Origin of the sequence: Ollibium composti (assembly GCF_004801285.1) — a bacterium.
GTDB lineage: Bacteria > Pseudomonadota > Alphaproteobacteria > Rhizobiales > Rhizobiaceae > Mesorhizobium > Mesorhizobium composti.
On record NZ_SSNY01000003.1, the window covers coordinates 397,816 to 453,932 of the forward strand.

General features: G+C 64.4%; 53 protein-coding genes and 3 tRNA genes (2 of these 56 only partly in view). 35 read left to right on the forward strand and 21 right to left on the reverse strand.

From position 1 onward, the window contains the following. The 3 genes in view from E6C48_RS07615 to lptF are tightly spaced (each overlapping or abutting the next) and all read right to left on the reverse strand, a layout consistent with a single transcriptional unit that may run on beyond the window. On the reverse strand, positions 1–2,174 hold the 5' portion of the coding sequence (locus tag E6C48_RS07615) for an LPS-assembly protein LptD (protein WP_136355690.1). It extends 289 nt beyond the left edge of the window; the window shows 2,174 of its 2,463 coding nt (coding positions 1–2,174); it begins with the start codon at positions 2,172–2,174; its stop codon lies off the left edge, out of view. Then, on the reverse strand, positions 2,174–3,262 hold the full coding sequence (gene lptG, locus E6C48_RS07620; protein ID WP_206086445.1) for an LPS export ABC transporter permease LptG: 1,089 nt from the start codon (positions 3,260–3,262) through the stop codon (positions 2,174–2,176). Before lptG ends, E6C48_RS07615 begins: the two co-directional genes overlap by 1 nt. Beyond that, the gene (gene lptF, locus E6C48_RS07625) at positions 3,259–4,452 is read right to left on the reverse strand and encodes an LPS export ABC transporter permease LptF (protein ID WP_136355692.1); all 1,194 of its coding nucleotides are present in this window, start codon (positions 4,450–4,452) and stop codon (positions 3,259–3,261) included. The genes lptG and lptF overlap by 4 nt, the downstream gene beginning before the upstream one ends. A gap of 313 nt (positions 4,453–4,765) precedes the next feature. Between lptF and E6C48_RS07630 the strand changes: the two genes are divergently transcribed. From E6C48_RS07630 to E6C48_RS07655, 6 genes are all read left to right on the forward strand, one after another. After that, a complete protein-coding gene (locus tag E6C48_RS07630; protein WP_136355694.1) occupies positions 4,766–6,259 on the forward strand; it encodes a leucyl aminopeptidase in 1,494 nt (497 codons plus the stop codon). A gap of 13 nt (positions 6,260–6,272) precedes the next feature. After that, positions 6,273–6,722 carry a DNA polymerase III subunit chi gene (locus E6C48_RS07635; RefSeq protein WP_136355696.1) on the forward strand — a complete coding sequence of 150 codons (450 nt, stop codon included), beginning with the start codon at positions 6,273–6,275 and terminating at the stop codon, positions 6,720–6,722. Between the two features lie 40 nt (positions 6,723–6,762). Further along, entirely contained in the window at positions 6,763–7,377 is a 615-nt protein-coding gene (locus tag E6C48_RS07640; RefSeq protein WP_136355698.1) for a hypothetical protein, read from the forward strand. Between the two features lie 4 nt (positions 7,378–7,381). Further along, positions 7,382–8,239 carry a 23S rRNA (adenine(2030)-N(6))-methyltransferase RlmJ gene (locus E6C48_RS07645; RefSeq protein ID WP_136355700.1) on the forward strand — a complete coding sequence of 286 codons (858 nt, stop codon included), beginning with the start codon at positions 7,382–7,384 and terminating at the stop codon, positions 8,237–8,239. A 49-nt stretch (positions 8,240–8,288) separates the two neighbouring features. Then, a complete protein-coding gene (locus E6C48_RS07650) occupies positions 8,289–8,735 on the forward strand; it encodes a hypothetical protein (protein WP_136355702.1) in 447 nt (148 codons plus the stop codon). A 135-nt stretch (positions 8,736–8,870) separates the two neighbouring features. After that, the gene (locus E6C48_RS07655) at positions 8,871–9,464 is read left to right on the forward strand and encodes a glutathione S-transferase family protein (protein WP_407940961.1); all 594 of its coding nucleotides are present in this window, start codon (positions 8,871–8,873) and stop codon (positions 9,462–9,464) included. 73 nt (positions 9,465–9,537) lie between these two features. Here the strand turns inward: E6C48_RS07655 and E6C48_RS07660 are convergent, their stop codons facing one another. Then, the gene (locus tag E6C48_RS07660; RefSeq protein WP_136355704.1) at positions 9,538–10,206 is read right to left on the reverse strand and encodes an outer membrane protein; all 669 of its coding nucleotides are present in this window, start codon (positions 10,204–10,206) and stop codon (positions 9,538–9,540) included. A 396-nt stretch (positions 10,207–10,602) separates the two neighbouring features. Between E6C48_RS07660 and E6C48_RS07665 the strand changes: the two genes are divergently transcribed. The 6 genes from E6C48_RS07665 to E6C48_RS07690 all read left to right on the forward strand — a co-directional run bounded on the left by E6C48_RS07665 (position 10,603) and on the right by E6C48_RS07690 (position 15,738). Then, positions 10,603–11,367 (forward strand): SDR family oxidoreductase, encoded by a 765-nt coding sequence (locus tag E6C48_RS07665; RefSeq protein ID WP_136355706.1) that lies wholly within the window; start codon positions 10,603–10,605, stop codon positions 11,365–11,367. After that, positions 11,364–13,439 (forward strand): excinuclease ABC subunit UvrC, encoded by a 2,076-nt coding sequence (uvrC, locus tag E6C48_RS07670; protein ID WP_136355708.1) that lies wholly within the window; start codon positions 11,364–11,366, stop codon positions 13,437–13,439. Before E6C48_RS07665 ends, uvrC begins: the two co-directional genes overlap by 4 nt. Before the next feature lie 111 nt (positions 13,440–13,550). Continuing rightward, a complete protein-coding gene (gene pgsA, locus E6C48_RS07675; protein WP_136355710.1) occupies positions 13,551–14,147 on the forward strand; it encodes a CDP-diacylglycerol--glycerol-3-phosphate 3-phosphatidyltransferase in 597 nt (198 codons plus the stop codon). A gap of 4 nt (positions 14,148–14,151) precedes the next feature. Continuing rightward, positions 14,152–14,403: a molybdopterin converting factor subunit 1 gene (gene moaD, locus E6C48_RS07680; RefSeq protein WP_136355713.1), complete on the forward strand. Its 252-nt coding sequence runs from the start codon at positions 14,152–14,154 to the stop codon at positions 14,401–14,403. Between the two features lie 4 nt (positions 14,404–14,407). Further along, positions 14,408–14,878, forward strand: coding sequence for a molybdenum cofactor biosynthesis protein MoaE (locus E6C48_RS07685; RefSeq protein WP_136355715.1), 471 nt, complete (start codon positions 14,408–14,410; stop codon positions 14,876–14,878). A gap of 86 nt (positions 14,879–14,964) precedes the next feature. After that, entirely contained in the window at positions 14,965–15,738 is a 774-nt protein-coding gene (locus E6C48_RS07690; protein ID WP_136355717.1) for a YbaY family lipoprotein, read from the forward strand. Positions 15,739–15,801: 63 nt separating this feature from the next. Here the strand turns inward: E6C48_RS07690 and ndk are convergent, their stop codons facing one another. Further along, entirely contained in the window at positions 15,802–16,224 is a 423-nt protein-coding gene (gene ndk / locus E6C48_RS07695; RefSeq protein ID WP_136355719.1) for a nucleoside-diphosphate kinase, read from the reverse strand. Between the two features lie 191 nt (positions 16,225–16,415). Here ndk and E6C48_RS07700 point away from each other — a divergent pair, with 191 nt between their 5' ends. Further along, positions 16,416–16,973, forward strand: a complete 558-nt coding sequence (locus E6C48_RS07700) for a dihydrofolate reductase family protein (protein ID WP_136355721.1) — start codon at positions 16,416–16,418, stop codon at positions 16,971–16,973. A gap of 31 nt (positions 16,974–17,004) precedes the next feature. On the opposite strand, the gene E6C48_RS07705 is transcribed toward E6C48_RS07700, so the two are convergent. Next, the gene (locus tag E6C48_RS07705) at positions 17,005–17,697 is read right to left on the reverse strand and encodes a glutathione S-transferase family protein (protein ID WP_136355723.1); all 693 of its coding nucleotides are present in this window, start codon (positions 17,695–17,697) and stop codon (positions 17,005–17,007) included. 56 nt (positions 17,698–17,753) lie between these two features. Between E6C48_RS07705 and E6C48_RS07710 the strand changes: the two genes are divergently transcribed. The 4 genes from E6C48_RS07710 (at position 17,754) to E6C48_RS07725 (ending at position 23,331) form a co-directional block, all read left to right on the forward strand. Further along, positions 17,754–18,266: a DinB family protein gene (locus E6C48_RS07710; RefSeq protein WP_136355725.1), complete on the forward strand. Its 513-nt coding sequence runs from the start codon at positions 17,754–17,756 to the stop codon at positions 18,264–18,266. 52 nt (positions 18,267–18,318) lie between these two features. Then, positions 18,319–20,196, forward strand: a complete 1,878-nt coding sequence (locus E6C48_RS07715) for an ABC-F family ATP-binding cassette domain-containing protein (RefSeq protein WP_136355727.1) — start codon at positions 18,319–18,321, stop codon at positions 20,194–20,196. A 59-nt stretch (positions 20,197–20,255) separates the two neighbouring features. After that, positions 20,256–21,119, forward strand: a complete 864-nt coding sequence (locus E6C48_RS07720) for a class I SAM-dependent methyltransferase (RefSeq protein WP_230978691.1) — start codon at positions 20,256–20,258, stop codon at positions 21,117–21,119. A 61-nt stretch (positions 21,120–21,180) separates the two neighbouring features. Further along, on the forward strand, positions 21,181–23,331 hold the full coding sequence (locus E6C48_RS07725) for a molybdopterin-containing oxidoreductase family protein (RefSeq protein ID WP_136355729.1): 2,151 nt from the start codon (positions 21,181–21,183) through the stop codon (positions 23,329–23,331). On the opposite strand, the gene purN is transcribed toward E6C48_RS07725, so the two are convergent. Together purN and purM are read right to left on the reverse strand one after the other, a co-directional pair. Then, positions 23,321–24,028, reverse strand: a complete 708-nt coding sequence (gene purN / locus E6C48_RS07730) for a phosphoribosylglycinamide formyltransferase (protein ID WP_136355731.1) — start codon at positions 24,026–24,028, stop codon at positions 23,321–23,323. The genes E6C48_RS07725 and purN overlap by 11 nt on opposite strands. After that, positions 24,025–25,083: a phosphoribosylformylglycinamidine cyclo-ligase gene (purM, locus tag E6C48_RS07735; RefSeq protein WP_136355733.1), complete on the reverse strand. Its 1,059-nt coding sequence runs from the start codon at positions 25,081–25,083 to the stop codon at positions 24,025–24,027. The genes purN and purM overlap by 4 nt, the downstream gene beginning before the upstream one ends. 191 nt (positions 25,084–25,274) lie before the next feature. Between purM and E6C48_RS07740 the strand changes: the two genes are divergently transcribed. Genes E6C48_RS07740 through hdaA form a run of 3 tightly spaced genes read left to right on the forward strand, consistent with a single transcriptional unit; the run spans position 25,275 to position 27,674 of the window. Continuing rightward, the gene (locus E6C48_RS07740) at positions 25,275–25,832 is read left to right on the forward strand and encodes a CDP-alcohol phosphatidyltransferase family protein (protein WP_136355735.1); all 558 of its coding nucleotides are present in this window, start codon (positions 25,275–25,277) and stop codon (positions 25,830–25,832) included. After that, the gene (locus E6C48_RS07745) at positions 25,804–26,976 is read left to right on the forward strand and encodes an AI-2E family transporter (protein WP_136355737.1); all 1,173 of its coding nucleotides are present in this window, start codon (positions 25,804–25,806) and stop codon (positions 26,974–26,976) included. Before E6C48_RS07740 ends, E6C48_RS07745 begins: the two co-directional genes overlap by 29 nt. Beyond that, positions 26,976–27,674 (forward strand): DnaA regulatory inactivator HdaA, encoded by a 699-nt coding sequence (gene hdaA / locus E6C48_RS07750; protein ID WP_136355739.1) that lies wholly within the window; start codon positions 26,976–26,978, stop codon positions 27,672–27,674. Before E6C48_RS07745 ends, hdaA begins: the two co-directional genes overlap by 1 nt. An 80-nt stretch (positions 27,675–27,754) precedes the next feature. Here hdaA and E6C48_RS07755 read toward each other — a convergent pair. Next, a tRNA-Pro gene (locus tag E6C48_RS07755) sits at positions 27,755–27,831 on the reverse strand. A 133-nt stretch (positions 27,832–27,964) separates the two neighbouring features. On the opposite strand from E6C48_RS07755, the gene E6C48_RS07760 reads away from it, so the two are divergent. Both E6C48_RS07760 and E6C48_RS07765 read left to right on the forward strand, forming a co-directional pair. After that, complete coding sequence (locus E6C48_RS07760) at positions 27,965–28,270, forward strand: ETC complex I subunit (RefSeq protein ID WP_136355742.1); 306 nt, start codon at positions 27,965–27,967, stop codon at positions 28,268–28,270. Between the two features lie 74 nt (positions 28,271–28,344). Next, positions 28,345–28,421, forward strand: a tRNA-Arg gene (locus tag E6C48_RS07765). A 103-nt stretch (positions 28,422–28,524) separates the two neighbouring features. On the opposite strand, the gene E6C48_RS07770 is transcribed toward E6C48_RS07765, so the two are convergent. Further along, entirely contained in the window at positions 28,525–29,691 is a 1,167-nt protein-coding gene (locus tag E6C48_RS07770) for a cystathionine beta-lyase (protein ID WP_136355744.1), read from the reverse strand. 437 nt (positions 29,692–30,128) lie between these two features. Here E6C48_RS07770 and E6C48_RS07775 point away from each other — a divergent pair, with 437 nt between their 5' ends. The 4 genes from E6C48_RS07775 (at position 30,129) to E6C48_RS07790 (ending at position 34,437) form a co-directional block, all read left to right on the forward strand. Further along, positions 30,129–31,157, forward strand: a complete 1,029-nt coding sequence (locus tag E6C48_RS07775; protein WP_136355746.1) for an amino acid ABC transporter substrate-binding protein — start codon at positions 30,129–30,131, stop codon at positions 31,155–31,157. A 97-nt stretch (positions 31,158–31,254) separates the two neighbouring features. Further along, positions 31,255–32,442 carry an amino acid ABC transporter permease gene (locus E6C48_RS07780; protein ID WP_136355748.1) on the forward strand — a complete coding sequence of 396 codons (1,188 nt, stop codon included), beginning with the start codon at positions 31,255–31,257 and terminating at the stop codon, positions 32,440–32,442. Positions 32,443–32,445: 3 nt separating this feature from the next. Then, on the forward strand, positions 32,446–33,606 hold the full coding sequence (locus E6C48_RS07785; protein ID WP_136355750.1) for an amino acid ABC transporter permease: 1,161 nt from the start codon (positions 32,446–32,448) through the stop codon (positions 33,604–33,606). 27 nt (positions 33,607–33,633) lie between these two features. After that, on the forward strand, positions 33,634–34,437 hold the full coding sequence (locus E6C48_RS07790) for an amino acid ABC transporter ATP-binding protein (protein WP_136355751.1): 804 nt from the start codon (positions 33,634–33,636) through the stop codon (positions 34,435–34,437). A gap of 99 nt (positions 34,438–34,536) precedes the next feature. Here the strand turns inward: E6C48_RS07790 and E6C48_RS07795 are convergent, their stop codons facing one another. Next, entirely contained in the window at positions 34,537–35,757 is a 1,221-nt protein-coding gene (locus E6C48_RS07795) for an FAD-dependent monooxygenase (protein ID WP_136355753.1), read from the reverse strand. Positions 35,758–35,776: 19 nt separating this feature from the next. Next, positions 35,777–36,022: a zinc-finger domain-containing protein gene (locus E6C48_RS07800; protein ID WP_136355755.1), complete on the reverse strand. Its 246-nt coding sequence runs from the start codon at positions 36,020–36,022 to the stop codon at positions 35,777–35,779. A gap of 148 nt (positions 36,023–36,170) precedes the next feature. On the opposite strand from E6C48_RS07800, the gene E6C48_RS07805 reads away from it, so the two are divergent. Then, the gene (locus tag E6C48_RS07805) at positions 36,171–38,369 is read left to right on the forward strand and encodes an RNA degradosome polyphosphate kinase (protein WP_136355757.1); all 2,199 of its coding nucleotides are present in this window, start codon (positions 36,171–36,173) and stop codon (positions 38,367–38,369) included. 7 nt (positions 38,370–38,376) lie between these two features. Then, positions 38,377–39,912, forward strand: coding sequence for an exopolyphosphatase (gene ppx / locus E6C48_RS07810; protein ID WP_136355759.1), 1,536 nt, complete (start codon positions 38,377–38,379; stop codon positions 39,910–39,912). Between the two features lie 104 nt (positions 39,913–40,016). Here the strand turns inward: ppx and E6C48_RS07815 are convergent, their stop codons facing one another. The 6 genes from E6C48_RS07815 to moaA all read right to left on the reverse strand — a co-directional run bounded on the left by E6C48_RS07815 (position 40,017) and on the right by moaA (position 46,801). Beyond that, positions 40,017–40,487: a DoxX family protein gene (locus E6C48_RS07815; RefSeq protein WP_136355762.1), complete on the reverse strand. Its 471-nt coding sequence runs from the start codon at positions 40,485–40,487 to the stop codon at positions 40,017–40,019. 76 nt (positions 40,488–40,563) lie between these two features. After that, positions 40,564–41,961 carry a class II fumarate hydratase gene (gene fumC, locus E6C48_RS07820; RefSeq protein WP_136355764.1) on the reverse strand — a complete coding sequence of 466 codons (1,398 nt, stop codon included), beginning with the start codon at positions 41,959–41,961 and terminating at the stop codon, positions 40,564–40,566. 1,052 nt (positions 41,962–43,013) lie between these two features. Continuing rightward, positions 43,014–43,202 (reverse strand): CsbD family protein, encoded by a 189-nt coding sequence (locus E6C48_RS07825; RefSeq protein WP_206086446.1) that lies wholly within the window; start codon positions 43,200–43,202, stop codon positions 43,014–43,016. A 407-nt stretch (positions 43,203–43,609) separates the two neighbouring features. After that, complete coding sequence (gene groL / locus E6C48_RS07830; RefSeq protein ID WP_136355766.1) at positions 43,610–45,253, reverse strand: chaperonin GroEL; 1,644 nt, start codon at positions 45,251–45,253, stop codon at positions 43,610–43,612. Between the two features lie 66 nt (positions 45,254–45,319). After that, positions 45,320–45,616, reverse strand: coding sequence for a co-chaperone GroES (gene groES, locus E6C48_RS07835; protein ID WP_136355768.1), 297 nt, complete (start codon positions 45,614–45,616; stop codon positions 45,320–45,322). 195 nt (positions 45,617–45,811) lie between these two features. Further along, complete coding sequence (gene moaA, locus E6C48_RS07840; protein WP_230978698.1) at positions 45,812–46,801, reverse strand: GTP 3',8-cyclase MoaA; 990 nt, start codon at positions 46,799–46,801, stop codon at positions 45,812–45,814. 202 nt (positions 46,802–47,003) lie between these two features. Between moaA and E6C48_RS07845 the strand changes: the two genes are divergently transcribed. Genes E6C48_RS07845 through E6C48_RS07855 form a run of 3 tightly spaced genes read left to right on the forward strand, consistent with a single transcriptional unit; the run spans position 47,004 to position 48,768 of the window. Continuing rightward, positions 47,004–47,732: a class I SAM-dependent methyltransferase gene (locus E6C48_RS07845; protein WP_136355772.1), complete on the forward strand. Its 729-nt coding sequence runs from the start codon at positions 47,004–47,006 to the stop codon at positions 47,730–47,732. A gap of 60 nt (positions 47,733–47,792) precedes the next feature. Continuing rightward, the gene (locus tag E6C48_RS07850) at positions 47,793–48,143 is read left to right on the forward strand and encodes a gamma-butyrobetaine hydroxylase-like domain-containing protein (protein WP_136355774.1); all 351 of its coding nucleotides are present in this window, start codon (positions 47,793–47,795) and stop codon (positions 48,141–48,143) included. Next, positions 48,136–48,768 carry a pyridoxamine 5'-phosphate oxidase family protein gene (locus E6C48_RS07855; protein ID WP_230978693.1) on the forward strand — a complete coding sequence of 211 codons (633 nt, stop codon included), beginning with the start codon at positions 48,136–48,138 and terminating at the stop codon, positions 48,766–48,768. The genes E6C48_RS07850 and E6C48_RS07855 overlap by 8 nt, the downstream gene beginning before the upstream one ends. 348 nt (positions 48,769–49,116) lie before the next feature. On the opposite strand, the gene E6C48_RS07860 is transcribed toward E6C48_RS07855, so the two are convergent. Next, on the reverse strand, positions 49,117–49,596 hold the full coding sequence (locus E6C48_RS07860; RefSeq protein ID WP_136355778.1) for a MarR family winged helix-turn-helix transcriptional regulator: 480 nt from the start codon (positions 49,594–49,596) through the stop codon (positions 49,117–49,119). 47 nt (positions 49,597–49,643) lie between these two features. On the opposite strand from E6C48_RS07860, the gene E6C48_RS07865 reads away from it, so the two are divergent. Then, positions 49,644–50,570, forward strand: a complete 927-nt coding sequence (locus E6C48_RS07865; RefSeq protein ID WP_136355780.1) for an alpha/beta hydrolase — start codon at positions 49,644–49,646, stop codon at positions 50,568–50,570. Between the two features lie 6 nt (positions 50,571–50,576). Here the strand turns inward: E6C48_RS07865 and E6C48_RS07870 are convergent, their stop codons facing one another. Further along, positions 50,577–50,972: a rhodanese-like domain-containing protein gene (locus tag E6C48_RS07870; RefSeq protein WP_136355782.1), complete on the reverse strand. Its 396-nt coding sequence runs from the start codon at positions 50,970–50,972 to the stop codon at positions 50,577–50,579. 310 nt (positions 50,973–51,282) lie between these two features. On the opposite strand from E6C48_RS07870, the gene E6C48_RS07875 reads away from it, so the two are divergent. From E6C48_RS07875 to E6C48_RS07885, 3 genes are all read left to right on the forward strand, one after another. After that, positions 51,283–53,175 carry a L,D-transpeptidase family protein gene (locus E6C48_RS07875; RefSeq protein ID WP_136355784.1) on the forward strand — a complete coding sequence of 631 codons (1,893 nt, stop codon included), beginning with the start codon at positions 51,283–51,285 and terminating at the stop codon, positions 53,173–53,175. A gap of 136 nt (positions 53,176–53,311) precedes the next feature. Next, positions 53,312–53,386: transfer RNA gene (locus E6C48_RS07880), tRNA-Val, on the forward strand. Between the two features lie 155 nt (positions 53,387–53,541). Continuing rightward, positions 53,542–54,366: a DUF2189 domain-containing protein gene (locus tag E6C48_RS07885; RefSeq protein WP_136355786.1), complete on the forward strand. Its 825-nt coding sequence runs from the start codon at positions 53,542–53,544 to the stop codon at positions 54,364–54,366. Between the two features lie 81 nt (positions 54,367–54,447). On the opposite strand, the gene E6C48_RS07890 is transcribed toward E6C48_RS07885, so the two are convergent. After that, positions 54,448–56,117: the 3' portion of a TadE/TadG family type IV pilus assembly protein gene (locus E6C48_RS07890; protein ID WP_136355788.1), read on the reverse strand. The gene runs 250 nt beyond the window's last position; the window shows 1,670 of its 1,920 coding nt (coding positions 251–1,920); its start codon lies beyond the right edge, outside the window — the gene reads right to left on this strand; the stop codon is at positions 54,448–54,450.

Here is a 56,117-nt window from a genome sequence, read left to right on the forward strand (position 1 = left end):
AGACCGTAGAGCGGCTGGCTTTCGATGAACGCGTACTGAGCGCTGACCGAAACCGGAAAATCGCCGCTGTAGGCGAGTTTGACCTCGGTGCGTCGGGATTCGAACGTATGCTCGTCGAACCTGCCGCTGAGTGAGGCCGAGAGGCCGCCCGGTGTCGTTGCGCCGATCAGTCCGACGAAATCCGACGTGGCTGTTTCGAGGCCGGATTCGGCGCCGGCATTCACCAGATCGGGCGAGTTGAAGGAATTCACTCCGGCGAGCTGATAGGATTGGCCGAAGATCGCGTTCGTCGTCCAGCCGTTGTCGTAGCTGCCGGAATAGCGCACACCGACATTGGCGCGGGTGCCGCCCTCGATGCGGTCGTAGCCGGAGAATTTGTCACGCTCGAACAGCGTCGAAGCGTCGAAGACGAAGCTCTGCGCGTCTTCGTTGGGAATGGCCAGACCGCCGATATACTGCTCGTTCGGCCGCACGAAAAGTTGCGCCATCGGCTCGACTATGTGCGATGAGCCGACGCCTGATAAGAGCACCGGCCAGCGCAATTCCAGGCCGGCGGTCGCCATATAGCGGGCGAAGGAGGAGCGCATGTCGGCCGTAACGCCCGGATATGCGCTCTTGAACGCATCGGTATCATTGCCGGCCATCCGGTTGATGGCGACCAGTGAGGCTGACGAGGCGGAGACGTAGTCGACATCGCCCTGGAAAGCCAGCAGCGGGGTGATGACGAGCCCGCCGTCCGTGATCAGCGAGCGCTTCCATTCGACCTCGCCCGTCAGCCGGCCTGAATTACCCGCCAGGCCACGTACGCGCTGGACATCGGTGGCCATGTCGTAAGGCGTGGCGAAGGCACGGTCGAGCCGGTCACGTTGCAATATGCGCGTATTGACGTTCACCGAAAGCTGGCCGCCAGCCAACGGCATATCGGGAATATAGGCATAGTCGACTGATGGCAGAACCCAGGGCTGCGAAGGATCGCGTGCATAGATATTGTCGGACCCGTCGTCCCACTTGTCCGGCGTTGCTTCCTGCACTTCGAAGTGCATCACGCGCGCGTCGAAATAGTTCCGGTCGTTCAGGCCAGTCAGATAGACTTCCGAACGGTGTACGGTGTCGGCATACCCGCCGATGTGATATGTGCTGGAGAAGTTCTTGTCGGTCTGGAGCAGAACGTTCCAGCCGAAGTTCCAGCGCGAATTGATAGCAAACTGGCCCTTGGTGCCCATCATGGCACGCTTTTTGTTCGGATCGCTCGAAAAGCCAGCGTCGACGGCGTTGTCGAAGGCGTCGGGCTTCTGCTGCGAGATGCCGGCGATCTTGATGCTGTATTCGCCGGTGTTGAAGCGTTGGCGCCACTCGGCCTCACCGAGGAAGCCCTGCTTGGAATAGTAGGTTCCGCGCGCGGTGAGATCGTAGGTGGGCGACAGCGCGAAATAATAGGGAATGGAAGCGCCGAAGCCGAGCTTGCTGCCATAGGCTATGCCGGGCATCAGGAAGCCGCTTTTCTGCTTCACCGTCGGGTCGGCGATCTCGAAGGCCGGCAGATAGGCGATGGGGAAGCCGAAGAATTCGAAGTTGGACTGCTCGAAGCGGACGGTGTGCGTCTCGCCGTCCCAGACGATCTTGCGTGCTTTCACCCGCCAGATCGGCGGCTTGTTCGGCTTGTCTTCGCAAGGCTCGCAGGCGGTGTAGACGCCGTTGTGGAACGTCGTCAGCACGCCGCCCATGCGCTCGGCGCTCTCGGCGCCGAAATAGGTCTTGTCCGGCGTTTCGACACGCAGCGCGTTGACGAAACCGTCGGCGAAATCGTCGGTTATGTCGATATGGTCGGAGTTGATCTTGGTCCCGTCGCTCTGGACCATCTGGGCGTTGCCGGTAGCGACCAGCCGCCGGGTCTTGCGGTCGTACTCGACCCGCTGTGCCACAAGGCGGTTGCCGCCGTATTCGATCTGCACGCCGCCGACGGCGGTCACCGTCTGGGCGTCGTTGTCGTAGACCAGCGTGTCGGCTTCAAGAAGCATCTGCGAGCCGGCGGGAACGCTGGGGGCGAGTTCCACCGCCTGGGCAAATGCAGGCTGTGCATCCAGGCCGCAGGCGAGCAGGCACGCCAAGGCGCTCACTCCGCACAGGAGCGCGCTTCGGACCGGCTTACGGTTTTGCAAAACCGCCCCTCTCACTAGCCGTCTTCCTTGTACAACAGGAACGTCACCCCGAAAAACATCGCCACCACGACCGGAAACCAGGCCGCGACGACAGGCGGCACCAATCCGGCCACCCCGAACGCCTTGACAAGGACCGACACGACATAAAGCAGAAACCCGGCCACGATGCCACCTAAAATCATCGTACCCGACTGCCCCATTCTTGCAAATCGCATCGATACGGTCGCCGCGATCAGCGTCATCGCCACCAACAGGAAAGGCAGCGCCAGCAGCGAATCGAACTGCATGGCGAAAGCATTTGCCTTTGCGCCGAACGAGCGGGCAACCGCAATCTTGCCGGGCAGGTCATAAAAAGGGATCGTCTCCGGCTGGGCGAGGCGGTCCTGGACGAACTCCGGCTTCAGATCCGTGGCGATCCTGTCATTGTCCTTCCTGGACACCGAACCGTTGGCGTCGAGCACGGTCACGTCCTGCAATTCCCAGTAGCCGTCGCGCAGATAGGCGTGGCGTGCGTCCTTGCGCGTGACGATGTTCCCGTCTCCGTCGAACTGGAAGAACGAGGCGTCGGCCATCTCCAGGCCTTGCGACAGGATCGCGCGGGCGCCGATGATGGTGTCGCCTTCGCTGGTTTTTTGCCGCAGCCACGGGACGGCGGCGGCGGTCACCTCGTTGGAATAGCCCGAGCGCAGGTCGCTTTCGATCGTCTCCGAGCGGGACAGGCCATAGGCTGCGAGCGGGTTCATGACACCGACCGCAAGGACGCCGAAAGCCAGCGCGCCGATGCAGGCGGGCAGCAGGAATTGCCAAGCGGATATGCCAGCCGAGCGGGCGATCACCAGTTCGTATTTGCGATTGAGCGACACCAGCATCGCCATGGCCGAGAACAGGCCGACAAAGGGCACCATCTGCAACGTCAGCATCGGCGCCCGAAGCGCCGATATCGTCAACGCGATGGCATAGGTGAAGCCTGGCAGGCGCGCCGTGCGGCCTGCCAGTTCGGTGAAATCGATGAGAAAGATCAGCGCCGCGATGCCGAGGAAGAACCACGCGGTGATCGCCACGTAGCGGAAGAAGAAATATCGTCCCAGCGTCCAGCCCATCACGCGGTTCCTCCGCGTGTACGGCCAAGGCTGGCCCGCAGCGCCGAAAGCCGCCGGCCGGCGGTCCGACCGAACTCCGTCAGTGCGTCTGTCCAGCCCACGGGCAGTTCCATCGCCTTCTGGCGGTAGATGAACCAGACGCAGATCAACGACATCACAATCGGCATCGCCGCCATGGCGTAGTTGAATATGGGGGTGGTCTTGGCCTTGCCCTCGAAGAAGAAGGTCAGCCAGAAGGTCAGCAGAGCGATGGTAATGGAGGTCACCAGCGGATGCAGGCGCGCCTCCCGGTGCGAGCGCGCGTCACCGGCCACCGCCAGCGCGATCAGTGCGAAAGTGATCGGGAAAAGCCAATCCGAGAACCGCTTGAAGAGCTCCGTCCTGTAAGCGCCTGGCTCGTGCTGGAAAATGGAATCGTTCGGGTCCGGATTAAGTAGATATGTGGTCGTCTGATCCTTTGGCAGCAGGGTCTGGCGCTCCGCATCGGCCGAGAACGCCGAAAGATCGAACGCGTAGGAGGTGAAGTGGATGACCGAGACCTCGCCGGATGGCGTCTTGCGGTGGACGACGCCGTCGCTCATCAGCAGCACCTTCTCGTCCTTCCGGTCGACGATGGCGCCCCGCTTGGCGTAATAGACGAGATCGACGCCTTCCTCGCGCGAATCAGCCACGAAGATGCCGCCGAGCTGATTGTCGGGCAGGCGTTCGCCGACCTGCAGGAACAACCCGTCCTCGACCTTGCGGAACGTCCCTTCCTGGATGACGAGCGACAAAAGGTCGGCGCGGGCGGACGCGACGAGTTCGCGGTTCTTCTGCCTGGCATAGGGGTCGACGCCGTTGTGCACGACGAAGCACAGGATGCTGGCGCAGAGCGCCAGAAGCAGGATCGGCCGCGCCACCATCAGGCGCGAGGCGCCGGCGGCGTTGATGACGACCAGTTCCGAATCGGTGTTCATCACGCTCAGCGTCTGGGCGACCGCCACCACCACCGAGAACGGCACGACGATCGGCACCACCGACGGGATGATGAGCGTGGCGACCTTGAAGAAGGTCAGCGCCGATTGTCCGCTGTCGGTGACGAGGTCGATGCGGGCGAGCACCTGCGTCGTCCAGACGATCGCCAACGTCCACGCCAACGCGCCCAGGAAGAGCACGAGCGCACGCTGCAGGATGTAGCGTTCAACGACCTTCATTCAGGATTGTTCTTCTCGAGCGATCCGACCGGTAGCCTCTTGGCGGAAAATAGCTTTCCGGCGATGCGCGCACAACCGGAGCCAACTGGTTCCTGTTTCAACGATGATGTCCCCGGCAGGCCAAGTCTCGGCAATATTGGCTAAGAAAGGGCCAATATCCTTGGTTAACAGAGGGTTGCGGCTGAAATACGCACCGGAACGCGATCGAACAGGGTAGGGGACGAGCGCGCCGTCACATTTGTTGACGCCTTGCAAAACGCCGCAAAACCGCCAAAGGTCGCGCCTCGACCCCGACCATCGCAGCAGGTTATCCATGAGCGCCCAGCCTTCCGTTTCCTTCGCCAGATTCGCCGTGCCGCGCAAGGGGACGGTCTTCGTCCTCTCCGCCGAAGGCGGCGGTTTGGGGGAGCATGCCAAGGCATGCGACCCGTCCGGCGTGCTGGCTCGGGCGGCATCGGTAGCGGAATTCACCGGCAAACCGGGCAGCAGCCTCGACGTGCTGGCGCCTGAAGGCAGCGGGCTCGACAGGCTGGTGGCGATCGGCATCGGTAAGGCGACCGCGCTCGGCGAGCACGACTGGCTGAAACTCGGCGGCGCGGTCGCCGCCGGCCTGCGCAAGGCAAGCGAGGCGACGGTGGTGCTGGACGTGCCGGGAGCCGACGTCGGGTCGGAACAGGCGGCAAATCTTGCCGCCGGCATCCTGCTGCGCAGCTATGCCTTCGACAAGTACAAGACCCGCAAGGACGACGCGGAAGGCAAGACGGCGAAAAAGCCGGCCCGCATCACCATCCAGACAGGCAATCCGGCCGGCGCGAAGAAGGCCTTCGCAGAGGTCGAGGCGGTGGCCGGCGGCGTCCTGCTCGCGCGTGACCTTGTCAACGAGCCGGCCAACACGCTTGGCCCGCTCGAATTCGCCGCGCGGATCAAGGAACTGGAAGCGCTCGGCGTCACCGTCGAAATCCTGACCGAGAAGGAGATGAAGAAGCTCGGCATGGGCTCCCTGCTTGGCGTCGCGCAGGGGTCGCCACGCGGCGCTCGCCTGGCCGTCATGCAGTGGAAGGGCGGCAAGGCGAAGGACAAGCCGCTCGCTTTCGTTGGCAAGGGCGTCACCTTCGACACCGGCGGCAATTCGATGAAAACGGCCTCCGGCATGGAGGACATGAAGGGCGACATGGGCGGCGCCGCGGCCGTCACCGGCCTCATCCACGCCCTTGCCGGCCGCAAGGCCAAGGTCAATGCGGTCGGATTGGTCGGCCTGGTGGAGAATGCCGTCGACGGCCACGCCCAGCGGCCGGGTGACATCGTCACCTCGATGTCGGGTCAGACCATCGAGGTGCTGAACACCGACGCCGAGGGCCGTCTGGTGCTCGCCGATGTGCTCTGGTACTGCCACGACCGCTTCCAGCCGAAATTCATGGTGAACCTGGCGACGCTGACGGGGGCCATCATGGTGGCGCTTGGGCAGCATTATGCCGGCCTGTTCTCCAACGACGACGAACTGGCGGGGCGGCTGACCGAAGCCGGGCAGGCGACGCAGGAGCGCGTGTGGCGCATGCCGCTCGGCCCGGAATACGACAAGCTGATCGAGTCCCGGAACGCCGACATGAAGAATATCGGCGGCCGCTACGGCGGCGCCATCATCGCAGCCCAGTTCCTGCAGCGCTTCGTGAAGGACACCCCGTGGGCGCATCTCGACATCGCCGGCACGGCGATGGGCGCGGTGGCCAGCGAAATCAACCAGTCATGGGGTTCGGGCTTCGGCGTGCGGCTGCTCGATCGCCTCGTGCGCGATCACTACGAGGGCTAGGCCGCATTCCGTCATGGCCGATGTGCTGTTCTATCATCTGACCGAATCGACGCTGGAGGAGGCGCTGCCCGGCCTGCTGGAGCGCTCCGTCGCGCGCGGCTGGCGCGTGGCGGTGCAGACCGGCACGCAGGAACGGCGCGATGCGCTGGACACGCATCTGTGGACGTTCCGCGACGATTCCTTTCTCGCCCACGCGACCGATCGCGAACCTCATCCGGCCGAGCAGCCGATCCTGTTGACCACCGGCGAGGACAACGTCAACGAGGCCCGCATCCGCTTTCTGGTCGACGGCGCCTTGCCGCCGGCGCTCGACGGCTACGAGCGCGCCGTGTTCATGTTTGACGGCCACGACACGGCGCAGGTCCAGGCGGCGCGGGGGCACTGGAAGGCGATGAAGGCCGCCGGTCACGCGGTGACCTACTGGCAGCAGGGGCCGGATCGCCGTTGGGAGCGTAAGGCCTAGCCATGGCGCAAATGCCGAAACCCGATCGTCAGGCGGCCATATGCGTCTCGTATTCCTGATCGTCTTCCTGGCCGGCATCGCGCTGGCAGGTTCCAACTGGCTGGCCAGCCAGGTGCTCAGCCGCGATATCGGCCGCTGGCGCCTCTATGACGCCGGGACCGGCCCGCTGCCGGCGCAACTGACCCTGGCTGAGAAGGATGCGCCGCTGCGTGTCGTCGTCGATCTCGGCGTGGCCGGCCTTCAGGCCATGCGGACGGGCAGGGCCGTCGTCACGCTGACGGCGGCGACGGACGGCAAGACCGTTCTCGCCAAGGCGATGGATTTCGCCGGGACGCAGCCGCGCGACACCAACATCCAGATGCAGGAGCGGGCTTTCATGGAGACGGCCGGCATCATCGATCCCGTCGTTTCCGGCACCTACATCTTCACCGCCGGGCTGGGCGATGCCGAGGGCGTGTCGATCCGCTATGCCGACCTCGTGCTGCGGCACGAATGGGGCGGAGCGGACCCTCGTTACCAGCCCATCGGCTATGCGTTGATGGCGGTCGGTTTCATCGGGCTGGTGCTGGCGTTTGGGCGCGGCGGCGGCCGTCCGCAGAATCCCAATTCGCAGCCGCCGCCACCCCGCTGGGGCCGGGGCGGCGCTTCGGCGTGATCCGATGAACTATCGCCACGCCTACCATGCCGGAAACTTCGCCGATGTCGTCAAGCACGCCGTGCTTGCCCGGCTGGTCGAATATCTGAAGCAGAAGGACAAGGCTTTCCGGGTCATCGACATCCATGCCGGCATCGGGCTCTACGATCTGGCCTCCGTCGAGGCGCAAAAGACAGGGGAGTGGCACGACGGCATCGGACGCCTGCTGGACGCTGCGATCGAGCCGAAGGCGCTGGCTCTGCTCGCGCCCTATCTGGACGCGGTGCGCGCCTGCAATCCGCAAGGCGGACTGTCGCGCTATCCGGGCTCGCCGCTCATCGTGCGCCATCTGCTGCGCAGGCAGGACCGGCTGTCGGCGATCGAATTGCATCCCGACGACGCGGAACGGCTGAAAACCCGCTTCGAGGGCGATTTCCAGGTCCGAGTCATGCAACTCGATGGTTGGCTGGCGCTGGGCGCACATCTGCCGCCCAAGGAAAAGCGCGGCCTGGTGCTGGTCGATCCGCCATTCGAGGAGCAGGGCGAGTTCGCCCGAATCGTCGACGGTCTCATAAAGGCGCACAGGCGCTGGCCGGGTGGGCTTTATGCGCTCTGGTATCCGGTCAAGGATGACGACGCGGTCGCTGTGTTCCGGCGGGACCTTGCCGCGAGCGGAATCGCGAAAATCCTCGATATCCGTTTCGAGGCGAGGGCGCCGGCGCCGCGCCTGTATGGCTCGGGAATGGTCGTGGTCAACCCGCCCTTCACGCTGGAGAGCGAACTGCGCGACCTGCTGCCGACCTTGCACCGGTTGCTGGCCGAAGAGGGCAAGGCGCAATGGGCGCTGGAGTGGCTGGCCGGGGAGAAGCCCCATACCGCTTGACCGCGAGGCACTTGCTGCGCACAGTGCGCGAATATCGCAAGAGGCTGTCATGACTCGCTTCGCCCGCACCCTTCTCGCCGCGCTGATCGGCGCCGTCGCACCGCTCTCCATCGCGCCGCCCATCCATGCGGCCGACCTTCCCGCCTATGTCGATGAAGGCGACACCGGCGTGTGCTCCGAACCGTGGGTTCTCAACCGCATCACCAGTCGCTTCCGCTACCAGGTTCAGCATGTGCCGCACCTGCCGGATGTCGAGATCGTCGATTTCCGCCGTATCCACCAGCACCGCTATCTGCCGGCGCTGGGCGAGAAGCGGCCGATCGCGCGGCGCTATTGCGGCGCGAAGGTCGCCCTGTCGGACGGGCGTGAGCGCGCCGTCTGGTATCTGGTCGAGGAAGGCCAGGGCTACGCAGGCATGGGCGACAACGTCGAGTTCTGCATGTCGGGCTTCGACCGCTGGATGGTCTACAACGGCCATTGCCGCGTCCTGCGCTGACTCGGGATCCTGACCTCTAGCGCGGACGGCTGGCTCCGGGCAATTCGTCTGGCGGGGCATTTTCGCTGTGCTGGCCTTTGTCGGTTCCGGCAAGGCGGTCGATGAATGCGCGCCCGCAGAATCCCGGAGATCCCGATGCAGCTTTTCTACGCTTCCGCTTCGCCCTACAGCGCCAAGGTCCGCATGGCGGCCGTCTATGCCGGTGTCGCCATCGAGGCGGTGCCGACCAAGACCGACGACGAGCCGCCGGCGCTGTTGTCCGCCAACCCGCTCGGCAAGATCCCGGTCTTGCTGCTCGATGACGGCCAGGCGGTCTTCGACAGCTGCGCCATCACCCAGTACCTTAACCGCTTGTCGAAGAACGCGCTGTTCCCGCGCAACCCGGCCAAGCGCACGGAAGCCGAAGTGCTGGAGGCGCTTGCCGACGGCATTTGCGACAGCGCGCTCGCCATGGTCTACGAACGTCGCTACCGGCCCGAGGAAATGGTTTCGCAGCCGTGGCTGGACAAGCAATGGAGCAAGATCGGCCGCGCGCTCGACATGCTCAACGCCAATCCGCCCAAGCTGCCGAAGAAGATCACCGCCGGCCATATGGCGCTGCGCGCAGCACTCGGCTATCTCGCTCTCCGCTTTGCGGGGAAATGGGAAAAGGGCCGGAGCCGGTTGGTGCGCTGGGCCGCCCGCTTCGACGAGAAGTTCCCCGAGCTGAAAGCCTGCATTCCCGCCTGAAGTGAAATCGGCGTCATGCAAAGAAAAAGCCGGGCACAAGGCCCGGCTTTTCCACTCGCATACTTTTACGTACTCAGAACTTCATACCGACGCCGAACATGATCCGGTTGTCGGTGTCCTTGACCTTGCCGACATTGTCGAAGGTCGCCGAACCGAAGTCCGTGTAGCGGTACTCGACACGGCCGAACACATTGTCGGTGAACTTGATGTCCGCGCCGGCACCGGCGGTCCAGCCGAACATGCCCTTGCTGGAGCTGGTGCCGAGCACTTCGTCGGTTACCTTCAGGTTCTCGCCTGCGCCACCGGCCGTGCCATAGAGCAGGATGTCGGGGCTGACGGCGTAGCCGAGACGGGCGCGGATCGAGCCCTCGAACCCGGATTCCGACTTGTAGAGGTCGTCGGACCTGCCGTCCTTGCCGTTGTAGCCGAGGTCACCTTCGATACCGTAGACGAAGTTGTCCATCTGCCAGTTGTAGCCGGCGAAAGCGCCGCCCACGAAGCCGTCGGTCTTGACGCTGGTGCCGATGTCGGGAAGCTTGGTCTTGCCCGAGAAATCGTAACCGATCTGAAGACCGGCATAGGGACCAGCCCACGACGCCACGGGGAGTTCTGCGATCGGGGCGGGCGCCGGCGGTTCTTCCGTCGCAATGGCATCGGCGGCATAGGCGGGGATCACGCCCACGAGAGCCGTCAGACCCAGTGCCGCAGCGAACGGCCGCGCGAATTTGAGGTTGGCTTGCATTGTCATACTCCTTAGCCGCACACAGGGCTTTGTTGTCATGAACGCCCCCGAAACCGTCCGGGGGGAGAAACGGTCGCGGCGTTCATCGGTTCCGGAATGTGGGCAGGAAATGCGGCTGAAGCGAACCTGAACTTGGGTCATTCCCCGGCACGAATGAGGCTGAAGCTTGACGTTGCGATTCCGCAACAGCCATGTCAGGAGACTGTCGGCCAGTGGACTGGAGCCCGCTTGGTGCAAGGGGTTGCGGCGCCTATATAGCTTCCAGGGCCGCCACCGATGCCCGGGTTCGGCAGGCCTGAAAGGCAGTTTCGCCACATTCTTGCCCCAAGAAATAACGGAAGTTTGCGCCGGCACGTCATATTTCCTGTGCGCGGTGTGCAGAAAGGAGCTTGACCGATGAACGACGCGACCGCCACGGCGCTGGTGACGGGCGGTGCCAGGCGCATCGGCCGGGCGATCGTCGAGGACCTTGCCGCGCATGGTTTCGCCGTCGCCATCCATTCAAATGCTTCGGCGGTCGAGGCCGAGCAATTGGCCGATTCGATCAACCGCGCCGGCGGCAGGGCCGCGGCACTTGTCGCCGACCTGACCGACATGGCCGCGACGGACGGGTTGGTCGCGGCGGCTGAGGCGGCACTGGGACCGGTGACGTTGCTGGTCAACAACGCCTCGGTGTTCACCGACGACAGGGTGCAGGATTTCGACTGGAGCAGCTGGGACCGGCACTTTGCCCTGCATGTGAAGGCGCCGGCGCTTCTGGCGCGTCGTTTCGCCGAGGCTTTGCCTGCCGATCGCGAAGGATTGATCGTCAATATCGTCGACCAGCGCGTCTGGCGACTGACCCCGCGCTATTTTTCCTACACGCTGTCGAAGGCAGCACTTTGGACGGCGACGCAGACCATGGCGCAGGCGCTGGCGCCGCGCATACGCGTCAACGCCATCGGGCCGGGGCCGACTCTGAAGAACACGCGCCAGGAAAACGCCGATTTCGCCGCTCAGGTGGACGGGCTGATCCTGAAGCACGGCCCCGAACTCGCGGAATTCGGCGCGACGATCCGCTATCTGTGGGAAGCGCGTTCGGTGACCGGGCAGATGATCGCTCTTGACGGCGGCCAGCATCTTGCGTGGCAGACGCCGGATGTGACAGGCATGATGGAATGAATGCAAACGGTTCGAGACGCGGAACGCGGGGCCTGACGGCGTCCGAGGACTTGCCGGATACCGACTTCGAAGGTGACGACGACGCCGGCGAGGAGATTGCCGTGCCGTCCGGACCGGACGTCGCCTTTACGGCGCTCGACTGGTCGGCTCGTGCCGACGATGCGGTTGACGGCAAGGTCGGTGCCGAGGTCATCCAGGCGCTTGTCAAGCGTTTGCCCAACGCGCCCGGCGTCTACCGCATGATGAACGCCGCCGGCGACGTGCTCTATGTCGGCAAGGCGCGCAGCCTGAAGAAGCGCGTGACCCAGTATGCGCAGGGGCGATTCCACACCAACCGCATCGGCCGCATGGTGCGCGAGACGGCGACGATGGAGTTCGTCGTCACCCGCACCGAGATCGAGGCGCTACTTCTTGAAGCCAATCTTATCAAGCGCCTGCGCCCGCGCTTTAACGTGCTTTTGCGCGATGACAAGTCGTTTCCCTATATCCTGTTGACCGCCGACCATGCGTCGCCCGGCATCTACAAGCATCGCGGCGCGCGCTCGCGCAAGGGCGACTATTTCGGCCCGTTCGCCTCCGCGCAGGCGGTCGGCCGCACTATCAATTCGTTGCAGCGCGCCTTCCTGCTCAGAAGCTGCACTGATTCATTCTTCGAGAACCGCACGCGGCCCTGCCTGCTGTTCCAGATCAAGCGCTGCGCCGCTCCCTGCACCGGTGAGATCTCGCACGCCGCCTATGCCGGACTGGTGGAGGAGGCCAAGGAATTCCTCTCCGGCCGCAGCCAGAAGGTGAAGACGGAGATGTCGGCCGCCATGCAGCAGGCGGCCGAGGGTCTCGACTTCGAGCGTGCCGCCGTTTTCCGCGATCGTTTGGCGGCGCTTTCGCACGTACAGAGCCATCAGGGCATCAACACGCAGGCGGTGGAAGAGGCCGATGTCTTCGCCATCCATCAGGAGGGCGGCCAGGTCTGCATCCAGGTGTTCTTCTTCCGCACCGGCCAGAACTGGGGCAACCGCGCCTATTTTCCGAAAGCCGATCCGGCACTGGAGGCCTCCGCCGTCCTCGGCTCCTTCCTCGCCCAGTTCTACGATGACAAGCCGACGCCGCGCGCCATCCTGCTTTCGCATGCCGTGGACGAGCAGGAATTGCTCGCCGAGGCGCTGTCGGCGCGCGCCGGCCGCAAGGTAAGCGTGACCGTGCCGCAACGCGGCGACAAGAAGGACCTGACCGATCACGCGTTGCAGAACGCCCGCGAGGCGCTCGGCCGCCGGCTGGCCGAAACCTCGACGCAGGCGCGCCTGCTCTCCGGTCTGGCCGACACGTTCGGGCTGGAGAAGCAGCCGGAGCGCATCGAGGTCTACGACAACTCCCACATCATGGGCACCAATGCGGTGGGCGCGATGATCGTCGCCGGCGCCGAGGGCTTCGTGAAGAACCAGTACCGCAAGTTCAACATCCGCTCGACCGACATCACCCCTGGCGACGACTTCGGCATGATGCGCGAGGTCATGCAGCGGCGTTTCTCGCGCCTCATCAAGGAACATGGCGACCAGATGCCGGGCGGCGAGGCTTCGGCGGAGGATACGGCCGAGGACGACATGGCCGGTAACGGCTTCCCGGCATGGCCCGACGTGATCCTGATCGACGGCGGGCAGGGGCAGATGACGGCGGTGCGCGCGATCCTGGCCGACCTCGGCATCGAGGATCGGGTCGCCGCCATCGGCGTCGCCAAGGGGCAGGACCGCGAGGCCGGCCGCGAACGCTTTTTCGTGCAGGGCAAGCCGTCCTTTACGCTGCCGGTGCGCGACCCGGTGCTCTATTTCATCCAGCGGCTGCGCGACGAGGCGCACCGCTTCGCCATCGGCTCGCACCGGGCGCGGCGCAAGAAGGAGATGGTCAGGAACCCGCTCGACGAGATCGCCGGCATCGGGCCTGGTCGCAAGCGCGCGCTTCTCCTGCATTTCGGCACCGCCAAGGCGGTCAGCCGCGCGGCGATGGAAGACCTGATGACGGTGGAGGGCATTTCGGAGTCCGTGGCGCGCACCGTCTACAATCATTTCCACGAGGGGTGATGACGAGAATTCGCCGCTTGGCGCGGCATTTGCGCTCGCCAGCTGAATTCGCCAGTTGACCCCCGATAGGCGCTTCTGGTTTGAGTACGTAGCGACGAATGAGTTTTGACGATGGCCAAGCGCGCATTCAACCTGCCCAACATCCTCACCTACGCCCGCATCATCGCGGTGCCGCTGGTGGTGTTGTGCTTTTTCCTCGAAGGTCACCTGAAATCGAGCGATTTCGCCCGTTGGTCGGCACTCGTCATTTTCATCGCAGCCTCGGTGACAGACTATTTCGACGGCTATCTGGCGCGCGCCTGGCAGCAGACGTCCAATATCGGCCGGATGCTCGATCCGATCGCCGACAAGCTGCTCGTGTCGACGTGCCTGTTGTTGCTGGCCGCCGACACGGACCGTCACGCCGGCATTGCCGGCTGGTCGCTGTGGGCGGCCATCATCATCCTGTGCCGGGAAATCCTGGTTTCCGGCCTGCGCGAATATCTGGCGGCGCTCAAGGTCTCGGTTCCCGTCACCAAGCTCGCCAAATGGAAGACGACCATCCAGATGGTTGCCATTGCCTTCCTGTTGGTCGGCCCCGCCGGTGACAAGATTTTCCCCTACACCACGCAAGTCGGCCTAGTGCTGCTGTGGGTGGCGGCGGTGGTGACGCTCTACACCGGCTACGACTATTTCCGCGCCGGGCTGAAGCATATCGTCGACGAGTAGGGCCATGAAACTCGTCTATTTCGCCTGGGTGCGCGAACGAATCGGCAAGCCGCAGGAGGACGTCGATCTTCCGGCGAGCGTAAAGACGGTCGCCGACCTGCTTTCGTGGCTGCGCACGCGCGGCGAGGAATACGAGCACGCGCTCCAGCACCAGAAGATCATCCGCGTGGCGATAGACCAGGAGCATGTCGAACACGGCGAGACAATCGCCGGCGCACGCGAGATCGCCCTGTTCCCGCCAATGACGGGCGGCTGAGGCGATGTCCGGCGCGGTCCGCCCCACGATCCGCATCCAGGCCGGCGATTTCGACGCGGCGGCCGAGGTGGCGGCCATGACCCAGGGGCGCACCGACATCGGCGCCGTCGTCACCTTCTGCGGCCTCTGTCGCGACGAAGGCGGACAGCTTTCTGCGCTGGAGCTGGAACATTATCCGGGCATGGCGGAGGCCGAGATCGGCCGCATTGCCATGGAAGCGGTAGGGCGCTGGCCGTTGCAGGGCGTGACCGTCATCCATCGCTACGGTCGCATGAAACCGGGCGACAATATCGTGCTCGTGGTCACGGCCTCGACGCATCGGCAGGCGGCTTTCGAGGCGGCCAGCTTCCTGATGGATTACCTGAAATCGCGCGCGCCCTTCTGGAAGAAGGAACATGGCGCCGACGGCACGGCAGGCGACTGGGTCGACGCCAAGGAAGCCGACGACGAGGCCGCGGCACGCTGGCGCCGGTAGTGGCGCCACCACTCAAATTTCCTTTTCCGGTCACGGTTTACCCGCAATCGTCCGATCATGCTGGCGGCGACAAAGGAGACTGCCCCATGCTGGATCGGATCGCCGAGTTCTTCGTCTTCGGCCTCGTGCCGCTGGCTGTCGGCATGCTGGCGACGCCGGTTGCTTCGGTGGCCGCCGAACAGGTGCTGAAAGGCGAGGTCGTCTACCGCGAGCGCATAGCCTTGCCGCCCGGTGCCAGGGTGACGGTGCAACTCACCGACGTCTCGCTGGCCGACGCGCCGGCGGCGATCGTCGCTGAGCAGAAGATCACGTCGACCGGTCAGGTTCCGATCCCCTTCGAACTGAAGTTCGATACCTCGGCGATCCTTGAGAAGAACACCTGCGCCCTGCAGGCGCGCATCGACGTCGACGACAAGCTGATGTTCATCAACGACGAAAGGCACCAGGTCGATCCGCTGGCCGCGGACGGACCGCAGACGATCCTGGTCAAGATGGTCAAGCAGCAGGCAGACAGCGCCGATGCGGCCTCGATCTTCGACCAGACCTGGGCTTTGACCTTCATCGACGGCCTTGGCGCCATCGAGGGATCGAAGGCCACCTTCCGGGTCGAGGAGAACGGCAAGATCACCGGCCGGGCGCCGTGCAACGGCTACTTCGCCAGCGCCGAGATCAAGGGCAAGGAGATGACCATCGCCAAGCCGGGCGCGACGATGATGGCTTGCGAAGAGGCGCTGATGAAGCAGGAGCAGGCGTTTTTCGCCGCTTTCGAGAATGTCGCCGGCTTCAAGGTCGAGAACGGCGCGCTGATTCTGACGGCGCAGGACGGCCGCGTGCTGCTGAGGTTTGCCGCCACGGCCTGACCGTTCCCCAACAAAAAAGCCGGGCAGGGCGCCCGGCTTTGTTTGTGGTCCGATCCTGTCGGATCAGCCGACGATCTCGGTGTCGGAGAACCAGAAGCGGATTTCCTGCGCCGCCGTCTCGGGAGCATCCGACCCGTGCACCGAGTTCTCGCCGATGGACAGTGCATGCACCTTGCGGATGGTGCCTTCGGCCGCGTTGGCCGGGTTGGTTGCGCCCATCACTTCGCGGTTCTTCGCGATGGCGTTCTCGCCTTCCAGCACCTGCACCACGGTCGGGGCCGACGACATGAACTCCACCAGTTCCTCGAAGAAGGGGCGGCCCTTGTGGACGGCGTAGAAGCCTTCCGCCTCGCGACGGCTCATCCATACGCGCTTGGAAGCGACGACGCGCAGGCCGGCCTCTTCCAGCATCCGGGTGATGGCGCCGGTCAGGTTGCGCTTGGTCGCGTCGGGCTTGATCATCGAGAAGGTGCGTTCGATCGCCATGGGAAGTCCTTGCAGATTGGATTGGACGGATTGGGTTGATTGGAGTGGCGGCTCTATACAAGCCGCCCCGCATATTGCCAAGGGGAGACGGCTTTCATCGACCCGCGTCAAGCCACTGTGTGGGCCACTTGCGTTCGAATGGCTTTGCACTAAACTGATTGCAAGTTGCAATTGGTTTACGGAGAAAGCCGATGGGCAGGATCGTCTTCGGCATGATGTTGTCGCTTGACGGCTACATAGCCGGTCCGAACGGCATCACTGATCTGCCGGAACCGGAGCCGGAGTTGCACTGGTATTTCAACAATCTGGTGAAGCGGACTGCCGTTTCTCTCTACGGTCGCCGCATGTATGAGACCATGAAGGTCTGGCAGGACTTGGACAGCCAACCGGATGTCTCGGAGGTGTTGGTCGACTTTGCACGCGCCTGGCGCGCCGTGCCGAAGGTCGTCGTCTCGACCACGCTGACGGAGGTGGGGCCGAATGCCTGCCTTGTGCGTGACGATGTCGAGGCGGCGGTCCGCAAGCTCAAGGCCGACACGCAGGGCGAGATTGCCGTTTCCGGTGCTGCCTTGGCCGGCAGTCTTTCGAAACTCGGCTTGATCGACGAGTACCAGCTCTTCTTCCGACCTGTCGTCGTGGGCGGCGGCACGCCGTTCTTCGAGCTGGGCACGCAACTGAACCTGAAGCCGCTCGGCTGGGAGGAGCTTCCGCAGGGCACGAGGCTGTTGCGCTACGGCCGGGAAGATTGATCCCCGGCAGGTCGCATGATCCGGACCGTACTCAGGCCGCGGCCGGCGTGGCGCGGCCAACTCCGCCGTGCAGGTCCAGGCAGCGCTCGAACCACGGCAGGATCGGATCGCCGGACTGTAGGAATTCGTAGGTGGATGTCACCCGCACCCATTGCAGCGCGCCGAAGACGATGTAGTCGGCAAAAAGCGGCCTCTCACCGCCGATGAAAGGCTGATATTCCAGCATGCTGCGCAACGGCACCAGCTTCTTGCGGAAAGCGGCGAGATGGGTGTCGCGCTCGGCTCCGACCGCCTCCAGCGTCTTGCCGTAGCGCTCTTCGCGGCTTTCACGGAAATAGACGCCGTTCTCCTCGTCCTGCAGCCGGTAGATCTCCATGAGCGCGGCCGAACCGAGGAAGGGATGCAGTTGCGTCTGCGACCAGCGCTCGATGAAGCGCGCCATAGCCTTGCCGCCGTCGCCGCCGAACAGGGTCGGGCGCTCGGGATAGGCATCTTCCAGGTAAAGCGCGATGGCGAAGGAATCGGCCACCACCCGCTCGCCGTCGCGGATCACCGGCACGGTCTTCGAGACGCCGCCTTCCACCTTCGGCACATCGGTGAAGCGCGTCGGCACGGCGCGGTAGTCGAGGCCCTTGTGGGCGAGCGCCATCTTTGCCTTCCAGCAATGCGGGCTGAACGGGCGCTGGGTATCGGTCGGGACGAGATCGTAGAGAAGAATGGTCATTGGCGGCAACGGCCTCAAGGGTTAGGTATGCGCGCAAACGGCGCACGGGGAATTCGATGAAGCAGCATTTCATGATGTTCGCGGCCTACAATCAATGGGCCAACGAGCGCATCTACGATGCCGCGCTCGACCTCACCGACGAGGAGTTCGGCCGGCCGGTCGGCGCCTTCTTCGGTTCGCTGATGGGCACCCTGAACCATCTCCTGGTGGCGGATCGGATCTGGATGAAGCGCTTCACCGGCGAAGGCGATGCGCCGGCCACGCTCGACACGATCGTCCATCGCGCGCTCGGCGCCCTGCGTATGGCGCGCGAGGTGGAGGACAGGCGCATAGTCGAATGGGTCGGCGGCTTGAGCGAAAAGGCGCTGGCGGGGCGCTTCACCTACATGACCGTGACCGACATGCGCACCGTCTCGCAGCGGCTGGCGCCGGCGCTGTCTCACCTGTTCAACCATCAGACGCACCACCGTGGCCAGGCGCATACGATCCTGACGATCCTCGGTCGTCCGTCCGTGACGCTCGATCTCGTCTACTTCCAGCGCACGGAAGAGGGCAGGGCCTTCGCCTGAGACGCCGGTCGCCCTTGCGAAGTTGGCGGGGGCATGCAAAACCCCGCGCGCCATGCTGACCATAAACGACCTTTCGCTCCGCATCGCCGGGCGCCTGCTTCTCGACCATGCCTCGCTGACGCTGCCGGCGGGCACCAAGGCCGGGCTTGTCGGCCGCAACGGCACCGGCAAGACGACGCTGTTTCGCGCCATCACCGGCGATATGCCGACCGAGACGGGCTCAATCGACCTGCCGAAGAACACGCGCATCGGCCAGGTGGCGCAGGAAGCGCCCGGCACCGAGGAGCCGCTGATCGAGATCGTGCTGAAAGCCGACAAGGAACGCGCGGCGCTGCTGGAAGAGGAAAAGACCGCCACCGATCCGCACCGCATCGCGGACATCCATATCCGCCTCGCCGATATCGACGCCCATTCGGCCGAATCGCGCGCCGCCACCATCCTGGCCGGTTTGGGCTTCGACGACGACGCGCAGCGGCGCCCGGCCTCGTCCTTTTCCGGCGGCTGGCGCATGCGCGTGGCGCTCGCGGCCGTGCTGTTCTCGCAGCCGGATCTCCTGCTGCTCGACGAGCCGACCAACTATCTCGACCTCGAAGGCACGTTGTGGCTGGAGAACTATGTCGCGAAATATCCGCATACCGTGCTCCTGATCTCGCACGACCGCGACCTCTTGAACCGCGCCGTCAATTCCATCGTCCATCTCGACCAGAAGCGGCTGACCTTCTGGCGTGGCGGCTACGACCAGTTCGAGCGTCAGTGGACCGAACAGCGCGAGTTGCAGGAAAAGAGCCGCGTGAAGCAGGAGGCGGCCAGAAAACACCTGCAATCCTTCGTGGACCGCTTCCGTGCCAAGGCGTCCAAGGCGAGGCAGGCGCAGTCGCGCATCAAGGCACTGGAGAAGATGAAGCCGATCGCCGCTCTCGTGGATGACACCGTGCGGCCGTTCTCCTTCCCCGAGCCGGTCAAGACGGTCGCCTCGCCGATCGTCGCGCTGTCGGGCGTCGATGTCGGTTATGCGCCGGGCAAGCCGGTCCTGAAGAAACTCACCCTGCGCATCGACAACGACGACCGCATCGCGCTGCTCGGCGCCAACGGCAACGGCAAGTCGACCTTCGCCAAGCTGCTCGCCGGCCGCCTGAAGGGCGAGACGGGCTCGATCACCGTGGCGCCGGGCCTCAAGGTGGCGATCTTCGCCCAGCACCAGCTGGACGATCTGCGCCCTGAGGAGAACGCCTACGAGCACGTGCGCCGGCTGATGCCGGAAGCGCCTGAATCGAAGGTGCGCGCCCGCGTCGCCAATTTCGGCTTGGCGACCGAGAAGATGAACACGGCCGCAAAGGACCTGTCCGGCGGCGAGAAGGCGCGGTTGCTGATGGGACTGGCGGCCTTCGAGGGACCGAATCTGTTCATCCTCGACGAGCCGACCAACCACCTCGACATCGACAGCCGCGAGGCGCTGGTGCACGCGCTGAACGATTTTCCCGGCGCCGTCATCCTGATCTCGCACGACCGGCACCTTCTGGAGGCGACCGCCGACCGACTGTGGCTGGTCAAGGACGGTACCGTCGCGCCCTATGACGGCGACCTCGACGACTACAAGACGCTGGTCACGGGCGTCTCGGTTAACAGCCGCGAAAAGCGCGAGGCGGAGAAGGCATCGAAAGCCGACCGGCGCCGCGAGGCGGCGGCCCGCCGCGCGGCACTTGAGCCGCTGGCCAAGGAAATCCGCACCACCGAGGGGCTGATGGAGCGCCTGCGCAAGCGCATTGACACCATCGAGGATCAACTCGCCGACCCGGCGCTCTATGAAAAGGACCCGGTCGGCGCCACACGGCTCGCCAAGGAACGCTCCGACCTTTCCGGCCAGCTCTCCCGTCATGAGGAGAAATGGCTGGAGATGAGCGCGGAATACGAGGAGGGGATTGCGGAGTAATCTGTCGGAGCCGGACCTCATCGCCGGCCCATGCCGCCAGGCAATCCAACTCGCCGCCCGTGGCGAGTCGTGATACGTTACCCGCACCGGTGCGGGATGGGCGACAGCCACGGGTGGCCTCCATGCCTACGCATGATCCGAATCTGTGGGGCGCGGGCGACGCCTATGAGCGGTACATGGGCCGGTGGAGCCGGGGGATCGCTCCCATCTTCATACGATGGCTCGAGGTCGCGCCCGGCGCACGATGGGCCGACATCGGTTGCGGTACGGGCGTTGTGACATCGGCCATTCTCGATGCCTGCCAACCTTCCGAAGTTGTTAGTATCGACAGTTCGGGTGTGTTTTTGCAATCGGCTGCGGCGAACGTTGCCGATCCGCGCGTGTCCTTCAGGCAGGGCAACGCCCAGGCAATAGCGGAGCCCGATGGCGGATTTGACGTGGCGGTGTCGGGACTGGTGCTCAACTTCGTTGCCGAGAAGGATGCGGCGATCCGGGAGATGGCGCGTATCGTCCGGCCGGGCGGCACCGTCGCCTTGTATGTCTGGGACTATGCCGGACACATGCAGGTGATGCGCAGGTTCTTCGATGTCGCGACCGTCCTCGACCCGGCGGCGGCCGACTACGACGATGGGACAAAGGCGCCGATCTGCCGGCCGCAGCCGCTTATGGAAATCCTGACGCGTTCCGGTTTGCATGATGTCGAGGTCCGTGCGATCGACATTCCGGCGGCGTTCGACAGCTTCGACGACTACTGGGCGCCGTTTCTGGGCGGCACGGGATCGGCGCCGAAATATTGCATGTCGCTTGACGAGCCGGCGCGCGACCGCCTGCGACAGGAGGTGCGGCGGCGACTGCCGACCGGTCCCGATGGCGAAATCCTCTTGTCCATAAGGGCATGGGCGGCGAAGGGGCGCGTGCTTTGACAATGATGTCGCCGGTCGCTGGCCCTACACCACTGGCCGAAACCGGACTATAGGTTCTTCCATGAACCAGCATGCTCCCGTCACGAAAGCCGGTGTCAGCGTCGGCCATTCGGCCTGCCCGCACGATTGCCCCTCCACCTGCGCGCTCGACGTCGAAGTCCTCGCACCCGACCGCATCGGCCGTATCCACGGCGCGCGCGACAACTCCTATACGGCCGGCGTCGTCTGCGCCAAGGTCGCGCGCTATGCCGACCGCGTGCATCATCCCGACCGCCTGCTGAAGCCGTTGATCCGTTCCGGCGCCAAGGGCGAGGGTTCTTGGAAAGAAGCAAGCTGGGAAGCTGCGCTCGACCTCGTTGCGGAAAAGTTCGACGCGGCGGAAGCAAAGTACGGCTCGGAGACGGTGTGGCCCTATTTCTACGCCGGCACGATGGGGCTGGTGCAGCGCGACGGCATCGAGCGACTGCGGCATGCGAAGAAGTATTCCGGCTTCTTCGGTTCGATCTGCACCAATCTGGCGTGGACCGGCTATGTCATGGGCACCGGTTCGCTGCGCGGCTCGGACCCGCGCGAGATGGCGAAGTCGGATTGCGTGGTGATCTGGGGCACCAATGCGGTCGTCACGCAGGTCAACGTGATGACCCACGCCATCCGCGCCCGCAAGGAACGCGGCGCCAAGATCGTCGCCATCGACATCTACGAGAATGCCACAGTCAAGCAGGCCGACATGGGCCTTGTTCTGAAACCCGGCACCGACGGTGCGCTCGCCTGCGCGGTCATGCACATCCTGTTCCGCGACGGCCTCGCCGACCGGCCCTATCTGGAAAAATACACCGACGACCCGAAAGGGCTGGAAGCGCATCTGAAGGACAAGACGCCGGAATGGGCGTCCGCGATCACCGGCTTGTCGGTCGGCGAGATCGAGGCGTTCGCCAATCTCGTCGGCACGACGAAGAAAACCTTCTTCCGCCTCGGCTACGGTTTTTCGCGCCAGCGCAACGGTCCGGTGAACATGCATGCCGCGCTGTCCATCGCCGCCGTCACCGGCTGCTGGCAATATGAGGGCGGCGGTGCCTTCAACTCCAATTCCGGCATCCTCAAGCTCGATACGGGCATGCTGGAAGGCCAGAGCCTGCGCGATCCCTCGATCCGCTATCTCGATCATTCGCGCATCGGCCCGGTGCTGATGAATTATGAGGACGCGCTGTTCGGCGGCCCGCCGGTGACGGCGCTGCTGATCCAGAACACCAATCCGGCCAATGTGGCGCCTGAGCAGCGGTTGGTGAAGCAGGGGTTTTTGCGCGACGACCTGTTCACCTGCGTGCACGAGCAGTTCATGACCGATACGGCCAAGCTCGCCGACGTCGTGCTGCCGGCCACGATGTTTTTGGAGCACGACGACATCTACAAGGGCGGCGGCAATCAGCACATCACGCTGGGGCCGAAGGTGATCGAACCGCCGCCGGGACCGATGCCGAACCATTTCGTCATCGAGGAACTGGGCAAGCGGTTGGGCGTCGCGCATATGCCGGGCTTCGGCCTGACGGAGCGTCAGCACATCGACATCATGTTGGCCAAGCGCGGCCTGAGCTTCGAAACGCTCAAGGCGCAGCGCTGGGTGGATTTGCAGCCGCCCTTCGAGGAGGCGCATTTCCTCAACGGCTTCGGCCATCCCGACGGCAAATACCGCTTCAAGCCGGAATGGGTTGGCGGCTTCGCGCCGAACCGGCCGCCGAAGGTGATGGGCAAGGCGTTCGGGCCTTATGACCGGCTGCCTCAGTTTCCGGACCATGTCGATTTGATCGAGGTCGCGGACGAGAAACATCCGTTTCGGCTGGCGACCTCGCCGGCGCGCAATTTCCTCAATTCCAGCTTCGCCGAGACGCCGGTGTCGAAGGAGAAGGAAGTGCGGCCCTCCCTGCTCATCCATCCCGAGGACGCCGCGGTGCTCGGCATCGCCGAAGACGATCGGGTCGAGATCGGCAATGGACGAGGCGAGGTGGTGCTGCACGCAAAACTTTTCACCGGCTTGAAGCGTGGCGTTGTCATCGCCGAAGGTATCTGGCCGAACAGCGCGCATGAGCGCGGCGAGGGCATCAACGTGCTGACCGGCGCCGACGCGCCGGCGCCCTACAGCGGGGCGGCCGTGCATGACAGCAAGGTGTGGGTGCGGAAAGCGGTCGAGGCCGGTTTGGAAGCCGCTACGGCGTGATGCGCGCCAGTTGCTCCAGGTCCACCTCGTCGCGCAGCGGGCTCGGCGCTGCGATGGCGGCCGCGGCATTGTCGCCGTTGTCGACGAAGCCTGAGAGTGTCACGCGGCCGTTCTCCATGCGGGCCTTGCCTTCGGCCACCAGCCGCAACGCCATCGGGTAGAGCCGGTGTTCGGCCTTCAGGACCCGTGCCGAAAGCGCGGCCTCGTCGTCGCCCAGCATGACGGGCACGGCCGCCTGCGCGATGATCGGGCCGTCGTCCATCTCCGGCGTGACGAAATGGACCGTGCAGCCATGCACGCGCATGCCCGCCTCTAGAGCGCGCTTGTGTGAGTCCAGCCCCTTGAACAAGGGCAGCAGGGCAGGGTGGATATTGATCATGCGGCCCTGCCACTTCTCGACGAACGGCGTCGTCAGGAGTCGCATATAGCCGGCCAGCGCCACGATCTCAGCGCCGAGCTTCGTCAGCGCCTTGTCGATGGCCGCGTCATGGGCCTCCTTGCTGGCGAAGTCGCCGCGCGCCACAACCTGTACCGGCACGCCGCGCGCCGCGGCGATGCCGAGGCCGGCCGCGTCAGCCTTGTCTGAAATGACGCCGACGATCTCGGCCGGATAGGCGGGATCGGCGGCGGCCGCGATCAGCGCCGTCATGTTGGAGCCGCGTCCGGAAATCAGGATGGCGGTGCGTTTGCGGTTCATAGGTCGATCCTGCCGCGATAGATGACGCCGGCGTCGCGGCGAGGCACGATGCGGCCGATCGGCGCCACGGTCTCGCCGGCTTCCTGCAAGACGGCGGCGACCTGCGCCGCCTGTCCCGAGGCCACCGCGATCACCATGCCGATACCGCAGTTGAAGGTGCGCATCATTTCCTCTGCCGCGACACCACCGGTCTTCGCCAGCCAGGAGAAGACCGGCGGGACGTCGATGGCGTCGAGATCGAGTTCGGCCGAGAAATCCTTCGGCAACACGCGCGGGATGTTGTCGGGAAAGCCGCCGCCGGTGATATGGGCGAGCGCCTTGATGCCGTGCGTGTTGCGGATCGCCTTGAGGATGGATTTCACATAGATGCGGGTCGGCTCCAGCAGCGCTTCGGCCAGCGTTTCGCCGCTGCCGAACGGCGCTCTGGCGTCCCATGCCAGCCCGCTCGTCTCGACGATGCGGCGCACCAGCGAGAACCCGTTGGAATGGACGCCCGACGAGGCAAGGCCGAGCAGCACGTCGCCCTCGGCGATGTCGTCGGTCGGCAAGAGTTGACCGCGCTCTGCCGCGCCCACCGCGAAGCCGGCGAGGTCGTAGTCCTTCTCCTGGTACATGCCCGGCATCTCGGCCGTTTCGCCGCCGATCAGCGCGCAGCCGGCCTGGCGGCAGCCGTCGGCAATGCCGGAGACGATTGCCACGCCCTGCTCGGGATCGAGCTTGCCGGTGGCGAAATAATCGAGGAAGAACAGCGGCTCTGCCCCCTGCACGACGAGGTCGTTGACGCACATGGCGACGAGGTCGATGCCGATGGTGTCGTGCTTGCCGGCCTCGATGGCGACCCTGAGCTTGGTGCCGACGCCATCGTTGGCGGCGACCAGCACCGGGTCGCTGAAACCGGCCGCCTTCAGGTCGAACAGGCCGCCGAAACCGCCGATCTCGCCGTCCGCGCCCGGCCGCCGCGTGGCGCGCACCAGCGGCTTGATCTTTTCCACCATGAGGTTGCCGGCGTCGATGTCGACGCCCGCCGCGGCATAGGTAAGCCCGTTTTTGGCCATCGCGGTTCCCTACCTGGAAGCGGGTCTTTCTGGAAGCGGGGTCTTCGCATGAACCGGCAGGGGCCGCAAGAAGCGTGGGGCCTGCCGTTGCCAAAACCGTGGATAGCGAGGATGCGCGGCAGGCCATTGCGCTCGCCGCCGACTTCGCCCATCTATAGCGAAAGGTCCTGACCCCGGGTGGCCGCTCCTTGGTGACTATCCCCAACCTGATTACCATCCTGCGCTTCCTGCTGGTGCCGGCCGTGGTGCTGGCCATGCTGCAATCGCGCTGGGAATGGGCTTTCTTCGGTTTCGTCGTGGCGGGCGTCTCGGACGGCGTCGACGGTTTCATCGCCCGCCAGTTCAATCAGCGTTCGCGGCTCGGCGCCTATCTCGACCCGATGGCCGACAAGGTCCTGCTGGTCAGCGTCTTCGTCGTGCTCGGCATCGGCGGGCAGTTGCCGCTATGGCTGGTGGTGGCGGTCGTCTCGCGCGATGCGCTGATTATCTGCGCTGTGCTCCTGTCCACCGTCATGGGCCACCCGGTGGAGATGAAGCCGCTGATGGTGTCGAAGGCCAACACCGCCGTGCAGATCGTGGTGGCGGCCGAAGTGCTGGCCGAACTTACCTTCGGCCTCGACCTCGGATTGCTCAGGCGCGGGTTGGTCCTGCTGTCGGGCCTCTTGACCGTGGCTTCGGCGGCAGCCTATCTCGTCGCCTGGCTGAGACATATGAGCGGTTATGGCGAAGGCACCCACCCGAGCAACTGAGCAGGCAGCGGCCGAAGCGGCGGTCTCCGCCGCCTTCCGGCGGCAGTTCCGCTTCTGGCTGGCCAGCGTGGTCGTGCTGGCGCTCTTCCTTTACGTTTTCAGCGACATCCTGCTGCCGTTCGTCGCCGGCATGGTTCTGGCCTATTTCCTCGATCCGGTTGCCGACCGGCTGGAACGGCTCGGCCTGTCGCGCGTCATGGCGACGGTCGTCATCCTGTTCGCCTTCATCATCGTGCTGGTGCTCGCCTTCGTCATCCTGATCCCGGTGCTGGCCTCGCAGATGGCGGATTTCGCCGGCAAGCTGCCGGATTACCTGACGCGGCTGCAGAACCTCATCACCAGCTTCGACCCGCAGTGGTTGAAGGAAAGGTTCGGCGTCGATCCGGCCAGCCTGCGCGACGGCCTGAATTCGTTGCTGACGTCCGGCTTCGGCCTGCTCACGACGGTGTTCGAATCGATCTGGAATTCCGGCAAGGCGCTGGTTTCCGTCGTCAGCCTGTTCGTGGTGACGCCGGTCGTCGCCTTCTACATGCTGCTCGACTGGGATCGCATGGTGTCCGTCGTCGACAGCTGGGTGCCGCGCGACCACGTCAAGACGGTGCGCCAGATCGCCACCGACATCAACACTGCCACTGCCGGCTTCGTGCGCGGGCAGGGCACGCTGTGCCTCGTGCTCGGCGCCATGTACGCCATCGGGCTCACGCTCACAGGGCTGAACTTCGCCATCCTGATCGGGCTGTTCGCCGGCCTCATTTCCTTCATCCCCTATGTCGGTTCGCTGACCGGGCTGGTGCTCGCCGTCGGTGTCGCCTTCGTGCAATTCTGGCCGGACTGGCAGATGGTGGTGGCGGTCGCCGCCGTCTTCTTCGTCGGCCAGTTCATCGAGGGCAACATCCTGTCGCCGAAGCTGGTGGGAAAGAGCGTCGGCCTGCATCCGGTCTGGCTGATGTTCGCGCTGTTCGCCTTCGGCGCACTGTTCGGTTTCGTTGGCCTGCTGGTGGCGGTGCCGGCCGCTGCGGCGATCGCCGTGCTGGTGCGCTTCGCCATTGCCCGTTACCTGGAGTCGCCCCTCTATAAGGGTCACAATCCGGAGCCACCGCCGCCGCTGCCGCGCCGCCTCGACAGGGTGCGGAAAACCAAGTGATGCGGGCCGTGCAAAAGCCGCGCCAGCTTCCCCTCGATCTTGGCCACGGGACCGCCTATTCGCGCGACGATCTCGTCGTCTCACGCGCCAACGCTGAGGCGGTGGCGCTGGTGGACCGTTGGCCGGACTGGCCTGCGCCCGTCGTGGTGCTGGCCGGGCCTTCCGGCGCCGGCAAGACGCATCTTGCGGCGATCTGGCGCGATGCGGCTGATGCAGTCACCATTCCAGCATCGGCTATCGGCACAGCAGCGGCCGACACCGGCGGCCATCCGGTGCTGATCGACGATGTCGATTCGGCGCCGATCGACGAGCAGGGCCTGTTCCATCTCATCAATGCCGTGCGCGGCGCCGGATTTCACCTGCTGCTCACCGCCCGCAGCTTTCCATCAGCCTGGAGGGTAACGCTGCCCGATCTTGCTTCGCGCCTGAAGGCGGCGGCCACGGTCGAGATCCACGAGCCGGACGATCTCCTGCTTGCCGGAGTGCTGACGAAGCTGTTTTCCGACCGTCAGGTCGAGGTCGAGCCGCATGTCGTGCAATATCTGGTGCGCCGTATCGAGCGCTCGCTGGCGACGGCGATGCGCGTCGTGGAGCGCCTCGACCGGGCAGCCCTGGAGCAGAAGACGCGCATCACCCGCGCGCTTGCCGCCGAGGTGGTCAGCGCCATGGACGAAGGGCAGGGCGAACTGGATCTTTGAGGCCCGGCCACGTGGAGTGGCAGGATTTGAACCTGCCGTCCTGAGCGAACGCCGCTCGTTCTTCGTTTTTTGGAGAAAAATGGTCGGAGTGGAGAGATTCGAACTCCCGACCCTCTGGTCCCAAACCAGATGCGCTACCAGACTGCGCTACACTCCGAACCGCTACGTTGCCTAGTGGTTCGCTGGCGGCAAGGCAAGCGCAAAATGGACGAAGCCTTGCCCTTGCCGCGGTTGCACAGTAAGCACAGGCCAAGCAAGGGCCGTTCGGCCGCAGCCACTATGAGGTGCAAATGTCAGCGCGCATTTTCAGCCCCGCCAAGACCGCCATGCAGTCGGGCAAGGCCAAGACCGGTTACTGGGTGCTGGAGTTCGATCCCGCGCAGCCGCGCAAGATCGATCCGCTGATGGGCTACACCTCCTCCGGCGATATGAGGAGCCAGATCAGGCTGTCCTTCCCGACCAAGGAAGAGGCGGTTGCCTATGCCGAGCGCGAGAAGATCGCCTATCGGCTGGAAGAGCCGAAGGAAGCCATGCGGCGGCAGATTTCCTATTCGGACAATTTCCGCTATGACCGCCGCACGCCATGGACGCATTGACGGCTACGACAGGGCTGCTGTCGGCCCGCATGTTTGCGTGGCGGGTATCTTTCGTTGGACGTCGTGGATAATTTGGTCCCGTAGCTCAGCTGGATAGAGCACCGGCCTTCTAAGCCGATGGTCGCAGGTTCGAATCCTGCCGGGATCGCCAGCAATTTCAGTCCGTTGGCAGATTTTCTTCCGGAAAAAACTGAGACGCTGGCGGTGAACACCGGTCAGCCGGCCTTGCCGTAAAAGGCCGGCTGTCTCTGTCGTCAGGCGGAAGCCGCCGCCAGCCCGCGAAGCAGGTCGGCTTTCAGATCGGCGACGTCTTCGAGACCGATCTGCAAACGGATCACGGGGCCTTCTTCGGGCGCCTTCGCCACCACCCGGTCACCGAGGAAGACCGGCACGGCAAGGCTCTCGTAGCCGCCCCACGAATAGCCGAGGCCGAAGATCGTTAGCGCGTCGAGGAAAGCGTGCTGCCCCTTCTGCCCGCCGCCGGCGAGAACGATCGAGAAGACGCCGCTCGAGCCGCTGAAGTCACGGCGCCACAGCGCGTGGTCGGGATGGCTGGGGAGCGCAGGGTGCAGCACACGCGCCACGCCGGGTTGTGCCTCCAGCCAGGTCGCGATCTCCAGCGCGCTCTTGCGGTGGTGTTCGAGCCTGACGCCCATGGTGCGAAGGCCACGCAGTACCTGATAGACGTCGTCCGGGCCGGCGCAGCAGCCGAGCGTGACGAAACCCTCGTGCAGCCGCTCCCAGCAGGTTTCGTTGGCCGAAACAGTGCCGAGCAGCACGTCGGAATGCCCGCCGGGATACTTGGTGGCGGCGTGGATTGAGACGTCGACGCCATAGTCCAACGGCTTCAAATAGAGTGGCGTCGCCCAAGTGTTGTCCATCATGACGACCGCGCCGGCCGCCTTAGCGGCTTTGGCGATGGCGGGAATGTCCTGCACCTCGAAGGTGTTGGAGGCTGGCGATTCGGTGAACACAATGCTGGTGTTCGCCTTGATGAGCTTCGAAATGCCGGCGCCGACATGCGGATCGTAATATTCGACCTCGACGCCCAGTCGCTTCAACATCGTGTCGGCGAAGTGGCGGGTGGGGTGGTATACCGAATCGACGATCAGCACATGGTCGCCGGCCGCCGCAAAGGCAAGCAGCGGAACGGTGACGGCGGCGAGGCCCGACGGCACGACAATCGTGCCGGCGGAGCCTTCGAGCGAATCGATGGCCGTCGCAAGCGCGTCCGTCGTCGGCGTGCCGCGCGTGCCGTAGGTGTATTTCTGCGAGCGCCCGGCCATGGTCGCGGCGTTCGGGTAGAGCACGGTCGAGGCATGCACCACCGGCGGATTGACGAAGCCGAAATAGTCGCTCGGATCGTTTCCGTCATGAGCGAGCCTAGTGTTGATGCCCCATGTTCCGTCGTTTCTGGCCATTTATCCCGCCGTCCTGTGGCTCGTCTTTCCGAAAGCGGAAGGCATAAAGCGCACAAGCGGCGCGTGCAACGGCGCCGGTCCTGTCAGCGCGGTGGTTCCGATGGGCCAAAGCGCCTGTCGGGGCGACACGCGATGTCGCAGAAGGATTTGCAAGCGTCCCCGCGGGCGTAGAAGAGACGCATCGGCCAGGCCATAAAATATAGTGTAATCGCTTGTATTCCTGTTGTTTTTAGCATTCCTTTTTCAAACCGGCAGGGCCTCGGTCATTTTTCTTGACCTCACGAGAATAATCGCCTTCGATGCGGTTCGTGAATGGGAGCAGCGTGCATGTCGGTTTTCGGCGCCACGTTCCGGAAATGGGCCGGGACGGGAAGCTGCGTTTCGCACGGCAATAATCAGGGCATCACCTGAGCATCAGAAAAAAGGGTCTGTGGGTTATGAAACACATTGCAATCGGTATTTTGGGGGCTGCCGCGCTTGGCTTCGCGGCGTCGGCCGCGTCGGCCGACACTTTGAGCGACGTGAAGGCCAAGGGCTTCGTCCAGTGCGGCGTCAACACGGGCCTGGCCGGCTTTTCGGCCCCTAACGACAAGGGCGAATGGACGGGCATCGACGTCGATTTCTGTCGCGCCGTCGCGGCTGCCGTCTTCGGCGACGGCACCAAAGTGAAGTTCACCGGCCTCAGCGCCAAAGACCGCTTCACTGCGCTGCAATCGGGCGAAATCGACATTCTGTCGCGCAACACCACCTGGACGATCAACCGCGACACCGCGCTCGGCCTCAACTTCGCCGGCGTCACCTACTATGACGGCCAGGGCTTCATGATCAATTCCAAGAAGCTGCCCGGCGTTAATTCCGCGCTCCAGCTTTCGGGCGCGGCCATCTGCGTGCAGTCCGGTACGACGACCGAACTCAACCTCGCCGACTACTTCAAGGCGAACAAGATGGAATACAATCCGGTCGTCTTCGAGAAGTTCGAGGAGGCCAACGCCGCCTACGACGCCGGCCGCTGCGACGCGTACACGACCGACCAGTCGGGCCTTTATGCGGTGCGCCTGCAGATGGCCTCGCCGAACGACCACGTCGTCCTGCCGGAGATCATCTCCAAGGAGCCGCTCGGCCCGTCCGTGCGCCAGGGCGACGACAAGTGGTTCGACATCGTCAAGTGGACCTACTACGCGCTGCTCGATGCCGAAGAAGCCGGCGTGACGCAGGCCAACGTCGACGAGATGAAAAACTCGGACAATCCCGACATCAAGCGCCTGCTCGGCACCGAGGCCGAAACCAAGATCGGCACCGACCTCGGCGTGTCGAACGACTGGGTGGTCAACATCGTCAAGGCGACCGGCAATTACGGCGAGATCTTCGAGCGCAACGTGGGTTCGGGCAGCCCGCTGAAGATCGCTCGCGGCATCAACGCCCTGTGGACCAAGGGCGGTCTGCAATACGGCATGCCGATTCGCTGATCGGTTGAAGCGGGCCGGGGCGTCATGCCTCGGCCCGTTTCGGTCCTGGCACGCAAAAACAATACAAACGGCCAGACTGACGGGAAGGGGAACTCCTGTGTCACAAGAGGTCATCCATGAAGCGACGCCCCAAAGGGCATCGCTGCTCTACGATCCCAGGGTGCGCGGCATCGTCTTCCAGGTCGTGCTGGTTGCGCTCCTGGCGCTTGGCATATGGTGGATCGTCGACAATACGATCGAGAACCTGCGCCGCTCCCACATTGCGACCGGTTTCGGCTTCCTGAAGGGACGGGCCGGCTTCGACATCGCCAACACCCTCATCGACTACAGCTCTGACAACTCCTATGGGCGCGCCCTTGTCGTCGGTATCCTCAACACGGCCATCGTGGCGATCACCGGCATCATTACCGCGACCATCATCGGTTTTCTGGTCGGCATCGGACGGCTCTCCAACAACTGGCTGATCCGCAAGCTGGCGACCGTTTATATCGAAATCTTCCGCAACATCCCGCCGCTGCTGGTCATCCTGTTCTGGTATCAGGGCGTTCTGGCCCTGCTGCCCAACGTGCGCGACAGCATCGGCCTGCCGTTCGGCTCCTTCCTCAACAATCGCGGCTTCTATTTCCCGCGCATGGTCTGGAGCGACGGGGCGTGGCTCGTCGCCGTCGGGTTGGCGGCAGGCGTCGTGCTGAGCTGGTACGTGGCGCGTCGTGCGAGGGCGCGGCAGATGGCGACCGGCCAGCAGTTCCCGGTCTTCCTCACCAGCGTGGCGCTGATCGTCGGTATGCCGTTGCTGGGCTTTGCGCTGGCCGGCTTTCCACTCACCTTCGAGTTTCCGCAGAAGGGGACGTTCAACCTGACGGGCGGCGTCAACGTCAAGCCGGAATTCCTGTCGCTCTATCTGGCGCTTTCGTTCTACACGGCCGCTTTCATCGCCGAGATCGTGCGCGCCGGCATCGTCGGTGTGCCGAAGGGGCAGACGGAGGCTTTCTCCGCGCTCGGCCTGCGCTCCGGTCAGGGTTTGCGTCTCGTCGTCATCCCGCAGGCGATGCGCATCATCATCCCGCCGCTGACCAGCCAGTACCTCAACCTGACCAAGAACTCCTCGCTCGCGGTGGCGATCGGTTATCCCGACCTCTACGCGATCGGCGGCACGATCCTGAACCAGACCGGCCAGGCCATCGAGGTGGTGGTGATCTTCATGGTCGTCTATCTTGGTATCAGTATCCTGACCTCGCTCTTCATGAACTGGTTCAACACCAAGATGGCGCTGAAGGAGAGGTGAGCCATGCAGGAACATGACATGTCCTGGGTGCGGACCGAAATGGCGCTGGCGCAGGCTGCGCCGCGCTCGCAGGTCGGCTTCGGCGCCTGGGTGCGCAGAAACCTTTTCGCCACGCCGGTCGATTCGGTGCTGACGGTCCTGGCGCTGCTGGCGATCGCCTGGGCACTGCCGCAGATCCTCAACTGGGTGTTCTTCGACGCGGTGTGGACCGGTGCCGACCGCACCGCCTGCCTGACGACGGAGCAGGGCGGGCAACTTCCCGTCGGCTGGACAGGCGCCTGCTGGCCGTTCGTCAGCGGCCGGTTCGGCCAGTTCATGTTCGGCCGTTATCCGATGGACGAGCGCTGGCGCGTCATCCTGACCGGCATCATCTTCATCGCCCTCCTGGCGCCACTGCTGATTCCGCGCGTACCCTACAAGGGGCTGAACGCCATCCTGTTCTTCGTTGTCTTCCCGTTCATCGCCTTCTACCTGCTGGTCGGCGGCTTCTTCGGCCTGTCCTATGTGGAGACGCCGCGCTGGGGTGGCCTGATGGTCACGCTGGTGCTGTCCTATGTCGGCATCGTGGTGTCGCTGCCGCTCGGCATATTGCTGGCGATGGGCCGGCGCTCGAAGATGCCGATCGTCAAGCTCCTGTCGGTGGTCTTCATCGAGACCGTGCGCGGCGTGCCGCTGGTCACGGTGCTGTTCATGGCCTCCTTCATGCTGCCGTTGTTCGTGCCGCCCGGCATGTCCTTTGACAAGCTGCTGCGCGCCCTGATCGGTGTCGCGCTCTTCGCGGCCGCCTACATGGCCGAGGTGGTTCGCGGCGGCCTTCAGGCGATCCCGAAGGGGCAGTACGAAGGTGCTGATTCGCTCGGCCTCGGTTATTGGCAGAAGATGGGCTTCATCATCATGCCGCAGGCGTTGAAGCTGGTCATTCCCGGCATCGTCAACACCTTCATCGGCATGTTCAAGGACACCACGCTGGTCCTCATCATCTCGATGTTCGACCTGCTCGGCGTGGTGAAGCAGAACATCTCCGGCGACCCGACCTGGGCGACGCCGCAGACGGCAAAGACCGGATATGTGTTCGCTGCGGCGATTTTCTGGATTTTCTGCTTCGGCATGTCGCGCTATTCACAGTTCATGGAACGCCGGCTCGATACCGGCCACAAACGATAGACACGGCAAAACAAAGGGAACGGGCACATGGCCACGGAAAACGCAGTCGGCGCCGAAGAGATCAAGGCCGATACCAAGAAGATGCACGTCTCCGACACCGAGGTCGCCATCGAGATCGTCGGCATGCACAAATGGTATGGCGAGTTCCATGTGCTGAAGGACATCAACCTGAAGGTGATGCGCGGCGAGCGCATCGTCATCTGCGGGCCGTCCGGTTCGGGCAAGTCGACCATGATCCGCTGCATCAACCGGCTGGAGGAGCACCAGAAGGGCAAGATCGTCGTCGAGGGCAAGGAACTCACCAACGACCTGAAGAAGATCGACGAGGTGCGGCGCGAAGTCGGCATGGTGTTCCAGCACTTCAACCTGTTCCCGCACCTGACCATCCTGGAGAACTGCACGCTGGCGCCGATCTGGGTGCGCAAGATCCCGAAGAAGCAGGCCGAGGAGACGGCCATGCACTTCCTCAAGCGCGTCAAGATCCCGGAACAGGCCAACAAGTATCCCGGCCAGCTTTCGGGCGGCCAGCAGCAGCGCGTGGCGATCGCCCGCTCGCTGTGCATGAACCCGCGCATCATGCTGTTCGACGAGCCGACCTCGGCGCTCGATCCGGAAATGATCAAGGAAGTGCTGGAGACCATGGTGGGCCTTGCCGAGGAAGGCATGACCATGCTGTGTGTGACCCACGAGATGGGCTTCGCCCGCAAGGTCGCCAACCGCGTCATCTTCATGGATGCCGGCCAGATCGTCGAGCAGAACACGCCGGCCGAGTTCTTCGATCATCCGCGCCACGAGCGCACGAAGCTGTTCCTCAGCCAGATCCTGCACTGAACTGCAAGGCCGCCTGCGGCGGCGTTCAGCAATGCCCATGCGAAAAGGCCCGGCAGCGTCCGGGCCTTTTTCCTGTCCTCGATCCTCCTCCGCTGCGTCTCAGGCGGGCAGCCGCCACCCGTAGAGCCAGTCGAGGTCGGTTGCGAGGCTGTCGCCAGACCGTAGCCTGAGCAGCAGATTGCGGCCGAGCGCCAAGGGGCCTCCGGCATTCCAGGCGAGCTTGTTCAGAGCGCCGCGTTGCGCGACTTTCGCCACACGAACCTTGCGCTCGTGCTCCCATGCCGCCAACGCGCCGGCAAAATCATTGGGCCTCACGGCGACGGACTGCGCCAGCGTTGCAGCATCCTCGATGGCCATGGCCGCCCCTTGCGCCGCGAATGGCGTCATGGCGTGTGCGGCGTCGCCGATCAGCGCGATGCCGTCGGCGCGGGTCCACGGACCGTTCGGATCGACCGTGTTGAGAGGCCATGTCGTCCATGCGCCCGCCTGCTTCACGACATCGGCAAGTACCGGCGGCGCATGGCGCATGGCACGCAGCAGCACCGCCATATCGGCAACGCTCGACCTGCCGTCCGCATCGGCCGGGCCTCTGGTGAAGGCCACGAGGTTGAACGTCGTACCGCCGCGAACCGGATAGGCGACGAGATGGAATTTTGGATCGAGGAACGTGGTCACGCAATCCGGCGAGGTGACGGCGCAGAACGCCTGTCCGGCAGGGCTGTCAGCCGCTACCGTCGCCCGCCAGGCCAGCGAGCCGGAGAAGCGGCGGTGCCGTTCCGGGAAAAGTGTCGTGCGCAGGTCGGACCAGACGCCGTCGGCGCCGACCAGCAGCCCGGTATCCTCTGCTTCATGGCAGTCCTCGTGCGCAAAAGTCGCGGCCAAAATGCCGTTGCGACTGGCAACCTCGCCGGTCGCCCGCGCTCCAGTGACAATCTCGATCGCCGGGTTTTGCGCCGCCTTTTCCGCAAGCGCCACGTGCAGGTCGCCGCGATGGACGGAGAGATACGGCGCTTTCCAGCGTCTTTCGGCCATCTCGCCCAGCGGAATACGGGCAAGGACCTTTAGCGTCGCGGCGTCCCTGAGCAACACGGCGTCCGGTTGCACCGCCTTCGGCCGAAGCAGCGCAAGCACGCCCAGCCGGTCGAGGATATGCGTGGCATTCGGCGACAGCTGTAGGCCGGCGCCGAAGGGTTCGAACTGTCGCGCCTGCTCGAAGACGCGCACCGGGAATCCCTGCCGTGCAAAAGCGAGTGCGGCCGTCAGCCCGGCGATGCCGCCGCCGGCGATCACGACGGGGCGGGATCGCGCATCCGAGGTCATGATCGGTCGGGAAGAGGAATCAGGCCGCGCGGTCGATGTAGAGGCATCCGGCCGGCACCGTCTCGTCCGCCTTGAGCTTCGGCGAATAGCGGTAAAGCGTCGAGCAGTAGGGGCAGACCTTCTCGTTGTCCGCGCCGAGGTCGAGGAAAACGTGCGGATGATCGAAGGGCGGGTTGGCGCCGACGCACATGAATTCCTTCACGCCGATCTCGATCGCCGGGTGCCCGGCATCGTTCTGGAAGTGCGGAATGGAACCGCCGGCCATCGTCGTCTCCCGTCTCGTTTCGGTCGATAGCATGCGTTTGAAGCATATCGGGTCTGTTTGCAAGTTCGATGAAATGAAACTGTCGCAAAAGCCTGTCAGTGGATAAATTGAGCCGGATAACCGGCAAGCCGCCGGAGGAAACCGTGACATGAACGAACTGAAGCCTGTCCAGACCGAGTTCACCGTCAGCGATGCCGCGAACGCCGAAGGCGGCAATCCGGACCGCTTCGTCAACCGCGAGTTTTCCTGGCTCCAGTTCAACCGCCGGGTGCTGGAGGAAGCGCAGAACGAGCGCCACCCGCTTCTGGAGCGGGTGCGCTTCCTGTCGATCTCGGCCGCCAACCTGGATGAGTTCTTCATGGTGCGCGTCGCCGGCCTTGCAGGCCAGATCCGCGAGCGCATCGTGCTCAGGAGCCCGGACGGCCGCACGCCCGAACAGCAGCTGGAGCAGCTTCTGCGCGAGGTGGAGCGTCTGCAGGAGGACCAGCAGAAAAGCCTTTCGACGCTGATGGCGCTGCTCGAAAAGGAAGGCATTGAGAGCATCGCCGGCGATGCGTTGACCAAGGACGAGAAGGTCTGGCTGGAAGACCATTTCCAGGAGCAGATATTCCCGGTACTGACCCCGCTGTCGATCGACCCGGCGCATCCGTTCCCGTTCATCCCCAATCTCGGCTTTTCCATCGCCCTGCAGCTTCAACACCGCAAGAACGGCGAGCAGATGAGCGCGCTCCTGCGCCTGCCGCCGGCGCTGAAGCGATTCATCCGCCTGCCGGACCGCAAGGGTCATGTCCGTTTCATTCCGCTTGAGGAGGTGGTCGGCCTTTATATCGGCAAGCTTTTCCCGGGATACGAAGTCAGGGGCTCGGGCACGTTCCAGATCATCCGTGACAGCGATATCGAGGTCGAGGAAGAGTCCGAGGACCTTGTGCGGCTGTTCGAGACTGCCCTGAAGCGCCGGCGCCGCGGCTCGGTGATCCGCATCGAGTTCGACCACCGCATGCCGGAGGAATTGCGGGAGTTCGTGGCCGGGGAACTGGGCGTATCCGGCAACCGCGTCAGCGTGCTCAACGGACCGCTGGCGCTCAGCCAGATATCCGAGATCGTCGCCGTGCCGCGCGACGATCTCAAGTTCGTGCCCTACAATCCGCGTTTCCCCGAGCGCATCCGCGAGCACGGCGGTGATTGCTTCGCGGCCATCCGCGAGAAGGACATCGTTGTTCACCACCCCTACGAATCCTTCGACGTTGTAGTGCAGTTCCTCCGCCAGGCAGCCGCCGACTCGGAAGTTGTGGCGATCAAGCAGACGCTCTACCGCACCTCCAACGACAGTCCGATCGTGCGCGCTTTGATCGACGCGGCGGAGGCCGGAAAATCGGTCACGGCGCTGGTCGAGCTGAAGGCGCGTTTCGACGAGGAGGCCAACATCCGCTGGGCGCGCGACCTGGAGCGGGCCGGCGTGCAGGTCGTCTTCGGTTTCCTGGAATTGAAGACGCACGCCAAGATGTCGCTCGTGGTGCGGCGCGAGGATGGCCGCTTGCGCAACTACGTGCATCTCGGCACCGGCAACTACCATCCGATCACCGCGCGCATCTATACGGACCTGTCCTTCTTCACCACCGATCCCCGTATCGCCCGCGACGTGGCGCAGATCTTCAATTTCATCACCGGCTATGCCGAGCCGACCGGGGAAATGTGCATCGCGCTGTCGCCCTATACGCTGCGCAACCGCATCCTCGGTCACATCGCCGACGAGATCGGCCATGCGAAGGAAGGCCGCCCGGCGCGCATCTGGATGAAGATGAACGCCCTGGTCGATCCCATCGTCATCGACGCGCTCTACGACGCGAGCCGCGCCGGCGTCGAAATCGATCTGGTGGTGCGCGGCATCTGCTGCCTGAGGCCGCAGGTGCCCGGTCTGTCGGAAAACATCCGCGTCAAGTCGATCGTCGGGCGCTTCCTCGAACACAGCCGCATCTACTGCTTCGGCAACGGGCACGGCCTGCCGTCGGATGAGGCCATCGTCTACATCAGCTCCGCCGACATGATGCCGCGCAACCTCGACCGCCGCGTCGAGACCATGGTGCCGATCACCAATCCGACTGTGCATGAACAGGTGCTCGGCCAGATCATGCTGGGCAACATCGTGGACAACCAGCAGAGTTTCGAGGTACTGGCTGACGGCACTTCGCGCCGGATCGTGCCGGACGAGGGCGAGGAGCCGTTCAACGCGCAGGAATATTTCATGACCAATCCGAGCCTTTCGGGACGCGGTGACGCGCTGAAATCCCATGCGCCGAAGCGGATCGCCCAGTTCCGACGCCGCAAGAAGACCGCCGCGGCGGACTAGGGGGCCGATGCTGGCGAATTCCCAGGGTCGACTTCAGGACCGGCGGCCGCTGTCGATCATCGACATCGGCTCCAACTCGATCCGCGTTGTCGTCTATGAAGGGTTGGCGCGCTCGCCGACCGTGCTGTTCAACGAAAAGATGCTGGCGGGCCTCGGCCGTGGCATCGTCTCGACCGGCAAGCTTGACCCCGAGGCGGTGACGCGCTCGATGGAGGAGTTCCGCCGCTTCCGCAGCCTGTCCGCCCAGGCGGGCGCCGAGAAGATGTACGTGCTCGCCACGGCCGCCGCGCGCGAAGCGGTCAACGGGCCGGACTTCATCCATCGGGCGGAGGATGTGCTGGGCACGGAAATCCGTGTGCTGTCGGGCCGGCAGGAGGCCTATTTCTCCGCGCTCGGCATCATATGCGGCTTCCATCCGGCCCATGGCATAGCCGGCGACCTCGGCGGCGGCAGCCTGGAACTGGTCGACGTCGCGGGTGAGGCCGTCGGCGACGGCATCACTCTTCCTCTCGGCGGCCTGCGCTTGCAGGACATGGCGAAGAACTCGCTGCCGCAGGCCCAGAAGATCGCGCGGGCCGAACTGACCAGGGCAAAGCTGCTCAAGACCGGCAAGGGCGAAACCTTCTATGCCGTCGGCGGTACGTGGCGAAACCTGGCGCGCCTGCACATGCAGATGACGGGCTATCCGCTCGACGTGATGCACCACTACCAGCTTGACGTCGAGGCAGTGGCGCCGTTCCTGCGGCAGGTCGCCAAGGGCGAGGTCGAGAAGGTCAAGGGCATCGAGGGCGTGTCGAAGAACCGCCGCTCGCTGCTGCCCTACGGCGCAGTGGTGATGCAGGAGATCATCGCCGCCATGCAGCCGTCGCGCATCGTCGTTTCGGCGCTCGGCGTGCGCGAAGGCTTCCTCTATTCGCTGCTCGACGAGGAGGCGCGCAAGGCCGATCCGCTGATCTCGGCCGCCGAGGAACTGGCGCGGCTGCGCTCCCGCTCGCTCACTCACGCCCATGAGCTTGTCGACTGGTCCGGCAAGGCCTTCCGCATCTTCGGCATCGACGAGACGGAAGACGAGGCGCGCTACCGGCAGGCGGCCTGCCTGTTGGCGGATATCGGCTGGCGTGCCCATCCCGAATACCGCGGCAAGCAGTCGCTCAACATCATCGCCCACGCCGCCTTCATCGGCGTCGATCATCCGGGCAGGGCGTTCCTGGCGCTCGCCACCGCCTATCGCTACGACGGCATCTTCAACGACGGCGTGTCGTCGGAAATCAAGGCCCTTGCCACGCCGCGCTATCTCGAACGGGCGCGCGTGCTGGCAGGCCTGATGCGCGTCGTCTACCTGCTGACGGCGGCCATGCCGGGCGTGATGCCGCGCCTGAAATGGGAGGACAGGGGCGAGGGCACGCTGGCGCTGGTGATTCCGGCGGACCTTGCCGGCCTCTACGGCGAGCGTCCGGCCGGGCGTCTGGCGCAACTCGCCAAGATAATCAATCGCCGGCTTGTGCTGGCGGTTGAAGGCGGACCGAGCGTCACCGTCAAATGATCGCAGTGTACCGCAGCGCGAATGGGCGGGGATAAGTCGAAATGAGAAAGGGCGCGGTAACGATCCGCGCCCTTGTCTTGTCAGGCGATGCCTTGGCCGAAAGATCAGCCGCGCTTGGCGTCGATCGAGTAGGCGCCGGCGCCGAGAGCGACGAGCAGCAGGAAGCCGCCGGTCAGGCCGAGGTTCTTCTGCAGCATCAGGGCATTGCCGGCCTGCGAGAAATCGAGGTGGGCGACGGCCGTGGCGCCAAGGGTGAACAGGGCGAGCACGATGGCCGCGATGCGGGTCTGGAAGCCGATCAGCACGGCGAGACCGCCGAGCAATTCGACCAAGCCGACGACGACGGTGGTGACGGTCGGCATCGGCAGGCCGATGGAACCGAACCAGCCGGCGGTGCCGGCAATGTCGGTCAGCTTGCTGTAGCCGGCGAGGATGAACAGGATCGACAGCAGGACGCGGCCGGCGAGAATGGCGAGCGAGGCATTCGAGATGGTGCCGGAAGCGGCGGCGGTGTTGGACATGGTCGGGACTCCGGATTGGCGATGACGACCAGATAGCCTATTCCGGTCGTTCACCAAAGATGCCAATCCGTCGACACATCGTTCACCGAAGTCGGACTATCCAGCGATACGACAATCGGTCGCCGATGAATCATCCCGGATGGGTCATGTCCTCCGGCCGCACCAGACGGTCGAAATCGGCGTCGCTGACATAGCCGCCGCCGACGGCTTCCTCGCGCAGCGTCGTGCCGTTCTTGTGCGCCGTCTTGGCGATCTTGGCGGCGTTGTCGTAGCCGATTGTCGGCGCCAGCGCCGTCACCAGCATCAGCGAGCGCTCAAGTGCTGCCTTGATGTTGTCTTCGCGAGCCTCGATACCGACCACGCAGTTGTCGGTGAAGGAAACGGAGGCGTCAGCCAGAAGCTGCACCGACTGCAGGAAATTATAGGCCATCAGCGGGTTGTAGACGTTGAGCTCGAAATGGCCCTGGCTGCCGGCGAAGGTCAGCGCGGCGTTGTTTCCGAACACCTGCACGCAGACTTGCGTCATCGCCTCGCATTGGGTCGGGTTGACCTTGCCGGGCATGATCGAGGAGCCCGGCTCGTTTTCCGGCAGCGCCAGTTCCCCCAGCCCCGAGCGCGGGCCGGAACCGAGGAAGCGGATGTCGTTGGCGATCTTGAACAGGGCGGCGGCCGTGGCGTTGATGGCGCCGTGCGAGAAGACCATGGAATCGTGAGCGGCCAGCGCCTCGAACTTGTTCGGCGCCGAGGTGAAGGCGATGCCGGTGATGGCGGCGATGCGGTCGGCCACCTTCTCGGCAAAGCCGACAGGTGCGTTGAGGCCGGTGCCGACGGCGGTGCCGCCCTGCGCCAGTTCCTGCAGGCCGGGCAGGGTCAGCTCGATGCGCCTGATCGAGGAGGCGACCTGCGCGGCGTAGCCTGAAAATTCCTGGCCCAGCGTCAGCGGCGTGGCGTCCTGCGTATGCGTGCGGCCGATCTTGACGATCGACGCGAATTCCCTGGCCTTGGCGTCGAGTGCTGCGTGCAGGTGCTTCAGCGCCGGCAGCAAGTCATGGACGATGCGCTCGGCGCAGGCGATGTGCATGGCCGTCGGATAAGTGTCGTTCGACGACTGGCTCATGTTGACGTGGTCGTTGGGATGCACCGGCTTCTTCGAACCCATGGTGCCGCCGAGTAGTTCGATGGCGCGGTTCGAGATCACCTCGTTGGCGTTCATGTTCGACTGCGTGCCCGAGCCGGTCTGCCAGACCACCAGCGGGAAATGATCGTTCAGCTTGCCGTCGATGACTTCCTGCGCGGCCTGCACGATGGTCTTGCCGAGCGCCGGGTCGAGCTTGCCGAGTTCCATGTTGGTTTCGGCCGCCGCGCGCTTGACGATGCCGAGCGCGCGCACGATCGCCGCCGGCTGTTTTTCCCAGCCGATCTTGAAGTTGCCGAGCGAACGCTCAGCCTGCGCGCCCCAGTAGCGGTCCGCCGCCACCTCGATCGGGCCGAATGTATCCGTCTCGGTTCTGGTCTTTTGCGCGCTCACGATCTTTCTCCGATGGCTGGACGGGCAGGGCGGTGCGGCCCCGCGCGGACGGCATCGGCGTATCGCGTTGCACAATGGCCTTCAAGAGAAGAATGCGGCGGAGCGGAATGCAAATCGTTTAAGGCTCTGCCCGGTAAGCATTTTCATCGCCACGCTGCCTTTCGGCCCTGGCCATTGAACAGTCGGGAAGCGGGCGCGGGGGCCGTGCCTGCTAAGTTAAGTATATGGCGCGGCATCCCGCGCCCGCCGGCGATTTCTGTTCCCGTCCGTTCCGCTTCACCGCAGCTCACGGTATCGGCATTGGCGCCGACACCGGCCGATGGCTTGCAGCGCTCGTCCAGCGCACACGGGCCGTAATACCCGTAGGGGGTGAAGAGCGGTCCGCGCAGCGGACGAAAAGCCAATTGCTTGGCTTTTCGAGTGATGAACGCCCGGCAGGGCCCTTGGACGGCCCTTCGCTACGGCTCAGGGCGTTCGGCGCCTATCATGATGCCACTGGCATCATGATTTTCTCGCTGCGCTCGAAACCGGCTTCTCACCCTCCCCGGGCGACCGCTTACGTTGAGCGACTACCGGAGGCGCCGGCTCCCCGCCACGCAATCACCGTCATGACCGGTGTTCCCGCGCGGGAAGCTGGAGTGAGTATGGGGGAGGTGCGGGAGAGGGGGATAAGTTTCGGAAAAAAATCTTTCTCAGGCCGCACTCCGTCCAGCACCCCTCATCCGAGCTCGCTTCGCTCGGCCACCTTCTCCCACAAGGGGAGAAGGGAGTAGTTCGCGCCTGCGCTTCCGCAAATCTCGAATGTCGGCGATTGGCAGCGAGGGTGACGCGGCCTTGCCTTCTCCCCTTGTGGGGTGAGAATCCGGTTTGCCGAAGGCAAATCGAAAGCTCCGGTGGAGCTTTCGAAGGATCGAACGCCCGAAGCCATGGCGAAAGGCCGGTGGATCGGTGCGTAGTGCCGAGACGGATGAGGGGTGCTGGACGGAGTGCGACTGGTTCTGAGCCGCACTCCGCCCAGCACCCCTCATGGGAGCCGGAGCGCCGAAGACCGCCTACAGCGAATCCTTGATCTTTTCCTTCACGTCGCCGTAGGTCTTCTGCACCTTGCCGGCGATCTTGTCGGCTGTGCCTTTGGCTTGCGTTTTCTTGTCGCCTGTCGCCTTGCCCGCAGCTTCCCTGATGGAGCCTTTGACCTGCTTGGCCACGCCGGCCACCTGATCCTTGTTCACCATTTTGCGCATCTCCTGGACGGTTTCGATTGGCGGTGGAAAACGACCCTACCAACGTTCGGTTCCACGATCAGGAAACGGAATCAGCGATTTGCGGTGAGGAGCGGAAGTAAGATTAAAAGAAAACGCCCCCCGCTTCTTTCGATACGAGGGGCGTCTTTCGTAGCCAGCGCATCTCCGGATTGCTCCTTCGATTTGCTTTCTACATCCCGATAATGCGTCACCGAAAAGATGGTTCCGCCATCGGTGGAGTTTTTTTGCAATGACACTTAGCCCCGCCGCAAATGCAGAAAGGGCGGCATCGGTGCCGCCCATTCGTAGGCTTCGAGGCTTGTGGACTTCTTAGAAGTCCGTGCCGCCACTCAAGCCCGCTCGCGGGCTTGAGCATTGTCAGTTCATGGGCGTGCTTTATGGACTTCTTAGAAGTCCATGCCGCCCATGCCGCCCATGCCGCCGCCGGGCATAGCCGGCATCGGGGCGTCCTTCTTCGGCGCCTCGGCGATCATGGCCTCGGTGGTGACCAGCAGACCGGCGACCGAAGCCGCGTCCTGCAGGGCAGCGCGCACGACCTTGACCGGGTCGACGATGCCGAGCTGGATCAGGTCGCCATACTCGCCCGTCTGGGCGTTGTAGCCGTAGTTGGCCCCCTTGTTCTCAAGGATCTTGCCAGCGACGATCGAGGCTTCCGCACCGGCGTTCGAGGCGATCTGGCGGACCGGAGCCTGCAGGGCACGACGAACGATGTTGATGCCGGCGGCCTGGTCGGCGTTGGTGCCGTTGGCCTTGATCGCGGAGGAAGCGCGCAGCAGGGCGACGCCGCCGCCGGGGACGATGCCTTCCTCAACCGCGGCGCGGGTGGCGTTCAGCGCGTCGTCAACGCGGTCCTTCTTTTCCTTGACCTCGATCTCGGTCGCACCGCCGACGCGGATGACGGCGACGCCGCCAGCCAGCTTCGCCAGACGCTCCTGCAGCTTCTCGCGATCGTAGTCGGAGGTGGTCTCCTCGATCTGCTGCTTGATCTGGGCAACGCGGCCCTGGATCTCGGCCTTCTTGCCGGCGCCGTCGACGATGGTGGTGTTTTCCTTCTCGATGCGCACGCGCTTGGCCTTGCCCAGCATGTTCAGGCCGACGTTCTCAAGCTTGATGCCGAGGTCTTCCGAGATCACCTGGCCACCGGTGAGGATGGCGATGTCCTCCAGCATGGCCTTGCGGCGGTCGCCGAAGCCCGGAGCCTTGACGGCGGCGATCTTCAGGCCGCCACGCAGCTTGTTGACGACCAGCGTGGCCAGGGCCTCGCCCTCGACGTCCTCGGAGATGATGAGGAGCGGCTTGGAGGTCTGCACGACGGCCTCGAGGACCGGCAGCATGGCCTGCAGGTTGGACAGCTTCTTCTCGTGCAGGAGGATGTAGGCGTCCTCGAGCTCGGCAACCATCTTGTCGGGGTTGGTGATGAAGTAGGGCGACAGGTAGCCGCGGTCGAACTGCATGCCTTCGACGACTTCCAGCTCAGTCTCGGCGGTCTTGGCTTCCTCGACGGTGATGACACCCTCGTTGCCGACCTTCTGCATCGCCTCGGCGATCATCTTGCCGACCGACTCGTCGCCGTTGGCCGAAATGGTGCCGACCTGAGCGACTTCCTCGGAGGTCTTGATCTTCTTGGCGGACCTGCCGAGGGCGGTGACGACTTCGGCCACGGCCACGTCGATGCCGCGCTTCAGGTCCATCGGGTTCATGCCGGCGGCAACCGCCTTGGCGCCTTCCTGGACGATCGCCTGGGCGAGAACGGTGGCGGTGGTGGTGCCGTCGCCGGCGATGTCGTTGGTCTTGGAAGCGACCTCACGAACCATCTGCGCGCCCATGTTCTCGAACTTGTCTTCCAGCTCGATCTCCTTGGCGACGGTGACGCCGTCCTTGGTGATGCGCGGGGCGCCGAACGACTTGTCGATGACGACGTTGCGGCCCTTGGGGCCGAGCGTGACCTTCACCGCGTCGGCGAGGATGTTGACGCCGCGCAGCATGCGCTCGCGGGCATCACGGGAGAATTTTACTTCTTTGGCAGCCATATCTGTACTCCTGGATCTTCAGATCCGAAATTGCGTTTGGCGTTGTGAAGAAAGGGCTTCGGCCGATCAGCCGATGATGCCCATGATGTCGGATTCCTTCATGATCAGAAGGTCCTGACCGTCGAGCTTCACCTCTGTGCCCGACCACTTGCCGAACAGGACGCGGTCGCCGGCCTTGACGTCCAGCGGGACCAGCTTGCCGGCCTCGTCGCGGGCGCCGGAACCGACGGCGACGACTTCGCCTTCCTGCGGCTTCTCCTTGGCGGTATCGGGGATGATGATGCCGCCCTTGGTCTTCTCTTCGGAATCGACGCGCTTCACCACCACGCGGTCATGCAGCGGGCGGAACTTCGACTTTGCCATTTGCTTTCCTCGAATGAGAACGTGAGAAAGGATTTCCTCCGTCCGGCCGGACCGGACATGGTTAGCACTCGCCATGGGTGAGTGCTAACGTGCCGGTGAGATAGGCCGGCCATCTTTGCGAGTCAAGGAGGCGGGGCCGCCCTGTAGCAGCTAAATTTATCAGGGATGCAGCAAGGGGAGGGCTGATCGCGAAAATCAGCCGCCGGTGACGCTCATATGACGGGAAACGGAAGGGCGGTTGGTGCGCCGGTCGATGATGAAGTCGTGGCCCTTGGGCTTGCGGCCGATCGCCTCGTCGATGGCCTGCGCCACAAGCTCGTTGCCTTCCGAGGCGCGCAGCGGCCCGCGCAGGTCGGCGGCGTCTTCCTGGCCGAGGCACATATAGAGCGTGCCCGTGCAGGTGAGCCTGACGCGGTTGCAGCTTTCGCAGAAATTATGCGTCATCGGCGTGATGAAGCCGAGCCGCCCGCCGGTCTCGGTGACCTCGACATAGCGTGCCGGGCCGCCGGTCTTGTAGGGGATGTCGGTGAGGGTGAATTGCCGTTCCAACTGTGCCCGCAGAAGCGACAGCGGCAGGTACTGGTCCGTGCGATCCTCATCGATCTCGCCCATCGGCATGGTCTCGATGACGGTCATGTCCATGCCGCGGCCGTGCGCCCAGCGCAGCATGTCGGGCAGTTCGGCGTCGTTGAAGCCTTTCAGCGCCACCGCGTTGAGCTTGACCTTGATGCCGGCGGCAAGGGCCGCGTCGATGCCGGCGAGCACCTTTTCGATATGGCCCCAGCGGGTGATGGTGTGGAATTTTTCCGGGTCGAGCGTGTCGAGCGACACGTTGATGCGCCTGACCCCGCAATCGGCCAGTTCGCCGGCGAAGCGCGACAACTGCGAACCGTTGGTGGTCAGCGTCAGTTCTTCCAGCGCGCCGCTTTTCAGGTGCCGCGACAACTCATGCACCAGATGCATGACGTTCTTGCGCACCAGCGGCTCGCCGCCGGTGAGCCTGAGCTTCCTGACGCCCTTTTCGATGAAGACCGAGCACAGCCGGTCGAGTTCTTCCAGCGACAGAAGGTCCTTCTTCGGCAGGAACGTCATGTTCTCGGCCATGCAGTAGGTGCAGCGGAAATCGCAGCGATCGGTCACCGAGACGCGCAGATAGCTGATCGTGCGGCCGAAAGGATCGATCATGTCCATGCTTCGTTTCCGTTCCTCGCATGGGGCGGTTTTGCCAAAAACTGCCCACGCACTGGTGCATCGTTATATATGACTATGTGATACGATCCAGCGCGCCGTTCAAGATAGACGGCCTCGATCTTTCGTCATATCCCGGAAACGACGTCACCCGGTCGGCCGCCGTTCCTCGCGGCGATTTACACGGAAAAACAAGATCATGACGCAGAATATTTACGACGATCCTGAATTCTTCGACGGCTACAGTGCTCTCCCGCGCTCGGTGAAGGGGCTGGACGGCGCGCCCGAATGGGCCTCGCTGCGCGCCTTGCTGCCGCCGCTGGAGGGCAGGAGCGTCGTCGACCTCGGCTGCGGTTTCGGCTGGTTCTGCCGCTGGGCGCGCGGGCAGGGGGCAGCGGACGTGCTCGGCGTCGACGTGTCCGAAAACATGCTGGAACGCGCGCGCCGGGAAACGCGTGATCCGGCGATCCGCTACCAGCGCGCCGATCTGGAAGACCTGTCACTGCCGGCGGCGTCCTGCGATCTCGTCTACTCCTCGCTTGCCTTCCACTATGTCGTCGAACTCGGCCGACTCCTGAAGATCGCGCATGCGGCGCTGCGGCCCGGCGGCCGGCTGGTCTTTTCCGCCGAACATCCGCTGCTGACGGCGCCGTCGCGGCCGAACTGGGTGACGGGAGCCGACGGCCGCCCGGTGTGGCCGGTGGACGACTATCTGGTCGAGGGGCCGCGCGTGACGAACTGGTTCGCGCCCGGCGTGGTCAAGCAGCATCGCACCATCGGCACCTATGTGCGGCTTCTGAAGGAGGCCGGCTTCACGCTGACCCATCTGGAGGAATGGGGCCCGAGCGACGCTCAGGTCGAAGCCGATCCGGCGCTTGCGCAGGAGCGTCAGCGGCCGACCTTCATGCTGTTTGCGGCGGAGCGATGAGCGCCTTTTGCACCGGATGAAATCGGCGTAAGCCAATCCACGGACAGCACAGGACAGATCATGGCCGCTCCCAGCGAACTCCGCGTTTCCAAGGACCGCAAGCTCCTGACCGTGACCTTTCCCGGCCACGCCCCGTTCGAACTGCCGGCCGAGATGCTGCGCGTGCTCTCGCCCTCGGCGGAAGTGCAGGGCCATTCGCCCGAGCAGCGCGTCACCGTGCCGAACAAGCGCAATGTGACGATCCTCAAGGTCGAGCCGGTCGGCAACTACGCGGTGCGCATCACCTTCGACGATTTCCACGACACCGGCATCTTCACCTGGGCCTATCTCGCCACGCTCGGCATCGAAAAGGCGGAGCGCTGGCAGGGCTATCTCGATGAACTGGAAGAGAAGGGGCTTTCGCGTGGATAATCCTTCGGAGGTTTCAGGCCTCGTCACCACGGTCGAACAGCTCGAAGCGCTCTACGGCCAACCGGGCGAGGCGTCGCTGGTCAAGGAGCTTGACCACATCATTCCCGAATACGCCGCCTTCATCGAGGCGTCGCCGTTCGTCGCGCTGGCGACCGGTGGGCCGGAAGGGTTCGACTGCTCGCCGCGCGGCGATCGCCCCGGCTTCACGCGGATCGTCGATCCGCACACACTCATGATGCCCGACCGCCGCGGCAACAACCGGGCCGATTCGCTGAAAAACATCATCGAGGACCCACGCGTCGGCCTGCTGTTTTTGGTGCCGGGCTCCGGCACGACGTTGCGGGTCAACGGCCGCGCCCGGATCTCGATCGACGCGGACCTGTGCGGCTCCTTTGCCGTGGAAGGCAAGCCGGCGCGCTCCGTTCTCGTCGTCGCGGTGGAAAAGGTCTACTTCCAGTGCGCAAGGGCGATCCACCGCTCGGAACTGTGGAACGCCGAAAGGCACGTCGACCCGAAATCCCTGCCGACGCCCGGCCGCATCCTCGAAGTCGCCAGCCGCGCCGGTATCGACGGCGCGGCCTACGATCAGGAATGGCCGGAGCGGGCGAAGAAATCGATGTGGTGAGAATGCCTTTCCTCGCCCCGTTTGCGGGGAGGGCTATCGCATATGGAGTTTTCCTCGACCTCGACCGTCGCTAACCCCCACCCCTAACCCTTCCCCGCAAGGGGGAGGGGAACTTTGCGGCGCTGCTATAGCGCTCCAATCTCCGGCTGAAACGGCGGCGTCGGCGTCTCCGTCCCCCTTGCGGGGAAGGGTTAGGGGTGGGGGTAAAGGGTTCCTCGCCCCGTTTACGGGGAGAGGATGCCGGTAGGCAGGTGAGGGGCAGCGCCGACTTCCGAAACGTTCGTGCCGCCCCTCATCCGGCCCTTCGGGCCACCTTCTCCCCGTGAACGGGGAGAAGGAAGAAGCCGCTCAGCCCGCCTTCACCACTTCGGCGATCTTGCGCATCTGGTCGCCGATCATGTCGCATTGCTCCGGCGTCGATTGCCCCATCGCCACCTCGATCAGCGCCGTGTGCACCTTGAGCGCCTCGGTGAGCAGCGCCTCGCCTTCGGCCGTCAGGGTCAGGCGCAGGATGCGCTTGTCCTTCTCGTCGCCCTCGCGTCTCAGCAGGCCGCGCGTCTCGAGCTGCGGCAACAGCATGGTGATGTTGGAACGGCCGACCAGCAGCCGGCGGGCAAGGTCGTGCTGCGACATGCCAGGATGCCGGTGCAGGTTCATCAGCACGTCGAGCTGCGCCGGCTTCAGGCCGAGCGGCGCTAGTTTCGTAGCCAGCGCCCGTTCGAGCGCATGGCAGGCCCGCGCCACCGCGACCCAGTTGCGGAAGCGCGGGTTGTCCCACGGCGGTTCCGTGTCAGCAGGATGGACGGCGGGCGATTGCAGTTTGTTCATCTTTGAACTATCATGTTCACACTTGAACCGTTTGACTGGTCGTTACTATGGCACCCTTTGCTTTGAAGGTCACCCGCGCCGTCTTCGGCGCGGCCGAGCGTGTGGCGCCTTCGCTGGCCGGGAGGGCCGCCTTTGAATTGTTCTGCCGTACGCCGAACGTCAACCGCCCGACGCCGGGCGAGCGGCGCGCCGTCGCGCAGGCAGCGGATTTCATGGCCGATGCCCGCCACCACCGGCTGACGACGAAAAGCGGCGGCTGCGTCGCCGTCCACGAGTTCAGGCCCGAGCCCGGCGATCCGCCGAACGACGAACCGCTCGGCACCGTGCTCGTCGTTCACGGCTGGCGCTCGCGCACCGAATATATGCGCGCGCTGATCTCCGGCTTCCGTGATGCCGGCTATCGCGTCGTCTCGCTCGACCTGCCGGGCCACGGCCAGTCGCGCGGCCGCCGCCTGAACCTCGCCATCGCGGTGGAGGCGGTGAGGGCGGCGGGCGACTGGTTCGGGCCTTTTTCGGCGATCGTCGGCCATTCCTTCGGCGGCGCCATCGCCGCCAACGCTGTGGCCGGCTCGGTCGCTGGCATAGCGCCGCTGGCCGCCGGCCGGCTGGTGCTGATCGCGGCGCCGAGCTCGCTGCCGGTGCTGTTCTCGGATTTCAGCCATATGCTGAACGTCGGGCCGCGCGCACAGGCGAAGATGGCCGATATCGTCAAACGCATCGCCGGCCATCCGCTGAGCGACTATACCGGCGCCCGGCAACTGGACGCCGCGCGGCTGCCGACGCTGGTGGTGCATGCCAGGGACGACCGCGAGGTGGCGGCGGCGCATGCCGAGCTCTACGCCGGTGCCGGCGATCACGTGCGCCTGCACTGGGCCGACGGGCTGGGTCACCGCCGCATCCTTGCCGACAGCAACGTCGTGCGGCGCGTCGTCGAGTTCGTGCTGCGGCAGGAGCAGCCCGCGCATCTGTGCTGAGGGCTGCTACTTCTTCCGTTCGCCGGATTCGACCGGCAGGCCGGCGGCTTTCCAGGCGCCGAAACCGCCGAGGATGTGCTTGACCGGCTCCAGCCCCATGTCCTGCGCCGTCTTTGTCGCCAGCGCCGAGCGCCAGCCGCCGGCGCAGAAGAAGACGAAGCTCTTGCCGGAGGAGAAGACCGCCTTGTGATAGGGGCTTTCGGGGTCGATCCAGAATTCCAGCATGCCGCGCGGGCAGGACTGGGCGCCGGGCATCCGCCCCTCGCGCTCCACCTCGCGTGGATCGCGCAGGTCGACGAAGACCGTCTCCTCGTCATCCAGCAAGGCGGCGGCCTCTTCCGGGGAAATGGCTTCGATCTCGGCATTCGCCTCGTCGAGCAGTTCGCGATAGCCCTTCTTCACGCAATCCTCCGTCCGTCTGGCCTGTGTCCGTCTGGACTCCGTTCATGCGGCCAGAACGGATTGATGACATAAAGCCGCCGCCGTCGCCATTGCAATCGCGGCATCGCCGCGGCGCAGCTGCGGCGCGCGTCCTGCTCCCGGCGGTTGTCGCGATAGGGTGACACCGCAAGTGGTATCGGAGGGGAAAGTTCACCGAAGCTTAACCAAATCGGGTTGAATCGATATAGTCGCGCCACACATCCGCCATTCCCTTGGCGAGATCGTAGAGCCGGCGGAACGGGATCCGGCAGAATGTCGGAGAGGGTGATCCATGAAGGTTTTCTGGAAGACGAGCGTGCTTGTGCCCGCGACCGCGCTGGCCGCGACGCTGGCGCTGGGCGTGCCGCAGGCGGGTGCGCAGACCTTCCTCGATATGCTGTTCGGCGGTCCGGTGCGGCACGAAAAGCCGCTCAAGGGGGAATTCCCGCCGCCGCCGAAACGGGCGCCCAAGGTCGCTCCCGCCCGGATCTCGGCGCCCAGCTACAACACCTACAAGCCCGACCGACTGGTGCGCGTCGATTTCGCTGCTCTGGCCACGCCGCAGACGACCGGAGCGACAACCGCCGACGCCACGCCGCAGGCCGCCGCGTTCCAGCCCCAGCCGGACGGCGCCGCATTCCGCCAGGCGCTGGCGGGGCTGGACGGCTATGAGCTGTTCGCCGAATCGGGCATCGCCAAGGCGCTGGTTTCTTATTACTCCGCCAACCCGGACTTCATCTGGGTGACGGGCACGGAGCCGAACGCGCGCGCCGCCGAGGCGCTTCGCGTCCTCAACGACGCGGCGAGCTACGGCCTTTCGCCCGCCGACTACACGGTGGACCTGCCACCCGCGGCACAGACGGCCGGCGATGCCGCCGCGCGCGCCAACGAGCTGATTCGCTTCGAGATGGCGCTGTCGGCGCGGGTGCTGCGCTACATCCACGATGCCCAGGACGGCCGCATCGACCCCAACCGGATTTCTTCCGGCTATTACGACTTCCCGGACAAGCCGCTCGATATGGTGGCGACGCTCCAGGCGCTCTCCCATACCACACAGGTGCAGACCTACCTCGAATCGCGCCATCCGCAGAACCCGGAATACCAGGCGCTGCGCACCGAACTCGAAGGCCTGCGCGCCAGCGAGGAGAACGAGATCGTCGTCGACCCGAAGCTGCTGCTGAAGCCGGGCGAGACGAGCGCCGAGCTGCCGAAGCTCTTGACGCTGATCGCGCGCGATCTCGACGACGACATGGGCGGCGCCTACGGCGAGACCCTGTCGCGGCTGGTAGGCAGCGAAACCTACGCTCCCGAACTGGTGCCCGTCATCGAGGCGGCGCAGAAGAAGGCCGGCCTGAAACCCGACGGCGTCATCGGGCCGCGCACGGTGGAGGCGCTGGCCGGCAGCTCGAAGGCCGACCGGCTGGCCAAGGTGCAGTATGCGCTGGAGGAACTGCGCTGGATGCCCTCCGACCTCGGCAGTCCGCGCGTCTTCATCAACCAGCCCGCCTTCACCGCTTCCTACATCGAAGGCGGCGAGGAAAAGCTCAAGATGCGCGCCGTCATCGGCAAGGTGACCAACCAGACGGCGTTCTTCTACGACACCATCAAGACCGTGAACTACCACCCCTATTGGGGCGTGCCGCAGTCCATCATCGTCAACGAGATGCTGCCCAAGCTGCGTTCCGATCCGGGCTATCTGGACCGCGCCGGCTACGAGGTGACCGATTCGCGCGGCAAGCGCATTCCTTCCTCGGCGATCAACTGGGGCGCTTACGGCGCCAAGGTTCCCTACAATGTGCGCCAGCAGCCGGGTGAGGCCAACGCCTTGGGCGAACTGAAGATCCTGTTCCCCAACAAGTTCGCCATCTACATGCACGACACGCCGCAGAAGTCCTTCTTCAAAAGGGACGTGCGCGCCTTCAGCCATGGCTGCGTGCGGTTGGAGGACCCGCGCGGCATGGCCGCCGCCGTGCTCGGCAAGAGCGTCGACTACATCGCCGACAAGCTGAAGGGCGGGCATTCGGAGGAGAAGGTGACGCGCAACGTGCCGGTCTACGTCGCCTATTTCACCGCATGGCCGACCATGTCGGGCAAGGTGGAGTATTTCCCAGACATCTACGGCCGCGACGCGAAGCTCCAGCAGGCCATCGACGCCACCGCAGAGGTGCGTGCGCCGACTAGCTGAGAGCCCGTTCCGAAATTCGCTCCGGCAAGTCGCCCGACGGCCGCAGGAACAGAATTTCCAGACCGGCTCGGAGGTGTTGACTTAAGCAGCTGCCCTCCCTTATATCGCGGCGCGCTTCGGCCTTCGGGCCGCGGGCGGGCGATTAGCTCAGCGGGAGAGCACACCCTTCACACGGGTGGGGTCGTAGGTTCAATCCCTACATCGCCCACCATTCTTCTTTCGCTTCTTACCATGTTGTGATCGTCAGTCGGGCCGAAAGGCACGACAAGCCGCCTCCAATCGGCTATCATTCTTCCTGTTCAGCAAGTGGCAGCCTCGGGCGGCCACCATGGCGGTGACCGTCCCCGCAGCATCGGGAGGATGGTTATGACCAGCTTTCATGTCATGGCGGACGCGCGCGGCATGCGTGTTCAGCCCGTCGTGCGTCGCATTCATGTCGCCGATCTCTGGGACGCGCTCCGGCTGGGAGCCCAGGATTTCTGGGCCAAGCCCTCGCATTACGTGTTCCTGTGCCTGATCTACCCGATCGTCGGCCTGATCCTGACCCAGTGGTCGACGGGCTCCAACGCTATCCATCTCGTCTATCCGCTGATGACCGGTTTCGCCCTGGTCGGCCCGTTCGCCGCGATCGGCCTCTACGAGATCAGCCGGCGGCGCGAACTCGGCATGAATTCGAACTGGCACCATGCGCTGGATGTGCGCCATTCGCCGGCACTGCCGTCAATCGCCGTCATCGGCGCCTTGCTGGTGGTGATGTTCCTGCTGTGGCTGTTCACCGCGCAATCCATCTATACGAACCTGTACGGCGACACCGCGCCGGCCTCGATGACGGGCTTCCTCAACGAGATTCTGACGACGGAGCGGGGCTGGCGGCTGATGTTGCTCGGCAATGCCGCCGGGCTCGTCTTCGCCATCGTGGTGCTGGCGACAACCGTGGTCGCCTTTCCCCTCATGCTCGACCGCGATGTCGGTGCGGTGGCCGCTATTGAGACGTCGGCGCGGGCGGTGATCGCCAATCCGGGGCCGATGGCGGTCTGGGGGCTGACGGTCGCCGTTCTCCTGGTGATCGGCTCCATCCCGCTGTTCGCCGGGCTGGCGGTCATCGTGCCGATCCTCGGCCACGCCACCTGGCATCTTTATCGCAAGGTCGTCGAACCGGAACGCGGCCAGCCGGTTCGGCGGCCGATGTAGGCTAGTTCGCCGAAAGCAGAAAGGCCGGCCCGTTCAACCGGGCCGGCCTTCGTATGGCAAAGGATTGGTCGGTCTGCCTTGTCAGCCGACGATGCGCAGGTTGGAAAGCTCGTCGGCGATTTCCTTGAACTTGTCGGAAAGGTCCGCGCCGGTGGCATTCCAGTAGAGCTTTGCCGGCTTCGACGGATCGTCGGGATCCTTGCGGTAGCGGGACTCGGAAGCGCACGACTTCAGGCCGTCGATCTGCGATTGCGCCGCCGCCCTCTCGCTTGCGCTGGAGAGTTTGCTAGGATCGATGTCCAGCGACACCGTCATGATGAGGATCTTGGAATCCTTGGCATTCTGGCACAACGTCGCCATCTGCTCGTTCATGGCCTTGGTGTAATTGCTGTTGTCAAAGGCGCCGCTGCCGCTTTTCACGACGTTGCTGCTGGTGTTGAGAAACATGCGGGGCGAGTATCGGCTGTCGGCGTTGTAGGGAGCCATGAAGCCGTAGTCCGCGTAGGTGGATTTGGTGCCGGCGCTGTCGGAGCCCCACCGCAGGGAGTCCGGCGTGTAGTAGGTGTTGGCGCCGTCGGTCAGCACGATGACGACCTTGTCGTTGCCTTTCTCCGTCTCGGGCCGGCCCTCTGTGAAGGGCGCTCCGCTGGAGACGACACGCCAGCCCCAGGCCAGGCCGCTGCCGACGCTGGTGGCTCCCTGCGGCTCCATGGCGTCGATGGCGTCCTTGACCTTGGTCATGCCCGCCACGTTGGTCACGTCCGTAAGCGGCGTGATGGGCTGCGTGGAACAACTGGCGTTCGGGCCGGCGTCCATGCCGGCGGGCTGCGTCCTGTAGGGCGCGACGTAGCCGATGGTCGGCAGGTCGAAATATTTCGGCATATAGGCTTGTCGGACACGCGCGGAGCTGTTGGTCGAGATGTCGTTCCAGTAATATTTTTTGCTGTTCCGCTCGTAGAGGAACCAGTCGTTGTAGTCGCCGGTGACCTGGTCGGGAGCGAACATCGGCACGAACATCGTGGCGGGGTTGGACGGGTTTGCCGGCGCGTCGTTGACGTCATAGGGGCTGGGGCGCTGCTCGACGCAGCCGGCCCAGGATGAATAGGGGGCCTTTTTCGTCTGGTTGCTGTCGGTGTAGTATTTCATCTCGTCGAACAGGGTGAAGCGCGTCACCTTCGTGTCGACCTGGTCCGTCCCCCAGTCCGACCCCTTTTTTTCGTAGATGCCGGTGACAGCGTTCTTGATGACCCTGCGGTTGGATGTGTTGTTGCTGTTGCCGAAGCTCGTCCAGTCGAAGTTCTCGTGGTGGATCGGCGAGATGCCGTCGAGATCGAGCCATGTCGCCTTTTTCACGTAATAATTGTCGGGACCGACATTGACCGAGGCCGAGAACGGCACCACCCCGAACCGGACGGGCTCCGCCACCTGCTTGATCATCGCGGCCTGTCCGGCCAGCGTGGAGATCAGTTGCTTGGCGGCGGCTTTCAGGAGATCGATGCGCTTCTTGCCCGAGCCGGTGCCGTAATAGTCCATGGAACCCGAATTATCGAGCACCAGCGCGACCTCGACCGTGTTCTTCAGCTGGATTTCGGAACTCGCGTCGAACGTAAGCGCCTTGCTGTCCTGGCCGACGAGCATGGCGGCGACAGGCAGGAAATAGGGGTCGTATTTCAGCGTGGCCGTCAGTTTCAGCGTGCCGCCGCCGGTATTGTCCCTCGGCAGGAGCACGTTCAGCTTGACGTTGGAGGGGG

Coding starts and splice junctions, on each gene's coding strand:
- E6C48_RS07770 (WP_136355744.1), bottom strand. CDS start 29,691: ATGGCCAGAAACGACGGAACATGGGGCATCAACACTAGGCTCGCTCAT.
- E6C48_RS07805 (WP_136355757.1), top strand. CDS start 36,171: ATGAACGAACTGAAGCCTGTCCAGACCGAGTTCACCGTCAGCGATGCC.
- E6C48_RS07715 (WP_136355727.1), top strand. CDS start 18,319: ATGCTGACCATAAACGACCTTTCGCTCCGCATCGCCGGGCGCCTGCTT.
- pgsA (WP_136355710.1), top strand. CDS start 13,551: ATGGCCAAGCGCGCATTCAACCTGCCCAACATCCTCACCTACGCCCGC.
- lptF (WP_136355692.1), bottom strand. CDS start 4,452: ATGAAGGTCGTTGAACGCTACATCCTGCAGCGTGCGCTCGTGCTCTTC.
- E6C48_RS07725 (WP_136355729.1), top strand. CDS start 21,181: ATGAACCAGCATGCTCCCGTCACGAAAGCCGGTGTCAGCGTCGGCCAT.
- E6C48_RS07885 (WP_136355786.1), top strand. CDS start 53,542: ATGACCAGCTTTCATGTCATGGCGGACGCGCGCGGCATGCGTGTTCAG.
- E6C48_RS07685 (WP_136355715.1), top strand. CDS start 14,408: ATGTCCGGCGCGGTCCGCCCCACGATCCGCATCCAGGCCGGCGATTTC.
- E6C48_RS07640 (WP_136355698.1), top strand. CDS start 6,763: ATGCGTCTCGTATTCCTGATCGTCTTCCTGGCCGGCATCGCGCTGGCA.
- E6C48_RS07635 (WP_136355696.1), top strand. CDS start 6,273: ATGGCCGATGTGCTGTTCTATCATCTGACCGAATCGACGCTGGAGGAG.
- E6C48_RS07645 (WP_136355700.1), top strand. CDS start 7,382: ATGAACTATCGCCACGCCTACCATGCCGGAAACTTCGCCGATGTCGTC.
- E6C48_RS07825 (WP_206086446.1), bottom strand. CDS start 43,202: ATGCGCAAAATGGTGAACAAGGATCAGGTGGCCGGCGTGGCCAAGCAG.
- moaD (WP_136355713.1), top strand. CDS start 14,152: ATGAAACTCGTCTATTTCGCCTGGGTGCGCGAACGAATCGGCAAGCCG.
- E6C48_RS07745 (WP_136355737.1), top strand. CDS start 25,804: ATGGCGAAGGCACCCACCCGAGCAACTGAGCAGGCAGCGGCCGAAGCG.
- E6C48_RS07705 (WP_136355723.1), bottom strand. CDS start 17,697: ATGACCATTCTTCTCTACGATCTCGTCCCGACCGATACCCAGCGCCCG.
- E6C48_RS07665 (WP_136355706.1), top strand. CDS start 10,603: ATGAACGACGCGACCGCCACGGCGCTGGTGACGGGCGGTGCCAGGCGC.
- E6C48_RS07690 (WP_136355717.1), top strand. CDS start 14,965: ATGCTGGATCGGATCGCCGAGTTCTTCGTCTTCGGCCTCGTGCCGCTG.
- ppx (WP_136355759.1), top strand. CDS start 38,377: ATGCTGGCGAATTCCCAGGGTCGACTTCAGGACCGGCGGCCGCTGTCG.
- E6C48_RS07775 (WP_136355746.1), top strand. CDS start 30,129: ATGAAACACATTGCAATCGGTATTTTGGGGGCTGCCGCGCTTGGCTTC.
- E6C48_RS07850 (WP_136355774.1), top strand. CDS start 47,793: ATGGCCGCTCCCAGCGAACTCCGCGTTTCCAAGGACCGCAAGCTCCTG.
- E6C48_RS07700 (WP_136355721.1), top strand. CDS start 16,416: ATGGGCAGGATCGTCTTCGGCATGATGTTGTCGCTTGACGGCTACATA.
- groL (WP_136355766.1), bottom strand. CDS start 45,253: ATGGCTGCCAAAGAAGTAAAATTCTCCCGTGATGCCCGCGAGCGCATG.
- E6C48_RS07790 (WP_136355751.1), top strand. CDS start 33,634: ATGGCCACGGAAAACGCAGTCGGCGCCGAAGAGATCAAGGCCGATACC.
- purM (WP_136355733.1), bottom strand. CDS start 25,083: ATGGCCAAAAACGGGCTTACCTATGCCGCGGCGGGCGTCGACATCGAC.
- E6C48_RS07650 (WP_136355702.1), top strand. CDS start 8,289: ATGACTCGCTTCGCCCGCACCCTTCTCGCCGCGCTGATCGGCGCCGTC.
- uvrC (WP_136355708.1), top strand. CDS start 11,364: ATGAATGCAAACGGTTCGAGACGCGGAACGCGGGGCCTGACGGCGTCC.
- E6C48_RS07655 (WP_407940961.1), top strand. CDS start 8,871: ATGCAGCTTTTCTACGCTTCCGCTTCGCCCTACAGCGCCAAGGTCCGC.
- E6C48_RS07800 (WP_136355755.1), bottom strand. CDS start 36,022: ATGGCCGGCGGTTCCATTCCGCACTTCCAGAACGATGCCGGGCACCCG.
- ndk (WP_136355719.1), bottom strand. CDS start 16,224: ATGGCGATCGAACGCACCTTCTCGATGATCAAGCCCGACGCGACCAAG.
- E6C48_RS07865 (WP_136355780.1), top strand. CDS start 49,644: ATGGCACCCTTTGCTTTGAAGGTCACCCGCGCCGTCTTCGGCGCGGCC.
- E6C48_RS07860 (WP_136355778.1), bottom strand. CDS start 49,596: ATGAACAAACTGCAATCGCCCGCCGTCCATCCTGCTGACACGGAACCG.
- E6C48_RS07785 (WP_136355750.1), top strand. CDS start 32,446: ATGCAGGAACATGACATGTCCTGGGTGCGGACCGAAATGGCGCTGGCG.
- purN (WP_136355731.1), bottom strand. CDS start 24,028: ATGAACCGCAAACGCACCGCCATCCTGATTTCCGGACGCGGCTCCAAC.
- E6C48_RS07630 (WP_136355694.1), top strand. CDS start 4,766: ATGAGCGCCCAGCCTTCCGTTTCCTTCGCCAGATTCGCCGTGCCGCGC.
- E6C48_RS07660 (WP_136355704.1), bottom strand. CDS start 10,206: ATGCAAGCCAACCTCAAATTCGCGCGGCCGTTCGCTGCGGCACTGGGT.
- E6C48_RS07875 (WP_136355784.1), top strand. CDS start 51,283: ATGAAGGTTTTCTGGAAGACGAGCGTGCTTGTGCCCGCGACCGCGCTG.
- E6C48_RS07710 (WP_136355725.1), top strand. CDS start 17,754: ATGAAGCAGCATTTCATGATGTTCGCGGCCTACAATCAATGGGCCAAC.
- E6C48_RS07760 (WP_136355742.1), top strand. CDS start 27,965: ATGTCAGCGCGCATTTTCAGCCCCGCCAAGACCGCCATGCAGTCGGGC.
- moaA (WP_230978698.1), bottom strand. CDS start 46,801: ATGATCGATCCTTTCGGCCGCACGATCAGCTATCTGCGCGTCTCGGTG.
- E6C48_RS07845 (WP_136355772.1), top strand. CDS start 47,004: ATGACGCAGAATATTTACGACGATCCTGAATTCTTCGACGGCTACAGT.
- groES (WP_136355768.1), bottom strand. CDS start 45,616: ATGGCAAAGTCGAAGTTCCGCCCGCTGCATGACCGCGTGGTGGTGAAG.
- hdaA (WP_136355739.1), top strand. CDS start 26,976: ATGCGGGCCGTGCAAAAGCCGCGCCAGCTTCCCCTCGATCTTGGCCAC.
- E6C48_RS07795 (WP_136355753.1), bottom strand. CDS start 35,757: ATGACCTCGGATGCGCGATCCCGCCCCGTCGTGATCGCCGGCGGCGGC.